The 44783-nt window shown below is 45.1% G+C and carries 49 protein-coding genes and 3 tRNA genes; 26 read left to right on the forward strand and 26 right to left on the reverse strand.

Annotated elements, in window-relative coordinates:
* Positions 1 to 183 (reverse strand): hypothetical protein (locus tag ACQY3H_RS03240; RefSeq protein ID WP_428074821.1); only part of this gene is annotated, 183 nt, incomplete at its 3' end.
* 325 nt (positions 184 to 508) lie between these two features.
* Positions 509 to 985 (reverse strand): pantetheine-phosphate adenylyltransferase, encoded by a 477-nt coding sequence (gene coaD, locus ACQY3H_RS03245; RefSeq protein ID WP_428074823.1) that lies wholly within the window; start codon positions 983 to 985, stop codon positions 509 to 511.
* Positions 986 to 1039: 54 nt separating this feature from the next.
* Here coaD and ACQY3H_RS03250 point away from each other — a divergent pair, with 54 nt between their 5' ends.
* Entirely contained in the window at positions 1040 to 2194 is a 1155-nt protein-coding gene (locus ACQY3H_RS03250) for a deoxyguanosinetriphosphate triphosphohydrolase family protein (protein ID WP_428074825.1), read from the forward strand.
* A gap of 63 nt (positions 2195 to 2257) precedes the next feature.
* Here ACQY3H_RS03250 and ACQY3H_RS03255 read toward each other — a convergent pair whose 3' ends face one another.
* The 3 genes from ACQY3H_RS03255 to ACQY3H_RS03265 all read right to left on the reverse strand — a co-directional run bounded on the left by ACQY3H_RS03255 (position 2258) and on the right by ACQY3H_RS03265 (position 4200).
* On the reverse strand, positions 2258 to 2926 hold the full coding sequence (locus tag ACQY3H_RS03255; protein ID WP_428074827.1) for a hypothetical protein: 669 nt from the start codon (positions 2924 to 2926) through the stop codon (positions 2258 to 2260).
* A gap of 170 nt (positions 2927 to 3096) precedes the next feature.
* Positions 3097 to 3170 (reverse strand) — tRNA-Gly (locus tag ACQY3H_RS03260).
* A 58-nt stretch (positions 3171 to 3228) separates the two neighbouring features.
* On the reverse strand, positions 3229 to 4200 hold the full coding sequence (locus tag ACQY3H_RS03265; RefSeq protein ID WP_428074829.1) for a hypothetical protein: 972 nt from the start codon (positions 4198 to 4200) through the stop codon (positions 3229 to 3231).
* Positions 4201 to 4290: 90 nt separating this feature from the next.
* On the opposite strand from ACQY3H_RS03265, the gene ACQY3H_RS03270 reads away from it, so the two are divergent.
* On the forward strand, positions 4291 to 4680 hold the full coding sequence (locus ACQY3H_RS03270) for an acyl-CoA thioesterase (protein ID WP_428074831.1): 390 nt from the start codon (positions 4291 to 4293) through the stop codon (positions 4678 to 4680).
* 64 nt (positions 4681 to 4744) lie between these two features.
* On the opposite strand, the gene ACQY3H_RS03275 is transcribed toward ACQY3H_RS03270, so the two are convergent.
* A complete protein-coding gene (locus ACQY3H_RS03275; RefSeq protein ID WP_428074833.1) occupies positions 4745 to 5281 on the reverse strand; it encodes a hypothetical protein in 537 nt (178 codons plus the stop codon).
* A gap of 39 nt (positions 5282 to 5320) precedes the next feature.
* Entirely contained in the window at positions 5321 to 6463 is a 1143-nt protein-coding gene (gene sppA / locus ACQY3H_RS03280; RefSeq protein ID WP_428074835.1) for a signal peptide peptidase SppA, read from the reverse strand.
* Positions 6464 to 6518: 55 nt separating this feature from the next.
* Between sppA and dapA the strand changes: the two genes are divergently transcribed.
* From dapA to ACQY3H_RS03300, 4 genes are read left to right on the forward strand one after another with little or no spacing between them, the layout of a single operon-like run.
* Positions 6519 to 7439 carry a 4-hydroxy-tetrahydrodipicolinate synthase gene (gene dapA / locus ACQY3H_RS03285; RefSeq protein ID WP_428074837.1) on the forward strand — a complete coding sequence of 307 codons (921 nt, stop codon included), beginning with the start codon at positions 6519 to 6521 and terminating at the stop codon, positions 7437 to 7439.
* 7 nt (positions 7440 to 7446) lie between these two features.
* Positions 7447 to 8325: an aspartate-semialdehyde dehydrogenase gene (locus ACQY3H_RS03290; RefSeq protein ID WP_428074839.1), complete on the forward strand. Its 879-nt coding sequence runs from the start codon at positions 7447 to 7449 to the stop codon at positions 8323 to 8325.
* Entirely contained in the window at positions 8322 to 9011 is a 690-nt protein-coding gene (locus tag ACQY3H_RS03295) for a 4-hydroxy-tetrahydrodipicolinate reductase (protein WP_428074841.1), read from the forward strand. Before ACQY3H_RS03290 ends, ACQY3H_RS03295 begins: the two co-directional genes overlap by 4 nt.
* Positions 9008 to 10423 carry a UDP-N-acetylmuramate--L-alanine ligase gene (locus ACQY3H_RS03300; RefSeq protein ID WP_428074843.1) on the forward strand — a complete coding sequence of 472 codons (1416 nt, stop codon included), beginning with the start codon at positions 9008 to 9010 and terminating at the stop codon, positions 10421 to 10423. Before ACQY3H_RS03295 ends, ACQY3H_RS03300 begins: the two co-directional genes overlap by 4 nt.
* Positions 10424 to 10489: 66 nt before the next feature.
* On the opposite strand, the gene ACQY3H_RS03305 is transcribed toward ACQY3H_RS03300, so the two are convergent.
* From ACQY3H_RS03305 to tilS, 4 genes are all read right to left on the reverse strand, one after another.
* Positions 10490 to 11038, reverse strand: a complete 549-nt coding sequence (locus ACQY3H_RS03305; RefSeq protein WP_428074845.1) for a type IV pilin protein — start codon at positions 11036 to 11038, stop codon at positions 10490 to 10492.
* An 83-nt stretch (positions 11039 to 11121) separates the two neighbouring features.
* Positions 11122 to 12510: a UDP-N-acetylmuramoyl-L-alanine--D-glutamate ligase gene (murD, locus tag ACQY3H_RS03310; protein WP_428074847.1), complete on the reverse strand. Its 1389-nt coding sequence runs from the start codon at positions 12508 to 12510 to the stop codon at positions 11122 to 11124.
* Positions 12503 to 13951, reverse strand: a complete 1449-nt coding sequence (locus ACQY3H_RS03315; RefSeq protein ID WP_428074849.1) for a UDP-N-acetylmuramoyl-L-alanyl-D-glutamate--2,6-diaminopimelate ligase — start codon at positions 13949 to 13951, stop codon at positions 12503 to 12505. Before ACQY3H_RS03315 ends, murD begins: the two co-directional genes overlap by 8 nt.
* 12 nt (positions 13952 to 13963) lie before the next feature.
* Positions 13964 to 14686 (reverse strand): tRNA lysidine(34) synthetase TilS, encoded by a 723-nt coding sequence (tilS, locus tag ACQY3H_RS03320; RefSeq protein ID WP_428074851.1) that lies wholly within the window; start codon positions 14684 to 14686, stop codon positions 13964 to 13966.
* 46 nt (positions 14687 to 14732) lie between these two features.
* Between tilS and ACQY3H_RS03325 the strand changes: the two genes are divergently transcribed.
* On the forward strand, positions 14733 to 15098 hold the full coding sequence (locus tag ACQY3H_RS03325; protein ID WP_428074853.1) for a response regulator transcription factor: 366 nt from the start codon (positions 14733 to 14735) through the stop codon (positions 15096 to 15098).
* Positions 15099 to 15250: 152 nt separating this feature from the next.
* Positions 15251 to 15769: a type IV pilin protein gene (locus ACQY3H_RS03330; protein WP_428074855.1), complete on the forward strand. Its 519-nt coding sequence runs from the start codon at positions 15251 to 15253 to the stop codon at positions 15767 to 15769.
* 2 nt (positions 15770 to 15771) lie between these two features.
* On the opposite strand, the gene ACQY3H_RS03335 is transcribed toward ACQY3H_RS03330, so the two are convergent.
* From ACQY3H_RS03335 to ACQY3H_RS03345, 3 genes are read right to left on the reverse strand one after another with little or no spacing between them, the layout of a single operon-like run.
* Positions 15772 to 16359 carry a biotin--[acetyl-CoA-carboxylase] ligase gene (locus ACQY3H_RS03335; RefSeq protein ID WP_428074857.1) on the reverse strand — a complete coding sequence of 196 codons (588 nt, stop codon included), beginning with the start codon at positions 16357 to 16359 and terminating at the stop codon, positions 15772 to 15774.
* 9 nt (positions 16360 to 16368) lie between these two features.
* Positions 16369 to 18360, reverse strand: coding sequence for an excinuclease ABC subunit UvrB (gene uvrB / locus ACQY3H_RS03340; protein ID WP_428074859.1), 1992 nt, complete (start codon positions 18358 to 18360; stop codon positions 16369 to 16371).
* 41 nt (positions 18361 to 18401) lie between these two features.
* Entirely contained in the window at positions 18402 to 19085 is a 684-nt protein-coding gene (locus ACQY3H_RS03345) for a MarC family protein (RefSeq protein ID WP_428074861.1), read from the reverse strand.
* 181 nt (positions 19086 to 19266) lie between these two features.
* Between ACQY3H_RS03345 and ACQY3H_RS03350 the strand changes: the two genes are divergently transcribed.
* The 7 genes from ACQY3H_RS03350 (at position 19267) to ACQY3H_RS03380 (ending at position 25701) form a co-directional block, all read left to right on the forward strand.
* Positions 19267 to 19734 (forward strand): type IV pilin protein, encoded by a 468-nt coding sequence (locus tag ACQY3H_RS03350; RefSeq protein WP_428074863.1) that lies wholly within the window; start codon positions 19267 to 19269, stop codon positions 19732 to 19734.
* 121 nt (positions 19735 to 19855) lie between these two features.
* Positions 19856 to 19927 (forward strand) — tRNA-Val (locus tag ACQY3H_RS03355).
* An 89-nt stretch (positions 19928 to 20016) separates the two neighbouring features.
* Positions 20017 to 21033 carry an AI-2E family transporter gene (locus ACQY3H_RS03360; protein WP_428074865.1) on the forward strand — a complete coding sequence of 339 codons (1017 nt, stop codon included), beginning with the start codon at positions 20017 to 20019 and terminating at the stop codon, positions 21031 to 21033.
* Positions 21030 to 22328, forward strand: a complete 1299-nt coding sequence (locus ACQY3H_RS03365; RefSeq protein WP_428074867.1) for an MFS transporter — start codon at positions 21030 to 21032, stop codon at positions 22326 to 22328. The genes ACQY3H_RS03360 and ACQY3H_RS03365 overlap by 4 nt, the downstream gene beginning before the upstream one ends.
* Position 22329: 1 nt before the next feature.
* Positions 22330 to 23214: an N-acetylmuramic acid 6-phosphate etherase gene (gene murQ / locus ACQY3H_RS03370; RefSeq protein WP_428074869.1), complete on the forward strand. Its 885-nt coding sequence runs from the start codon at positions 22330 to 22332 to the stop codon at positions 23212 to 23214.
* The gene (locus tag ACQY3H_RS03375; protein WP_428074871.1) at positions 23207 to 24289 is read left to right on the forward strand and encodes an anhydro-N-acetylmuramic acid kinase; all 1083 of its coding nucleotides are present in this window, start codon (positions 23207 to 23209) and stop codon (positions 24287 to 24289) included. Before murQ ends, ACQY3H_RS03375 begins: the two co-directional genes overlap by 8 nt.
* Positions 24286 to 25701: a glycoside hydrolase family 3 N-terminal domain-containing protein gene (locus ACQY3H_RS03380; protein WP_428074873.1), complete on the forward strand. Its 1416-nt coding sequence runs from the start codon at positions 24286 to 24288 to the stop codon at positions 25699 to 25701. The genes ACQY3H_RS03375 and ACQY3H_RS03380 overlap by 4 nt, the downstream gene beginning before the upstream one ends.
* A 2-nt stretch (positions 25702 to 25703) precedes the next feature.
* Here ACQY3H_RS03380 and ACQY3H_RS03385 read toward each other — a convergent pair whose 3' ends face one another.
* Genes ACQY3H_RS03385 through ACQY3H_RS03410 form a run of 6 tightly spaced genes read right to left on the reverse strand, consistent with a single transcriptional unit; the run spans position 25704 to position 32246 of the window.
* Positions 25704 to 27518, reverse strand: coding sequence for a ComEC/Rec2 family competence protein (locus tag ACQY3H_RS03385; RefSeq protein WP_428074875.1), 1815 nt, complete (start codon positions 27516 to 27518; stop codon positions 25704 to 25706).
* Positions 27518 to 28111, reverse strand: coding sequence for a recombination mediator RecR (gene recR, locus ACQY3H_RS03390; RefSeq protein WP_428074877.1), 594 nt, complete (start codon positions 28109 to 28111; stop codon positions 27518 to 27520). Before recR ends, ACQY3H_RS03385 begins: the two co-directional genes overlap by 1 nt.
* Positions 28108 to 29871 carry a DNA polymerase III subunit gamma/tau gene (gene dnaX / locus ACQY3H_RS03395; RefSeq protein WP_428074879.1) on the reverse strand — a complete coding sequence of 588 codons (1764 nt, stop codon included), beginning with the start codon at positions 29869 to 29871 and terminating at the stop codon, positions 28108 to 28110. Before dnaX ends, recR begins: the two co-directional genes overlap by 4 nt.
* 2 nt (positions 29872 to 29873) lie before the next feature.
* Positions 29874 to 30314: a DoxX family membrane protein gene (locus ACQY3H_RS03400; RefSeq protein ID WP_428074881.1), complete on the reverse strand. Its 441-nt coding sequence runs from the start codon at positions 30312 to 30314 to the stop codon at positions 29874 to 29876.
* 13 nt (positions 30315 to 30327) lie between these two features.
* A complete protein-coding gene (locus ACQY3H_RS03405) occupies positions 30328 to 31182 on the reverse strand; it encodes a hypothetical protein (protein WP_428074883.1) in 855 nt (284 codons plus the stop codon).
* The gene (locus tag ACQY3H_RS03410) at positions 31182 to 32246 is read right to left on the reverse strand and encodes a 1,9-bis(guanidino)-5-aza-nonane synthase (protein ID WP_428074885.1); all 1065 of its coding nucleotides are present in this window, start codon (positions 32244 to 32246) and stop codon (positions 31182 to 31184) included. Before ACQY3H_RS03410 ends, ACQY3H_RS03405 begins: the two co-directional genes overlap by 1 nt.
* Positions 32247 to 32338: 92 nt before the next feature.
* Between ACQY3H_RS03410 and glyA the strand changes: the two genes are divergently transcribed.
* Entirely contained in the window at positions 32339 to 33586 is a 1248-nt protein-coding gene (glyA, locus tag ACQY3H_RS03415; RefSeq protein ID WP_428074887.1) for a serine hydroxymethyltransferase, read from the forward strand.
* Positions 33587 to 33630: 44 nt separating this feature from the next.
* Here the strand turns inward: glyA and ACQY3H_RS03420 are convergent, their stop codons facing one another.
* A complete protein-coding gene (locus ACQY3H_RS03420) occupies positions 33631 to 34134 on the reverse strand; it encodes a type IV pilin protein (protein ID WP_428074889.1) in 504 nt (167 codons plus the stop codon).
* A gap of 33 nt (positions 34135 to 34167) precedes the next feature.
* A complete protein-coding gene (locus ACQY3H_RS03425) occupies positions 34168 to 34611 on the reverse strand; it encodes a type IV pilin protein (RefSeq protein WP_428074891.1) in 444 nt (147 codons plus the stop codon).
* 98 nt (positions 34612 to 34709) lie between these two features.
* On the opposite strand from ACQY3H_RS03425, the gene ruvA reads away from it, so the two are divergent.
* Genes ruvA through ACQY3H_RS03450 form a run of 5 tightly spaced genes read left to right on the forward strand, consistent with a single transcriptional unit; the run spans position 34710 to position 39241 of the window.
* Positions 34710 to 35321: a Holliday junction branch migration protein RuvA gene (ruvA, locus tag ACQY3H_RS03430; RefSeq protein ID WP_428074893.1), complete on the forward strand. Its 612-nt coding sequence runs from the start codon at positions 34710 to 34712 to the stop codon at positions 35319 to 35321.
* Positions 35318 to 36340, forward strand: coding sequence for a Holliday junction branch migration DNA helicase RuvB (gene ruvB, locus ACQY3H_RS03435; RefSeq protein WP_428074895.1), 1023 nt, complete (start codon positions 35318 to 35320; stop codon positions 36338 to 36340). Before ruvA ends, ruvB begins: the two co-directional genes overlap by 4 nt.
* A 20-nt stretch (positions 36341 to 36360) precedes the next feature.
* Positions 36361 to 37653: a SpoIID/LytB domain-containing protein gene (locus tag ACQY3H_RS03440; RefSeq protein ID WP_428074897.1), complete on the forward strand. Its 1293-nt coding sequence runs from the start codon at positions 36361 to 36363 to the stop codon at positions 37651 to 37653.
* A gap of 2 nt (positions 37654 to 37655) precedes the next feature.
* Positions 37656 to 38693 carry a tRNA preQ1(34) S-adenosylmethionine ribosyltransferase-isomerase QueA gene (queA, locus tag ACQY3H_RS03445; RefSeq protein ID WP_428074900.1) on the forward strand — a complete coding sequence of 346 codons (1038 nt, stop codon included), beginning with the start codon at positions 37656 to 37658 and terminating at the stop codon, positions 38691 to 38693.
* Positions 38694 to 38710: 17 nt separating this feature from the next.
* Positions 38711 to 39241 (forward strand): type IV pilin protein, encoded by a 531-nt coding sequence (locus ACQY3H_RS03450; RefSeq protein ID WP_428074902.1) that lies wholly within the window; start codon positions 38711 to 38713, stop codon positions 39239 to 39241.
* Here ACQY3H_RS03450 and ligA read toward each other — a convergent pair.
* The 3 genes from ligA to ACQY3H_RS03465 all read right to left on the reverse strand — a co-directional run bounded on the left by ligA (position 39238) and on the right by ACQY3H_RS03465 (position 42176).
* Positions 39238 to 41220: an NAD-dependent DNA ligase LigA gene (ligA, locus tag ACQY3H_RS03455; protein ID WP_428074904.1), complete on the reverse strand. Its 1983-nt coding sequence runs from the start codon at positions 41218 to 41220 to the stop codon at positions 39238 to 39240. The genes ACQY3H_RS03450 and ligA overlap by 4 nt on opposite strands.
* Positions 41221 to 41222: 2 nt before the next feature.
* Positions 41223 to 41633 carry a transcription antitermination factor NusB gene (gene nusB / locus ACQY3H_RS03460; RefSeq protein ID WP_428074905.1) on the reverse strand — a complete coding sequence of 137 codons (411 nt, stop codon included), beginning with the start codon at positions 41631 to 41633 and terminating at the stop codon, positions 41223 to 41225.
* 90 nt (positions 41634 to 41723) lie between these two features.
* Positions 41724 to 42176: a type IV pilin protein gene (locus ACQY3H_RS03465; RefSeq protein ID WP_428074907.1), complete on the reverse strand. Its 453-nt coding sequence runs from the start codon at positions 42174 to 42176 to the stop codon at positions 41724 to 41726.
* Positions 42177 to 42231: 55 nt separating this feature from the next.
* Between ACQY3H_RS03465 and ACQY3H_RS03470 the strand changes: the two genes are divergently transcribed.
* The 4 genes from ACQY3H_RS03470 (at position 42232) to rplT (ending at position 43693) form a co-directional block, all read left to right on the forward strand.
* Positions 42232 to 42405 carry a hypothetical protein gene (locus ACQY3H_RS03470; protein WP_428075264.1) on the forward strand — a complete coding sequence of 58 codons (174 nt, stop codon included), beginning with the start codon at positions 42232 to 42234 and terminating at the stop codon, positions 42403 to 42405.
* A 77-nt stretch (positions 42406 to 42482) separates the two neighbouring features.
* Positions 42483 to 43022, forward strand: coding sequence for a translation initiation factor IF-3 (gene infC / locus ACQY3H_RS03475; protein WP_428074909.1), 540 nt, complete (start codon positions 42483 to 42485; stop codon positions 43020 to 43022).
* Between the two features lie 102 nt (positions 43023 to 43124).
* Positions 43125 to 43331 (forward strand): large ribosomal subunit protein bL35, encoded by a 207-nt coding sequence (locus ACQY3H_RS03480; protein ID WP_428074911.1) that lies wholly within the window; start codon positions 43125 to 43127, stop codon positions 43329 to 43331.
* Positions 43332 to 43342: 11 nt separating this feature from the next.
* Complete coding sequence (gene rplT, locus ACQY3H_RS03485; protein ID WP_428074913.1) at positions 43343 to 43693, forward strand: 50S ribosomal protein L20; 351 nt, start codon at positions 43343 to 43345, stop codon at positions 43691 to 43693.
* 67 nt (positions 43694 to 43760) lie between these two features.
* Here the strand turns inward: rplT and ACQY3H_RS03490 are convergent, their stop codons facing one another.
* Positions 43761 to 44264 (reverse strand): type IV pilin protein, encoded by a 504-nt coding sequence (locus ACQY3H_RS03490; RefSeq protein ID WP_428074915.1) that lies wholly within the window; start codon positions 44262 to 44264, stop codon positions 43761 to 43763.
* Positions 44265 to 44509: 245 nt separating this feature from the next.
* Here ACQY3H_RS03490 and ACQY3H_RS03495 point away from each other — a divergent pair.
* Positions 44510 to 44581 (forward strand) — tRNA-Cys (locus ACQY3H_RS03495).
* Positions 44582 to 44783: the final 202 nt, after the last annotated feature.

Consider the following 44783-nt stretch of genomic DNA (forward strand, 5'->3'; position numbering starts at 1 on the left):
ATACGCCCCTTGGTATATTTCGGTGATGGCTTTTAAACTTTCCGCTACATATTTTCCGGTATTGGCACTCGTTACCAAAGCGCGGCCTATCTCAACAGGAACGGTCACCGCCTGCGCCATTGCAGGGGACACGCTGCTGACGAGTAGACAAATACTCAAACATCCGGCGATTAACGATCTCATAAGATCTCCTTTCTTATATTATTGCGAAAAAGCACATAAAAAACTAGGCCCAAAAGACCTAATTTTTCTTGTCTTTTGGGCCTAGTTAGAAATAGGCACTTATTTATAAAACTATCTTGTATTAAAAACACTATGGGCTGATAAAAAGGAAACAGTAATTCCGCCCCTTTAAGCCGACTACTGTACGGCTTGGGCTTGCACTGGTACTTCCGCTTGAAACGGCTACAGTACATAAAATACTCCTTATCACTAGCTCCGTATTTATTGTACCAAAAACCACAAGCCTTGTGCAAGTTTTTATGATTTTACGACGACAGATTAAGCGTTAGCCCAACTTGCTTTTTACCGCTTTGGCCACCACTTGCGGCACAAAAGAAGAGATATCCCCCCCGGCCCCAGCGGCTTCTTTTACCAAGGACGAACTAACGTATTTCCACGTCAGAGAAGTCGGCAAAAAGACGGTTTCCAACCCGGGATAGAATCGGGAATTAAAGTGCGCCGCGGCGAGTTCCGGCTCTATGTCTTGCGGCCCGCGCACCCCGCGTACTAAAATCTGTACGTTATGTTGACGGGCATAGTCGGCTAATAATCCGTCTGCCGTTTCTACGCATACCCCGGGGATATTAGCCGTTACTTGGCGTAACAGTTCCACCCGCTCTTGTAAGGAAAACAACGATGTTTTATTCGTATTTTGCATAACAAGCACGGTTAACCCGCCAAAAAGTTTAGCGGCGCGGGTAATAATATCCAAATGTCCGTTCGTAACGGGATCAAAACTGCCTGCATAAAGGGCGCGTATCATAAAATTCTCCTTGTATTGTAGCGGGCGACTTCTTATATATGGTATCATAATTTTATGATTAAAAATCCGTTTTCCGATGAAATTTATACGCGCCGCACCCACCCGCTAACGTCCGATTTGCGCGGGGAGTATTTTAGAGACCAAACGAAAATTATTCACTCGTTACCGTTTCGGCGGCTGAAACATAAAACGCAAGTGTTCTTTGCCCCCGATAACGACCACATTTGCACCCGCATTGAACACGTTTTACACGTGGCCACGATTGCCGCCACCATTTGCCGCGGGCTTAATAAAAGCGGAAATTGGGACTTAAGCGAAGATATGGCGTATGCTATCGGACTCGGGCACGATATCGGTCATGCACCGTTTGGGCACGAAGGAGAACGGGCCATCAATATGTGTTTGCCCAAAGGCCATAAACCGTTTTTACATGAAGTGAACAGTTACCGCGTGGTAGAGCATTTAGCCAACTATGGGGAAGGATTAAATCTTACTTTTGCGGTCAAAGACGGTATCATCTGCCATTGCGGAGAAGATTATGATAATAACCAACTTCGCCCCGGCAAAACCCCCAATGATTTGGAAAAAATCTTCGGGCGCAATCAAATGCCTTCTACTTATGAAGGATGTATTGTACGGTTATCGGACAAAATCGCCTATTTGGGACGCGACATTGAGGACGCTATCAAGGCCGATTTAATTACATTAGAAGATATCCCGCAAGACGTGCGCGAAGAACTCGGTGAGAAAAACGGGGAAATCATCAATACGCTTACTTTAGATTTAATCAATCATTCCAAAGATAAAGATTGTATCGGATTTTCGGATGAAAAGTTTGATTTATTATCCAAATTGCGGGTATTTAATTACAAACGCATTTACGATAACGAACAAATGCGCCAACGCAAGGAAACGATTTGCAAGTGTATCGCCGATTTATTTACGTATTTCCGCCACATTTTCGGCCGGTATCAATTTGATTATGACGGCTATGAAAAAGAAGGAAAACAAACCGCGCATAATTTTGCTAATTACATGAAATCTATGCAAAAGGTGTATAAGCAAGACGTCACCCAATTAGATACGATTATCGCCGATTACATTTCCGGCATGACCGATTCGTATGCGCTAGACGTAATGGAAGATGTGATTTTGCCCAGTTCCATTAAATTCTTAAATTACAATCACGCTAAAGCACCCGCGAAATAACAGTTTGTTCACAAGCAAAAAACACCCTGCCGAAAAGCAGGGTGTTTTTACATTAAATCTCAATTAGAACAAGTAGGGCGCGTTGGCTTGGAAATACCGGATCACGTTATCCATACCGGGTTGATTGGCGTTGGCCAAAGCAACTTGGGCGATGGTGCGGCCCGCTTTATCTTGGCTCAGGGAACGGACACGTTCTTTTTCCAGCGTAGTAGAAATCGCAATCGGCCCGGTTAAGTGCATCGTAGGGCGGAGTTTAGAAATGGCCACCGCCAAATCGGAACTGGCTTGCAAAGTACCTTTTTCGCTGGCGAATAATAAGGCAAAGGTATCCGTTTTTCCTACGCTTAAATGCGCTTGAGCCGGCGTTTCGTCCATCGTTTTATTTTTCTGGTTGATTAAACCATGTAAAATACCCGGGGCTTGTTCTTTATATATGCGGCGGATAGCGGCGGATAAGGCCTGTACCGTAGCAGCGTTTTTGGCACGGTGGAAGCAGTTGTTACCGAATTTATCCGTTTTGGTAAGCAACACCGCATCTTCCAGTTGATCAATAAAAGCGATATCCCCTTTATCTACGGCTTCCCAGAAGCGGGATTCTAACGAATGTTTAGACACATAGCGTTGCACCATTTCTTGGCGGCGCGAATTGGTAGGAATCGTGCTAAAAGACGGAGCGGCTTGTACCGCAGATACGATTAAGGCTACTAATACTAAACTTAAAAATTTTTTCATAAGAATCTCCTTTACTGCGTTTTCTTACTTATATAGTAGGGAATTTGACGGGTTAAAACGAGGGTATTTAGGCCCAATGCAAGTGATTTTTGGGCCTAGGAAAAAATAGGTCTTTTGGACTGGAATATGGTGCATAAAAAACCCCGGGAATAAATCCCGGGGTTTTTAAATGGAGCGGGCGAAGAGAATCGAACTCTCGTCTCAACCTTGGCAAGGTCGCGTTCTACCATTGAACCACGCCCGCAAAAAATCGGTTACTGCTGACATAAATATTATAACAAAAAATTTTAACCCGCACAACTTTATTTTCTGGTTTTGCTTTTTGAAGCACGCGAAGTTTTAGTATTTTTGGGGGTTGTTTTCTGGGTTGTCGTCGTCGGTTTGGCAGCCGGTTTGGCCGCCGCAGACTGCGCAGATGCGCCCAGCAAAATATCGGCAATTTTCTTTAAGTACGGGTTTTCTTTTACAGCAGTTACAACGCCCTCATTTTGGCGCAAGGCGGCTAATTGCGGATGTTGGCGGATAATGTTAGCGGCCTCTTGCGGATGATCGCGATAGTATTTAACGGCTTTACTGATAAGCAAATAACTCATAAACCGGCTACCCGCTACCGTACGTACCAGTTGCGGATCAGCCAATACGGCCTTTACGGTTTCGTTATTAAAAAATTCTTCCATACCGGCTTGATCTTCGGTAAGGGCGAGCAATAATTGCGGATCATTAAGTAACGGCTCCACATCCGGGCGGGTAATAAATGCCTGGATCATAATGTCATTAGAAAGCAGATAACCGATCATTTCCGCATCGTCCAAGTTAGAGGCAAAGTTAGTTGTCAACGCCCAAGGGGCTGCACCGATAATTTCGTAATTTTTCGGCGTCATTGTTTTATAATTAAAACGGCTGATAATAGGCAACGTAGAACCCAAGTTAGCCGCCGATACGTTGCGGTTTTGCCCTTCGCGGATTTCCACATAGGTTACTTCGGTATTGGGATTAAATTCTTCTTGTCCGATAAGCCCTTGCAGTTGGGAAGGATCCAATGCGGCCGTTAAATTTTCTGCCCGGTTTTTAGACAAAATTAAAAAGAAAAGCGTTACAAGCACCAGCAAAAACACCGCGCCGCCCAAAACAACCTCCAGGCCTTGTTTAGCCTGTTTTTTCGGTTTGTTTTCAAGTGGAACCGAGGCATTATCTTGTGCCTGCTGCTGCACTTGCTCTTTACGGTATTGTTGCGGGTTTTTAAGCCGCTTAATAATTTCATCTGTTTTTAACATAACTGGTAAATGCGGTTTTTTGTTACGCGTAATCAAGTATAATTTATTATATGAAATCTAATTGATATTTTGTAGCAACGGAGAATTTTTATGCAAAAAACTATTTTTTATCACGATACGGATTGCGGCGGAGTTGTCTATTACGGCAACTACTTAAAATTTTTTGAAGAAGCCCGCACCTTATATATGCAAGAAAAAGGTTTTAGCATACCTGCCCTGATGAAAAAAGGATTATTCTTTGTGGTGGCGCGGCAAGAAGTGGAATATAAATATCCCGTCCGCTACGCTGATGTAATTGAGATAGATACAAAAATTTTAGAAACGTCCGATATCAAAATTATATTTGAAAACACTATTAAAAACCAAGACGGCAAATTGTGCACCAAAGGCAAAACAACACTTGTATGCATCAATGCACAAGGCATGCCTACCCCGATGGGGGCAGACGTCAAAACCGCCATGGGGCCGGACGCAAAATAAAATTTATTTCAAACAAAAAACGGCGCACTTTTTAAGTGCGCCGTTTTATTTTCCTCAAACTATTTTACGAGAACAGCCACATGATTGCCCATACAAAAAACACACCCGTCAGCATGACAACCGCCATCACCGGGACAACAGTAAACACCCATGCCCCAAAAGCGCGGCTATACGAAATGTGATAGGCACGTTTAATCGCGCGCGTCAAATAGCCCAGTTGCAGGCCAAACACGCCTAAAAGGGCTAACGGAGCCAGCCACCCTAAATGCGCGGAAGGTACTGCCGCGGAAATAAGGGCAAAAGCAATCAAAAGGCTTTTAATAAATCCGGCAGAGCCAATCAGTACAAACAATTTTGCGGGGGACGTTTGCACGTTGGAAAAATCTAAAAACAATCCGCATAACGACGCGATAAAATAACCGGCCGTTAATTCGGCCGCAAACACAATGGCCAATTTAACCACTAACGAAACCGGGGATAATCCGTCGCCGATATTAAAGAACAACACCCACCCTAAAGCGGCCACAAAATAACCCGCACACGCCAGTGCAAACGAACGTTCGTGTAAAAGCGTTTGCACCGCTTTTGCCGGATCGTTCATATAATCAAAATATAATTTGAATAAATGCATAACGCTCCGTTAATTAACCCACAAATACGATACGCTGGGCGTAGCAAGCGTTTGTAATTGTTTGGCGAGAGTTTGGTTTTCCATACTGGATCCGAGCGAGAACACAAACTCACGCAAGTTCGCCCCGCGTTGGTTGATAATTTCCGGGTCGGTTAATCCGGCCAGTTCTCCGGCCAGTTTGCGGGCTTCCTCTTCGCCGCCGAGTTTATCTACAAACCCTAAATTAAAGGCGCGTTGCCCGGTGAACACACGTCCGTCGGTATATTCCGTTAAATCTTCCGCTTTTACATTGGGACGTCCGGCTTTAACAGCCGCAAAGAATTGGGTGTACGTATCGTTTACCATGTCTTGCAATAAGGCTTTTTCGGCATCGGTCATGGGACGGAAAGACGAACCCATATCTTTGTATTTGCCCGATGTAATCGGTATAACTTTTACACCGATTTTTTCAAATAAACCTTCTACATTGCTTGTTTGCATAATGACACCGACCGAGCCGGTAATCGTACCCGGTTCGGCCACGATTTTATCAGCCGCCATAGCAATATAAAACCCGCCGGAGGCTGCCACATCACGCATAAGCGCCACAATTTTTTTACCTTGTTCCTTGGCTTTTATCAACTCATCATAAATGTTTTGAACGGAAGCCACCGTCCCGCCGGGGGAGTTAATATCTAACACAATGGCTTTAACGTTTTTGTCTTCTGCTGCTTGACGAATGCGTTTGGCAATAGCCCCCGCACCTGACGGGCGCGAAAAGGCACCGGAATCATTATCTTGCGAAATAACACCGCGCACTTTGATCCAGGCGATACCCGGTTTAGACGATTTTGACTTGGAAATAGCCGTAAACAAAGGGCTATCTTCTTTTTCTCCTTCCGTTTTGACAGGAGCAGCAGTCTCGCATTTCTCAACGGGGCGCACCGCCAAAAATATCCCGCAACAAGCCGAGATTAAAAAAGTCAACAAGACTAAACTGGACCATATATTGCGCGAATGTAACGGATGACGCGGCTCAGGCTCGTTGGTAAAAATTGCCGTTTTTTCATTTTCTTTCAGCTTTTTCTCCCACTGTTCGGTAGGCAAACTGGTATCGGTATCTTCAAAGATAGAGAATGTATCCTCTTTTTTTTCGTTTTCGTTTTCAGCCATAAAATTCCTCTTTTGTAAAATAGTATCTAAATTATAGCAATTAAATTGCTAAAATATGAGCAGTTATTCTTTAATAATAGGTACGATTATGTTTAATGGAATTTTTACAGCATTGGCTACGCCTTTTTTGCCCGACGGGAAAATTGATTTCTCCGCCTTAGAAAATTTACTTTCTGCCCAACTCGCCGCGCACATTGACGGCGTGGTATTATTAGGCACAACCGCCGAAACCCCGACGTTATCGGCGGATGAAAAAAAACAAATTTTAGATTTTTGCGTACCGCGCTTGGCAGGTAAATGCAAAATCATCATCGGCACCGGAGCCAATAATACGCAAGTTGCCGTAGAAAATACGCGCGCCGTTGCCCCATACAATCCCGACGCTGTTTTGGTGGTTACACCTTATTATAATAAACCCAATCCCGCCGGACTAATTGCCCATTATCAGGCAGTGGCCGAAGTGGGGTTGCCTATTATTTTATACCACATCCCCGGGCGCACCGGCTTAAAACTGCCGGACAATGTACTGGCTGATTTGCTCGCCAATGTGCCGCAAATCGTAGGGATAAAAGAATCGGATTACGACGCTTCCCACGTCATGCAAACGGCCGTCAGTTATACTGAAAATTTAGACTATTTGTGTGGAAACGATGATTTATTTCCGCAATATTTGGCCATTAACGCTTCGGGCATTATCAGCGCGGCGGCTAACGTGTTTGCACCGGCTTTCGTGCAAATTTATCAGTTATTTCAAGCGGGAAAGACGAAAGAATCGTTTGCCTTGTTTGCGCAACTTTATCCGTTTATCAAAGCCTGCTATGCCGAAACAAACCCCACATGTATTAAATATATGTTAGCAAAGTTAGGATTTGGCTCTGCCACCGTACGTTTGCCGCTCGGTGAAATTTCCGCCGCACATAAAGAACATTTAGACACGTTATTTCAAACGGCAAACCCGTCGTGGCTGATTAAGTGAGGTCTGTATGAAAACAGTAGGTATTATCGGAATTAACGGGATGGTCGGTCAAAAAATGTTGGCCGAATTACAAAAAGTAAAACAACTTTTTGAAATCAAAACTTTCGGACGAAATGATGAAATTCCCGCGCTGGATATTGCGGTATTATGCACCGACAATCCTGTCAGCCGCGAATTAGCCCCCGCACTCAAAAACCGCGTGAAATTTATCGTAGATATGTCGTCCGAATTTCGCATGACGGACGGCGTACCGCTTGTCATTCCGGAAATTAACCCGCACGCCATTACCAAAGATACGCCGCTGATTGCCAGCCCCAACTGCACGACGACAGGCTTGGTGATGAGTTTGGCACCCTTAAAACCATTTTACGATTTTGAAGAAGTATTTTTCTGTTCGTATCAAGCCATCAGCGGCGGCGGGAAAAAATTATTGGATGATTTCAATACGCCCGGTTCGTATTACGAAAAAAATTGCGTACCGCTTATCGGCTCATTACTCCCCAACGGACACACGAGCGAGGAATTAAAAGGACTTTACGAAAGCCGCAAAATTTTGGAAATTCCCCACTTAAAAGTATATTGTCATACCGTGCGCGTGGGGGTGGAAAACTGCCACTCGCTGGGCGTAAGCGTGAAGTTAAACAAAAAAGCCGATTTGGAACAAATCAAAAATGCGTGGAATCAATTTCCTCATTTAACTTATTCCGCGGCCGTCGTTACCCCTAAAGAAGTCAGCGGCAAAGAAACCACATTTATCTGCCGCTTACGCAAAGATGTAGAAGAAGAAAACATCATTCATTATTTTATTACGTTTGATAATTTACTAAAAGGTGCTGCTATGAACGGTCGGCAAATTGTAGAATTATTGTTGGAGCGTTTTGTATGAAGAACACCGAACCGAAAAAAGTACTTATCAACGGAGCCAACGGCAAAATGGGCCGCGCACTGGCGCGTTTAATCGGCGAGAACCCGCAACTGGGTTTAACAGTAAGTGCCACCCGTAGTGCCGGACAGGAAATCAATACCGATTTTGATATTGTCATTGATTTTTCAACTCCGCAAGGCGCTCAAGAAGCGTTTGCCCTTGCCAAATATCATCATAAACCCTTTTTAACAGGAACAACTAATTTACCGGCGACATTTTTATTTCAAATGCAACAGGAAGAAAAAATTCCGGTATTTTTTGCTCCAAACGTCAGTTTGAGTGTCTACTTTTTTACACAACTTGCCAAACAAGCCGCGCAAATGTATAACGGATATAATCTGCGTGTGCACGAAATTCACCACATTCATAAAAAAGACGCTCCCAGCGGCACCGCCAAACGGTTAGCCGATGTGTTGAATTTTCCGACGGAGCAAGTAACTTATGAGCGTATCGGAGAAACAGTCGGTACGCACGAAATTCAATTTTCGTCCCCATTCGATGAAATCACCCTCACGCACAAAGCAACCAACCGCGATTTATTTGCTAAATCAGCCTTAGAAATCGCGGCGTGGCTTGTAGCGCGCGAAGGCGGATTTTATACCATGTCGGACTATGCAAAATTCAAATTAAAGGAACTTAAAAAATGAAAATTCATTTTATTGGAATCGGCGGAGTAGGCATGAGCGCGCTTGCGCAACTACACGCCATGGGTAACGACGAAGTAACCGGCTCGGATCGGTTGATCAGCAAAGGATACACCGATATGGCCTTGTGGGATTATTTGAAAAAATTAGGCGTCAAATTATTCCCGCAAGACGGAAGCGGTATTGATGAAAAAACAGAACTTGTGATTTTGTCTTCCGCCATTGAAGAAGATAACCCCGAACTTCAAAAAGCGCGGGCGCTCAACATCCCCACCATGCACCGCTCGGAACTTTTAGCTAAACACGTAGCCACGCACCGCACGATTGCCGTTTCCGGCACGAGCGGCAAGAGTACCACCACCGCCATGGTATATGATATTTTAGCGTTTGCCGGGTTGCAACCGTCGGTGATTACGGGTGCGGCTATTTTATCGTTACAAAAAGAGCAGGGCGTTTTCGGAAATGTATATAAAGGAGATTCCGATTTGCTCGTCATTGAAGCCGACGAAAGCGATGGGTCTATCGTCAAATACAAACCGTATTTGGGGCTGTGTTTGAACTTACAAAAAGACCATAAAGAAATTGAAATTTTACAAGGATATTTCAAAGCATTTATTTCGCATTGTAAAACGGCTATCGTCAATGCGGAAGAACCCAATTTGCAAGCGATTTCTTCGGGCGCAAAAACTTTTGGCATGTCCTACGGGGACATTCACCCCACGGAAATTAAAGTGGACGGTTTCGGTTCGGACTTTACCATTAAAGGCCAACCGTTCCGTTTGCAAGTGCCGGGGCTTCACAACGTGGCCAACGCTACCGCCGCAGTAGCCGCCGCATTAGAGTTAGGCGTAGATTTGGAAACGTGCGCTAAAGCCTTGCACAAATTCCAAGGAATTGCCCGCCGGTTTGCAAGTATCGGCAGTTATAACAAAATTGAAGTGGTGGACGATTTTGCGCACAACCCGCATAAACTCGCGGCTACTATTGCCGCCGCACACTTACGCGGCAAACGGGTACTTGCGTTTTATCAACCGCACGCGTTCACTTCCATTAAATTATTAACAAATGAATTTGTGGAAAGTTTCGCGCGCTCCATCGGCCCCAATGACCACTTGTGGTTAACCGAAGTATATTATCCGGGCGGAACAATCCCGCCGGGTGTTTCGTGCCGTACTGTTTATGAAGGATTAAAAGCACGCGGCGTGAACGTAAGTTACGACGGGTGCCGCGAACATTTGCTGGCCGAAATGGCGGCCGCCGCAAAGCCGGGCGACATTATGCTGGTACTCGGCGCGCGCGATCCGACACTGACGGACTTTGCCCGCAAATTACTTGCGGCTTTGAAAGAACATCAACCGTCATCCGCGTGCAAAAACTGCATGCTCGGAAATTGTTGTATGGCCTTTAGCAAATAGTATTGGAAACAACAAAAAAACCGCCCCGCTTATACAAAAGCGGGGCGGTTTAGTTTTAGCGAAAAACTATTTCATTTCGTAATAGCGTGCGCTCCACTGCGTTAACTTCAAATCATTGGTACCCCATACTTTCGTGCAAAAACTTCCGGCGGTACTTACATAGTTGGTGCGTTCTACACAATAAATTTTCTGATCCAGGGTATTGGTAGGATCTACATGCACAAAGATAAACCCGGCACCCAAATAAGGCCCCGTTTTGAAAAATGCCGAACTCAATACAAAACTATTAGCGGCATTGTTAATACTTAACTCCATATTTTCGTTGGTGCGTATAGCATCCGATGACAACGTACTTACACCAACGACAGGGGAGGTGGTGCTTTGCAAATTATCAAAGCCAAGAGATAATTCTTCAAAAGAATTAGCATACGTTCCGTTGGCCATATGGTAGGCTTCTTGGGCAGTAGCCAAACTTCTTACCGAAGTAAAAAGTTGTGCCGCGCGGCTTTTCCAAACCGCTTTTTGGTATTGCGGTAAGGCGACGGCTGATAAAATACCGATAATAAGAACAACGACTAATAATTCAATAAGCGTGAATGCCTGATTATTTTTCATATCCGGGCTCCTTTTTATAAGTAGGGATATCCTTTAACAAGTATAGCAAAAACGAATCAAAACATTTGCGTTTCTTTTATGACTTATTTTTTGGAAGAAGAAGTGCGGTCTTTGAAAATGCGTGCGTCCACCAAGCGCTTAAACACACGGCCGCGGTCTTCAAAACTTTTGAATTGGTCGAACGAAGCGCACGCCGGAGAGAGTAGCACAATATCGCCTTTTTGCGCGTTTTTCATGGCGGCGTCCACGGCGTTTTCCAACGTTTCGCAACGCACCACCGGATAGCCGTTTAGTTCGCGCTCGATTTTATCCATCGCTTCGCCGATAGTTAACACGCGCTTGCAGTAATCTTTCAAATAGGGTAACAGAATTTCATACGAAGCGCCTTTATCGCGCCCGCCTAAAATCAGCCAGATATTATTACACTTATCAAAACTTTTTAAGGCGGTAATCGTAGAATCTAAATTGGTGGCTTTGGAATCATTAACATACACAACACCGCGGTGATACGCAAATTGCTCAATGCGGTGTTCCATCGCCTTAAAATTATCAAACACGCGTTGTATCGTATCCGACATGACGCCCGCACTTAAAGCCATCAGCGCAGCCGCCATGGCATTTTCTATATTGTGCATGCCTTTTAATTGCGGAGGACGCAGTTGTTGCCCTTCGCTGAAAATCAGTTCATCTCCGTCAAAAAACACATTGGTTTTAAGCAAATGTTTGGGATAGGTGGAAAAGGCAAGCACCCGGCTTTTGGCTTTTTCGGCCAGTTCGGCACACGACACATCCGCCCCGTTGACCACAAAAATATCATTAGAGCGTTGATTCTTGCAGATTTTGCCTTTGGCTTTGATATAGTTGCGCATGCCGCCATGATGTTCCAAATGATCCGGCGTAATGTTTAATAAACACGCCACATGCGGACGGAAATAGGTACTATCTTCTAATTGGTAACTGGAAACTTCTACCACAATATCATCACCGGGTTGTACTTTATCCGCGATATGAGAAATCGGGTTGCCGATATTGCCGCAAACAAACACATTGCGCTTGGGCAATTTTTCGGCGGCATCTGCCTTCAAAATTTCACCGAGCAATGCCGTTGTAGTTGTTTTCCCGTTGGTACCGGTAACGGCAAACACGCGTACTTTTTTAGGCATAAAGGCAATCGCCACTTCCAACTCGCTAAATACCGGAATTTGGCGTTTGCGGGCTTCTAAAAGTACCGGGGAATGCGGCGACATGCCGGGGCTTTTTATCCAAAAATCACAGGCAAATAATTTTTCGCTGTGCCCGCCGGTCTCCACTTCTATACCGGGAGAAAAAGTTTTAACGTGCGCCACAGGGGCATCTTCGCTAATTAACACCGGGATATGATGCGCGGCAAGCAGTTCGGCTACCGCACGCCCGCTTTTACCCAAACCGAGCACCCCCGCTTTTTTATGTTGCCATACGGCTAATTTAAACATATTTTTTCTCCCGCAAAAAATCTAAAATTTCTTCTTGATCGGAAAAGTGCTTTTTCTCCGTTCCGACCAGTTGGTAATTTTCATGCCCCTTTCCCGCCACAATGACGATATCATCTTTATGTGCAGCCGTTAATGCGCGGCGGATGGCCTCGGCACGGTCGGGAACGATTTCATAATTGGTGCAACCTTGCATACCCGCTAAAATATCATTAAAAATCTGTTTTGGATCTTCGCAACGCGGGTTATCGTTTGTCAGAAAAACGTAATCGGCATTGGTACAAGCGGTTTTACCCATTAAAGGGCGTTTGGTTCTATCACGCTGTCCGCCACACCCGAACACTAAAAACACTTTGCCTTTTTGAAAGGGTTTAATCGTGGCAAAAGCACGTTGCAATGATTCATCGGTATAAGCAAAATCTACAAACGCAAAAAAATCTTGCTTGCCGGCAATTCGTTCCATCCGTCCCGGCACTCCGGGCAGTGCGGCCAGCCCTTTCAAAATTACTTCTTCCGGTATATTGTTGGCAACCGCCGCGGCCCAAGCGGCCAGCGCATTATAAACATTGTGCTTTCCTAATAAATTGATACGTGCTTTGTGGCCGTTAACTTCAAATTCCGTATGCGTTAAAAACTCGCGGATATTCGTTGCACGGAAATCGGCTGCGTTTTCTTGCGCAAAAGTAATCACGCGCACGCGGCCTTGCAACATATCGGCTAATTTTTGTCCGTACGGATCATCTATATTGATAATAGCGGCCCGGTGTGGTTTAGGGTTATTGGTATCGGCGATATTTTCAAACAGTTTTACTTTGGCCTTGAAATAGTTTTCAAACGTTTGGTGAAAATCTAAATGGTCGCGTTGCAAATTGGTAAAGATAGCGGTATCGTACCAAATATGCCGTACCCGCTGGAGTTCCAACGCATGGGAAGACACTTCCATCACAACGTTTTGGCAATTTTCCGCTTTCATTTGCGCCAGCAATTTGAATAATACTAATGCGGCGGGTGTGGTGTTGGGCGCGTCGCAAATTTTGCGTCCCGCAATGCGGTAACTAACCGTTCCCAACGCACCGACCTTACGTCCGGCTTGTGTTAAAATACTTTCCAAAAGATACGCAATTGACGTCTTACCTTTTGTGCCGGTTACGCCGATCATTCCCAAAGAATCCGACGGACGGCCGTAAAATTCATAAGCGGCATCGGCCATATCTTTATCTATATCGTGCGAGAGCAAAAACGGAACAGATAACGCTTGCTCTTGTGCGGAAACAATAAGAGCGGCCCCGTTTTGAACGGCTTGTGCAATAAAGCGGTTACCGTCCACATTAGCCCCTTTGAGCGCAAAAAAGACAAACCCCGGCTCAACTTCTTGCGAGCGGAAAGTAAGCCCTGTAATTTTGATACCCAATTTACGGGATTCTTCTAACACGATACTAGCCATATTTATATGGTATCAAATTAGGCGGGCAATTTCCTGAGCCATTTGCGCTAAATGCTGTTTGATTTGCGGTTGCTTGGTTTCCAACAACGGCAGTAACGTACCGCGCACCCAGTTGCGGGTGAATTTATCATCAAAGTTGGTTTGGTCGGTAACATAGGAAAGACCATTCTGTTTAACATAGGTTTCCGTTTCTTCGCGCGTGATACAGAGCAAAGGCCGGACGATTTCTACCGACGAAGTTAACGGACGGCGCACCGGAATTCCCGTTAGCCCTTTGGCTTTCGTGCCGCGCAAGAGATTAAGCAAAATGGTTTCAACGTGATCGTCCAAATGGTGACCCAGCGCCAGTTTGGTGGCCCCCCATTTGCGAGCCACTTGCGACAATTTTTGATAACGCGCTTTACGCGCGGCGTGTTCGGGGGACAAATTATACTCACGTGCAATTTTTTTCACATCGGCTTTTTCTACAAAAAATTCAATGTGATGGGCGGCGCAAAACTGTTTACAAAAGGCGGCATCTGCCGTAGCCGCGCGCCCGCGCAAGCCGTGATTGATGTGCACAGCCGCTAACCGGAAATGTTTTTCGCGGGACAGATAATTCAAAAAATGCAACAGGCAAACAGAGTCCGCCCCGCCGCTAAAGCCGACGAGAACCGCATCTTTTTGGTTGATAAGCCGTGCACAAAAAGCACGCATTTTGGGCAATACAGATGCATTAAAACTTTTTTTTGTCATATAAAAAAGTATAATAAATAATAAGAGAACAAAGGAAACGAAAACTATGAAAAAGAAAATTTTAATTGTGGAAGATGAACCCGCTATCGTAGAACTCCTACGCATTGTGTTGGTACGCGCCGGGTATGATGTATATACCTGCCAAAGCGGACGTGACGCTATTGCCATGATGAAACAAGTCATGCCGCATTTAGTGATTTTAGATGTAATGCTCCCCGGATTAGACGGTGCGAGCATTGTGCGCATTATGCACGAAGACGAAATTTTATCGTCCACTCCGGTTATTGTGTCGTCAGCCTTGTTGGAATCGGAAAAAATGTTCATGCCGTATCCGCAAGTTAAAGGCTTTTGCGCCAAACCGTTTGTGCTGAAAGACTTTATTGCCAAAGTCAAACGCGCCATCGGCGACTAAAACTAATCTTTACTTAAAAAAAGCCCGCGAGTTTTTCGCGGGTTTTTTGTTGTTATTGTCGTAAATTTACAGGCTTACTAAATCGCTCTTGACAAATCAAAAAAAAAAACGATAATAAAGGGACGGTAAAAAACAACAAAGGAGCAAACAATATGAAGAACAAACAAGCATTTACGCTTATTGAACTATTAGTAGTTGTTTTGATTATCGGCATTTTAGCCGGTGTGGCCTTGCCGCAATACCAAAAAGCAGTATGCAAAAGCCGAGCAACGGAAGCCATGAATATGGTGCGCGCTATTGCCAATGCACAAGAAGTGTATTTTATGGCCACCGGCGATTATACAAACGATATCAATGAATTAGATATAGAAATTTCAAGCAATCTCATAGGAACGTGGCCCAACCCCTTATTTGAAAACAAATATTCCTATGCCTGCTTTGAAAAACGTGCTTGCGGGGCTATAGCATCCAGCCCAAATCTTCCCGCTTTTGAAATTGATTTAGAAAATAAGGGAAATTATGGAAATTCCGGAAAGTTTTATTGCCACGTCGCAGATGCTATTCACAAAAACAATCTGGCCAAACAAATCTGCCAAAGTTTAGGTAGAGAAGACATCGCTTTCGGGCAACAATACGGATTCAATGCCGGAAAGTATTTTATCTTAAACTAATTTTACCGCACCGAAGCCAGCCAACACGCATATTCGCGCCAGAAATTTTCTAAAAGTTCTTCCAAGAAAATTTCTTTAAGGACTTCTTCGCCCACCAGTTGTTTAACGCTGACCGCACTGTCTTTTAACGAAGCGGGCAAGCGGTTGTTGACGTTCACTCCAACGCCCACCAACATCCAGTGATCGGCACATTCTCCGGCGGAAGTTTCTATTAAAATACCGCAAATCTTTTTCCATTTGCGGGCCGCATTATCCCACACGAGCACATCGTTGGGCTCTTTAATTTTCGTTTTGAAACCAAACATGTCCGTTAAAGTTTGGGCGACGGCCTCGCCGACGCGCACGCTGAGTGACGCATTACACGCGGCAGGTTTTTGCGGACGCAAAATCAAAGTGAAATATACCCCGCCCTCGCCGGAGTCAAAACTCCGTTCATACCGGCCGCGTCCCGCTGTTTGGCTGCAGGAAAGCACCATCGTGCCTTCCGGCTCGCCGGACAAAGCAAGTTCTTTGGCTAAATTTTGCGTGCTGTCTATACTTTCCAGCCCGATCACTTTTGTTACTGATTGTACGGTTAATGTATCTTGCATAAATCTTCCTTATTTTAATTTCATTTGTCTTAGTTCAAACAAACGGTCGCGCAGTTCGGCGGCCAGTTCAAAGTTAAGTGCGTCGGCGGCTTGGCGCATTTGCGCTTCAATATCTTTTTCCACCGCTTTAATGTTTTTGGCCGTCGGCACCGGTAGCGAATCTGCCAAAATACCGAAAGCACTTGTTTTAGTTTGTTGTTCAAATTCTTTCAGTTCCACTTCCGCTTTTTGAATGGTTTTAGGCGTAATGTGATGTTCTTTATTATACGCTTCTTGCAATTCACGGCGGCGGTTCATTTCGGTTAAGGCATATTTAATGGAATCGGTTTTTCGGTCGGCATATAAGATTACTTCGCCGCCCGCATTACGCGCCGCACGGCCGGAAATTTGGATAAGCGTGGTAGTGTTACGCAAAAAGCCTTCGTTATCAGCACCTAAAATCGCCACCAGCCCCACTTGCGGAATATCAATTCCTTCGCGCAGCAAGTTAATACCGACAAGAACATCAAATTTCCCCTGCCGAAATTCTTTCAAAATTTCCACGCGGTCCAAGGCTTCAATATCGGAGTGCAAATAACGCGTTTTGATGTTATGTTCGGTAAAATAGGTACTTAAATCTTCCGCGGTTTTTTTCGTTAAAGCCAGCACTAGCGTACGTTCGTTTTTAGCGGTATGTTCCTTGATTTTTTCCACCAAATGGTCAATTTGCCCGGCGGTGGGATGTACTTCCACTTTCGGGTCCACGAGCCCGGTGGGGCGAATTACTTGTTCCACAATGTTATTACCGCAAACGGTCAGTTCATACGGGCCCGGCGTAGCCGACACAAACACGGTGGAGGGCATTAAACTTTCAAATTCTTCAAATTTAAGCGGGCGATTATCTAATGCGGACGGCAAGCGAAAACCGAAATCTACCAACATGGTTTTGCGGGCCCTGTCTCCGTTAAACATACCGCGCACTTGCGGCAAGGCCACGTGTGATTCGTCCACCATTAACAAAAAATCATCATAGCGTTTGAAATAATCTATTAACGTGGATGGCCGTTCTCCGGGTTTGCGCCCGTCCATATAACGCGAATAATTTTCTATACCGCTGCAAAACCCTGCCTGCTCCAGCATTTCCAAATCGTACTCGGTGCGTTGTTTAATGCGGTAGGCTTCCATTTCTTTGCCTTGGGCCAACAGTTCTGCGTGGCGCACTTGCAAATCGGCACGGATTTGTTCAATGGCGTTTTGGGTATCTTCATCCGTCGCCACAAAATGTTTAGCAGGGTAGATCCACGCTTCTTTTAATTCGGCCATGATATTTCCCGTAATGGGGTGAATTTCGTAAATATGTGCAATCGTCCTTCCGGCAAATTCAATACGGATAGCGTTTTGACTATATGGTGTCATTACATCTATATTCGGGCCGCGAGTGCGAAATTGCCCCGACGTAAATTCCATTTCATCACGGTGATATTGAATTTTAATCAGATAGCCCGATAGTTGCGCGCGCGTCATTTCCATACCTTGTTTGACGTAAATACGCATTTCGCGGAAACTGTCCGGCGAGCCGATGTTGTAAATGCACGACACCGATGCCACCACAATTACATCTTTGCGCGACGTAAGCGAAGTCGTTGCTTTCAAACGCAACTTATCAATATGTTCGTTGACGGCGGAATCTTTTTCAATATAAGTATCCGTCTGCGGGATGTACGCTTCGGGCTGGTAATAATCGTAATACGAAATAAAATACTCTACGGCATTTTCCGGAAAGAACTGCTTAAACTCGGCATATAACTGCGCGGCTAATACTTTGTTGGGTGATAAAATAAGTGTGGGTTTATTCAAACGGGCAATAACGTTTGCCATTGTAAATGTTTTGCCCGACCCGGTTACCCCGAGTAACGTTTGCCGCGTCTTGCCGGCTAATACGCCTTTGGTAAGAGCGTCAATGGCTTTGGGCTGATCGCCCGCCGGACTAAATTTGGAAACGAGTTTGAACATAGACGTCATATAAAAAAAGGCGGCCCAAAGCCGCCAGAAAAACTATCCGATCAGTGTGTAGCCGGAGTATGAATAAACGCGGTATCCAACACGCCGGGGAGTAATTGCGATACACCGTCAATCATAAACTGCATGGCAATCGCACACAAAATCATACCCATAAACCGGATGACGATTTGCGTACCGTTGCGGCCGATTTTTTGGAACAAATACGGCGCGCCCACAAGCACCAGCGCTACAATACACGAACTGACAAACAATACTAAAATCATCATAAGCGACATCAGCAGCGAGTCGCTTTTCTCCGCATACAAAATAACGGTGGTAATACTGCCGGGGCCGATAAAAAGCGGCATGGCTACCGGCACCAAAATATGACTCAAACTGTTACGCGCTTGGTCAAATGTATTGCCGGCGGGAGCCGTTGTTTCAATGCCGTGTTGTTCAAATTTGCTTTTCCCCTGCAACATGCGAAGCCCGATCAGTAAAATCATAATGGAGCCCGCCAGTCTAAACGCCGGCAGCGTAATACCAAACATCGTTAAAATGCGGTTACCGAATAAAAAGAAAATAAGCAATAAAACAAAAATAGAAAGGGACATTAAAAGCCCGACCGCACGTTGCACGCGCGGAGATTCGTTCTCTACATATTCCAAAAAAATCGGCATGTTACCAATCGGGTTCAAAATGGCCAAAACACCGATAAATGCGTTAAATAATAATCCCCATTCCATAGATTTATTTTCTGTCTCCTTGTTATTCTGCTTACTATGCGAATTTACAGACAATTATAGTATAACAAATTCGTATGTACTGCAAAATGCAGTTCTCTTATACTTATTGGCAAATTAAAATCCCACATTGAGAAAAGAATGATACTATGATAGCAACCACAAACCCGCAAGGAGATTGTTTATGAATAACAAAGCATTTACGCTCATTGAACTATTAGTAGTTGTTTTGATTATCGGCATTTTGGCCAGCGTAGCGTTACCGCAATATCAAAAAGCAGTGGAAAAAGCCCGCATGGTTGAAGCCGTTTTGTTGGTGCGGAAAATTGCCGAAGCCCAACAACGCTATTTCCTAGCCAACGGCGTATACGCCACTTTTGACGAAATGGACAGTTTAGATATTGAAATTCCGCACGCGTCCACTTCTTTAGTGGTCGGGCAAAACCGTTTAGTGACGAAAGACTTTGCCTATACATGCCGCGGTACGGGAGACGGACAAATTGCCGTAGCCGAACGCGTGCCGACGCAACAGCGTTATTATATTCTCATAGACAGATCGGATCCCGAAAAAATCGTCTGCCAATCTTATTCCACGGGGACGAACGTACAAAAGAAATTATGTTCCCAATTAAATACGAATGGTATCCTGTAAATATGATATAATAAAATATATTTCCGGGCAGTTGGCGCAGCGCTTGTAACACAAAGTTCGTCCGCCTTAGCGGACCGCTACTAAAGCGCCAATGAAAAGAGAAATAAAAATTTGTATTTTAGGGCAGTTGGCGCAGCGGTAGCGCGTCCGCCTCACACGCGGAAGGTCACAGGTTCGAACCCTGTACTGCCCATATTTAGAAAGCATCCCATAAGGGATGCTTTTTTGTTGAGCGTTACAAATTCCGCTCGGTATGCTATACTAATTTTATAGGAGAAAACTATGTCTTTTAAGTCTGCTACCGAAAAATTAGCCCCCATCAATAACATTTGTCTGATGATCCTAGCCGGGACGGCGGCTACCGCCGTACTCGTCTACACTAAAAGTATTTTAATGCCGTTTATCATTGCGCTTTTTATTTCCACCTTGGCCGGCGCATTGGCGGAAAGACTGAAACGCAAATGGCACGTTCCATATACGTTGGGGCTTATCATCAGTTTTGTAGCGTTTTTAGCGTTGGTATCGGCAGCGGTATTGTTTATCTCAAACTCTATTGAAAGTTTTATCCACGGCGCGGATATTTACGCCGACCGTTTGAACGATTCGTTAGATTGGTGTTTAGGCCATGCGCAAAAATACGGGGTGAACATCAACGCCCAATTCGTCTTGGAAAATGCGGCCAAGCTGCCTGTGTTTAACTTCGTCAAAAGTTTAGGCGGAACTTTAATGAGCATTATTACCAATTTAATGCTGATTACGCTATTTGTTATCTTTATTTTCATGGGCAAAGCCACTACCGACAAACCCTCTCTCGTCGGTCATATCCAACAGCAAATTGCGTTTTATCTGATGATTAAAATTTTCGTTTCTTTATTGGCGGCGGTATGCACGTGGTTGGTGCTTGCCTCGGTCAAAACCGAACTGGCTTCCATGTTAGCCGTACTGACTTTTGTACTGAATTTTATTCCCAACATCGGGCCTTTTATTTCCACCGTACTGCCGATGCCCGTATTATTTTTGCAATACGGGTTTGATTGGCGCATGGTGCTTGTGCTTGTTTTACTGACTACTATTCACTTTGTTATCGGTAACATTTTAGAAACAAAATGGTTAGGAAAAGGAATGGATTTAGACCCTATTATCGTGCTGGCATGCTTAATTTTCTGGGCACTTGTTTGGGGCGTGATGGGGGCTTTACTCGCCGTACCGCTTACGGCCATTATCAAAATGATTTTTGAGAAAAACGAAACCACCCGACCGCTGGCTAATTTGCTGGCCGGGAAATACGCATTCAAATGAAAAAGACAACTTCCCCTTGGGGTTTTATCCCCACTTTATATTTAGCCGAAGGATTCCCCTATATCGTTATTAACACGGTATCGGTTTTGTTGTATGCAGACTTAAAACTCCCCAATGACGCTATCACGTTTTGGACGGGGTGGCTGTATTTACCGTGGATACTTAAAATGTTTTGGAGCCCTTTGGTAGATGCGCACTCTACCAAACGCCGGTGGCTGTTGGGGGCGCAAACGTTGCTTTCCGCGGTGTTTTTGGCCATTGCGGGGATAGTAGGAATTATTACCTTCTTGCATGCACAAGAAAGCGGCCTTCAAACTATTTTTACACTTACCTTATTTGGTTTCTTTTTCGGTGCATTTGCATCCGCCACTTTGGATATTGCGACCGACGGATATTATTTGTTTGCACTCACGCCGACAGACCAATCTAACTTTGTTGGGGTGCGTACCATTTTCTATCGCTTGGCGATGATTTTAGGTAGCGGAATTTTCATTTCGCTGACCGGGGCTTTAGCCGAGCGCGGATTAGTAGCCAAACCATATAATTGGGTATGCTTATTCGGCTTTTTAGGCATTTTGTTTTTAGTGTTTGCCGCGTTTCATGCATACATTTTACCCCGGCCGGAACAAGACAAACCCGTTTCGTCTTCCACCGCCACCGCGTGGAAAGAAGCGTTCGGTTCCTACTTTACACAAAAAAACATTCTCTATATTTTGCTATTTATTCTGGTGTACCGTTTCGGTGAAGCATTGCTGGAAAAAGTCGTTCCGCTATTCTTATTAAAACCCGTTACCGACGGTGCCCTCGGCTTAAGCATGGAAAAAGTGGGGCTTATTAAAGGCACGCTGGGACTCGGCGGCATTATCGTAGGCAATTTACTGGGCGGATGGTTGCTCGGCAAATATGGTTTCAAAAAATGTATTTGGCCGTTTGCGTGCTTACTTGTACTGCCGAATTTCTTTTATGTTTATTTGGCCGTTGCCAAACCGGGAATTGCCGTAATTGCCACCTTAATTACGTTAGAGAATTTCGGCTATGGGTTAGCCATGATGGCGCTAACCGTATTTATTATGTATGTCTCGCAAGGGGCTTATAAAACATCCCACTATGCCATTTCAACCGGTATTATGGCCTTAGGTATGATGGTGCCGTCTATGTTATCCGGCAAAATGCAAATGGCCCTTGGCTACGAACAGTTTTTCTGGGTAACGGCATTGATCAGTTTATGTTCATTTGCCGTCGTACCGCTTTGTTTCAAAATCAACGTATTAGATGAAGCGGAAAAACAAAAATAATATGAAAAATTTGTCGCCAACCGAACAAATCAATGCTAGCACTACGCACTTAGACCGCCTTACTCCGCGGCAGTTGGCGCGTGTATTAAATGCAGAAGATTTCAATGCGGCACGCGCTGTCAAAAAAGCAAACCGCGAAATTGCAGCCGCTATTTCTTTAGCCGCAAAAACCTATCAAACTAAACATAAAATTATTTTTGTAGGAGCAGGCACCAGCGGGCGGCTGGGCGTATTGGAAGCCGCCGAGTGCGTGCCCACGTTCAGCACATGCCCGACGGAAATTTTTGGAATTATCGCCGGCGGAAAACCGGCTATGTTTCGCGCGCAAGAAGGGGCGGAAGATAACGCTAAACAAGGGGCGGAAGATATCCGCAACACCGCCGCGCAAGATGATTTTATTATCGGCATTACGGCAAACGGTCACACGCCCTATGTGTTAGGCGCGTTGCAACAAGCAAAAAAATTACGCGCCCATACCGCACTCATTTCATGTAATCCCGAGGCCGACACATCCCATGCGGATATTCATATTTATTTATGCACCGGGCCGGAAGCATTAAGCGGTTCTACACGCTTAAAAGCGGGAACCGCCACTAAAATGGCCTTAAATGCTATTACCACCGGAGCCATGGCTTTGTGCGGAAAGACATACGGTAATTTAATGGTGGATGTTAAACCTACGAATAAAAAATTGGTAGCGCGTGCCGTGCGGCTAATTGAACAAATCGCCCGAACCGATGAAAAAACCGCGGCTAAATTATTGAAAAATTCCGGCGGAAAAGTCAAAACGGCTATCGTAATGCACCGCAAAAATTTATCACGCCAAGAAGCACAAAAAAAATTAAACCGCGCCAACGGTTTTTTGGGGGAAATAATAGATGACTAAACTAGCACTGGGACTCATGAGCGGCACAAGTGCCGACGGTTTAACCGTCTGCGCAGTGCAGATTCGTCCGTTTCGTGTGCTATTTTTTCATAACTATAAATATACTCCGCAATTACAACAAAAACTATTACACGCCTACGAATTAAACGCCGCGCAACTCAGCGAACTTAACTATGAACTCGGTGCATTATATGCCAAAACAGTCGCGCGATTTTTAAAACAATTTCATCTTTCTCCTAACGATATCAGCGTTATAGGCTCGCATGGTCAAACTATCGTACATGCGCCTAACGCAAAAATTCCGCATACCTTGCAACTGGGCGTGCCGGAATTTATGGCCGCTAAATTTAATGTGCCGGTAGTGAGTGATTTTCGTGCGAAAGATATGGCACTGGGCGGGCAAGGCGCGCCGTTAATACCGTTTTTTGATGAATATATTTTCGGACAGGGAAAGCCGAAAATATTACTTAATTTAGGCGGTATAGCCAATATATCGCTCGTCGGTAAAAAAGTAAAAACGCAAGGGTTTGATGTGGGGCCCGCTAACAGTTTAATTGATTTATGCGCACAACTTTTATTTCAAAAACCGTTTGATAAAAATGGTGCTCTTGCCGCCAAAGGAACGCCGGACAAAGCCCGTGTAAAAAATTTACTCACTCAACCGTTTTTTAAGCAAAAGCCGCCCAAGAGTTTAGACAAAAACGATTTCGGGCGTGCGTATTTAGCCCGTTATTTCGGGCCGATTATCAACGCATACGACCAAATTTCCACCGTCACGTATTTTACAGCCGCCGCGATAGCCGAGCAAATTGGCCGGTTTATTCCGCACCGCTACCAACAAGAAATGATTGTGTCCGGCGGCGGATGTTATAACAAAACCTTGCTTGCGTTTTTGCATGAAGAACTTCCGCATATAAAAATAGTTTCTTCGCAAGATTACGGTATAGATCCGCAAGCCAAAGAAGCCGCGGCGTTTGCGCTGTTTGCATGGCTGGCGTTACACCGAAAAATCAATCACTGCCCGTTGGCTACCGGCGCCAAACGTGCCTGCATATTAGGGAAAATTACACTATGAACATTGCCCGCTTAATTCACCCCGGTTTTTGGTTTGATAAAACCCCGCTAGAGCAAGCCCTCGCCTTAGCCAAACGCGGGGTGGGCGGGTTTTGTATTTATGGCGGCACACGCGAAAAAATAACTGAATTTACAAAAGCGGTACGTCAAGTTTCTCCGTTAGAAAATTTACTCATTTCTGCCGATTACGAAGACGGCCTTGGGCGCTGGTTGCCAGACGCGCCGCTGCTTCCGTCCAACATGGCTTTGGGGGCGGCGAACGATGAAAATTTAGCGTATGAAAAAGGTCTTTTAACGGCGCATCAAGCGCGCAGTTTAGGCGTAGATTGGGTCTTTGCTCCTGTTTTAGATTTAGCCGATAATGCGCTTAACCCGATCGTCAATACGCGCGCCTTTAGCAACGATCCGCAACAGGTTATCCGCCTCGGACGCGCGTTTTTACGCGGTCTTAACGACGGCGGGGTGTTATCCAGCATAAAACATTGCCCGGGACATGGCGACACCACCACCGATTCGCATGTATCTCTCCCCGTTTTACATAAAACAAAATCTCAATTGCTCGCGCGTGAATTGGTACCATTTTCTGCCTTGTTAGATGCTACCGACAGCGTAATGTTTGGGCATTTACTTATCCCGGAAATTGACGCTGAAAACCCGGCTTCTCTTTCGCCAAAAATCGTAAAAGAAATTGTACGGGGCCAATTCCGTTACGACGGGTGCATACTCACCGATGCGCTTTTAATGAAAGCCATCGGCGACGAAAAAACCGCCGCCTTAAAAGCCTTACAAGCCGGGGCGGACATTTTACTTGTTCCGCAAAATCCGTCTGAACTTTTAACGTTTTTGGAAGAAACAAAAATATCACCGGAAATTATTTCACGTGCACTCCGTCATCAAGACGTCTTATGTAAAAAAATTCAAACGCGTCCGGCAATGACTTCTCCCGTTCTTTGGCACACCGATTTTCCGCGCCGCACGGCCCAAAAAGCCATCGTCAAACGCGGGGATTTATCGTCGTTCAAGCCCGGGCAAACTGTTTCATATATCGTCGTAGGAGATGACGGAAAGACTTCCGTTACACCTTTGCTCAACACGTTAAAGAAAAACGGTGTGAACGTAATTCCTTTTACAGAGCGCGCAGAAAATTTACTCATTATTTGTCTGCGCCGCTATCAGGCGTTTGCCGGAAAAATTGCGTTGGAAGAAAACGATATTGTCCGTCTAAAAAAAGCGGTAGAAAATGCGGAAAATTGTGTAAGCGTTTTGCTTGCCAGCCCGTGGGCGTTGCCCAAAGAACTCAAAATTAAAACTTCGTTATATACGTTCAGCCCCGCCCCCGAATTTCAGGAAACCGCGGCCGAAATTTTGTTAGGACAACGAACGGCGCAAGGCTCTTTGCCGGTGACTTTATAAATTTACCACCATGTTTTTACGGTAGCGTTAGTGGATGCGGCAACTGTTTTTTCGTCCGGAAGGACTAAAAACCGCGCTTGCGAACCGATACAAATTTCCCGTGCGTTTGTTTCTACACAATAGGAAATACTTTCATCTTTTCGGCCTGTATATCCCGTATCTTCATACACACGACCGTCTTGCGTTTGTTTAAGTCCCCACGTTGCCCGAACGGTAATTCCGGGCAGCGAAAATGTATCCCCGGGCCACACTTCGTCAAACAAATGGTCTCCTGACAACGGCAATATCAGTTCCGCGCGGGAAATCCCCAACGCCGCCAAAGCACGTTGTATTTTCTCCGGCGAAATTCCCGCATTAAACACAATCGCTGTTTTGCCATTTGTACGAACAATAGCGGCACGGTTATTCCACTCGCTAAGCAAGTAGGCCGTTGGACGATTTTGATACCAACGCCCGCCGAAAAATGCTACCAGCATCACGAACAAACAAGGCACAAATAAGCGACGTGCAAATGTTTTATGGGGAAGTTGGCTGATCCAAAAAAGCCCCACATAATAAGCCACTATACTTCCCGCGTTCCACGCCGTAGCCGAAATAGAAGATAATGAAAAAGAAGCGAAAAATTCCACCAATGTTTGGAAAATTTGTAATCCCCATAAACACGGATAATAAAGAATTACTCCCACGTGTAACGATGCTAAAAACGCATACAAAAACCCAAGCCCCATTAACACGGAAGCCATCGGCACGAGTATCATATTAGACACTAGCCCCATTAAGGAAACGCTATAAAATACGTTCGTGAACACAGGAAGTAAAACAAGTTGGCAGGAAAGTGTCGCCAGAAAAATCTGCGCAAAAAACCGCACTGTTTTTGACCACGAAGCAGGTATGCGGTAATTATTCAAACAAATTACAATCGCAAGCGTGGCCAAAAAAGACATTTGAAAACCGGTATCAAATACGGCAGACGGCGTAATCCCCAAAATAATCAAACACGCCAAGAGCAAACCCTGAAACACACCACTGTTTCTACCCAGAAAATAACCCACGCAGGCACAGCATGTCATCAGATATGCACGCAACAACGGGGCGTCCGCTCCGGCTACCAACGTATAAATGCCTGCCGTCAACAAAGACACAATCAGTAACGGGCGGCGGCTAAAGCCTAATGCAAAACCCAATGCAAGCGTAAGCAATGTTACAAACCCGACGTTCCCGCCCGAAGCCACCAGCAAGTGTATTGCCCCGCTTTGCTGAAAAGCCGCATATAAATCGGCCGGAAATTCCCCGCGTTCCCCCAACAGGATACCACCTGCTATACCGGCAATTTGAGGTGGGAAAGAATCGGTCAGTTCCGTTAATATCTTTTGACGTACCGCACGCACGGCACGCCAAAACCACGCAGCCTTTTTAACAACTGTTACCTGTGAAGTTTTAACTTCGGCATAGGTATGCTTTTGAGCCAGATAAGAACGCCAATCAAAATTCCCCGGGATATCTATTCCGTACGGTTTTTGCAAGCGTCCGGTTAGTTGAAGCGTATCTTTCCATTGGGGCGAAAAATTACCGATGCGCGCATATACACGCCCGGTTGCTTTCTGTCCGTTCACAGAAAACACATCTATAAAAACATTTTGTGTATCTTTTTTAATTACCGGGAAAGTAACTGCTTGACCGGTTAAAGTTACCTCTTTTTGCGGCAAAAAACGCGAAACGTCCTGCGGGGAAATGGCAGGACGATAGAACAAAGATAAACCAATCACAACCGCTACTACCAGCCACAACAGCGGCCGCTTATATACCGACGGATGCATTAAATTTTAGTACGCCCTTTGAGTGAGTACCCAAGCGTCATTTCGTCTATATAATCAATATCGCCGCCAAGCGGTACACCATATCCGATACGGGTAATTTGTTCCACTTGACCGCGCAACAAATCGGCTAAATATAAGGCAGTTGTTTCACCCTCGCTATCCGGATCGGTAGCGATAATAATTTCGCGCACCGGAGGTTGAGCATTTTGTACGCGGGTTAATAATTCACGCACTTTAACGTGTTCGGCGCTGCGTCCGTCTAACGGAGAAATCGCCCCGTGTAACACATGATAAACACCCTTATAGGCTTTTGTTTTTTCAAGCACTTCAATATCTTGCGGATCTTCTACCACACAAATTTGGCTATGATCGCGGTCTTTATCTGCACAGATGGGACATTGTTCCGTTTCACTGTAACAAAAACACGTTTGGCATAATTTAATATCTTGTTTCAAGGACGATAATGCACTGATAAATTCTTCCGTTTCACCTTGTGAAGCACGCAAGAAATACGCGGCAAAACGTTCTGCCTGCCGAGGGCCAACCCCGGGCAAGCGACGCAAAGCGCGAACAAAACGGTCTAAACTTTTCATGCGTTATCCTGCACAACTTCTCCGGAAAACATATCTAACACATCTTTAATTTCTTCCGGGGCTCCGTCGGAAGGTTTGGCTGCATGTACTACTTCAGGCATAGCAAGCGGTTTTTCATCTAAAATTTTAACCGTTTTTCCGACTTTAGTCGCAGACGGTGTTTTTTTCGCCCGTGCGGCTGTTTGGCCGGTAGGAGTATTTGCAGCCAGATTAATAGTTATTTTCCGGCCGCCTAAATCTAACGCGGCTTTCTCTATTTCCGCAATTTTACTTTGGGCCGGAATTTGATAAAACGCTTTTTCTGCCGAGAAAGACATCGTCCATTCATTGTCTTGGAACGACACATCACAATTTAACATGACATCATATACGAACGGACTTTTCTCAAAATACTTCACCATTTTTTCCCACAATGCCTTGTTGGAAAGCGGCATTGCGGAGTTCGCAGCAAATGTAGCCGGTTTTTGTTCAACCGGTGCAGACGATTTGGCGGGTACAGCAGCGGAAGTCGGAGATGAATGTTTAGTAACCGCCTGGCGAGGAGCCGAAGCAACCGGAGTCGGGCGTGAAGCGGGAGAAGCCGTCGGGCGCGCAGTAGAAGGCGGTAAAGCCGCTTGTCCGTTTTCCAACGCTTCCAACCGCCGCACAAAATCGGCAATATCCAAACAACTATCCATCACCGTAAACAAACCGACTTCGGCACTGATAAGCGCGTTATCGGCAAATTTTACTTCTTCGCAAATCTTGTTAATTTTGCGGGATACTTGCGCCAAAAAACCGGGACTTACCTTTCCCAAGACTTCGCTTGCTCCGGCAAAAGGCTCGGCGCCTTGGCCCAACGTAAAATAAAACGCTTCGCCTAACGCATTTTTCAAATCTTTCAAAAAGGAATTGGCATCAAATCCTTCGTTTTTAATAGTTTCAAATACTTGATGCAGCGAATCATTATCTTTTTGAATTAACGCACCGATGGCTTGTTTAATTAACTCATCCGGCGTTAAGCCGAGCATATCACTCACCATTTTTTCGTCAATACGGTTACCGCCGTAAGCAATGGCACGGTCCAAAATCGTAAGAGCATCACGCATAGCCCCGCCAGCGTTTTTAGCAATAATTTTAGCCGCGGCCGGAGTTAATTCTATATTTTCCGCCCCGGACAAATCTAATAAATGCTCGGTAATTTCATCTACTGTCAGCGGGCGGAAACGAAATGTTTGGCAACGGCTGACAATAGTGGCAGGTACTTTATGTTTTTCGGTGGTTGCTAAAATGAAAACAACGTGAGCCGGCGGTTCTTCTATCGTTTTGAGTAACGCATTAAAAGAACTGGCAGACAACATGTGCACTTCGTCTAAAATAAATACTTTAAAACGGTCGCGCGCCGCGGCATACGCCACCGTATCAATAATGGCTTCGCGAACTTTTTCTACTTGTGTATTACTGGCAGCATCTAATTCCAACACATCCATATCGCCGCTTTGGGCAATTTCCAAACACTGGGGACATTTTCCGCAAGGTTCGGCGGTGGGTTTATTATCCGCGTGCCCGGTGCAGTTAAGTGCTTTTGCTAAAATACGGGCGGTAGTTGTTTTACCGCAACCGCGCGGACCGTAAAATAAATAGGCGTGGGCCACGCGTCCTAACTTAAGTGCGTTTTGAAGAGTCTTAGAAATACTTTCTTGTCCGACCATGTCTTCAAATTTTTGCGGACGATATTTATTTGCCAAACTAATATAGGTAGAATTTTCTGCACTTGCCATAATTAACCTCTAAATGTCTGATTTGCGCGGCGTTGCGCGTTTTTATAATCTAAACTGATCTTGCCCGGGCCTAATAACACCGAAGGAAGAAGTGCGGTAACTAAAAGGATAATTAACGCAATATAAATACGGTTGAATTCTCCGGCAAAAAACACAAAACCTACTGCCACTGCGCCTAGCACACTCAGGCCCGATACTAAACGCGTAAACCAACCCAACAGCAACATTAACGATAATAATAATTGCACTACAAGCAGTCCGACACCTACCGTAACAGGCATCGGCACACCCAAGGCGGCAACATTGTATAAAAATCCACGATAATATAATAAACAACCGATAACGGTATATGCTAAAACACTTCCAATAAAAAGCCGCGTTAAAAACAATGTCCATGAGAATGCTTTTTCATCAATTTGACAATGTAAATCTAATTCTGTCATAAAATTCACCGGGTTAAAAATCTACTTCTACCGACATGGAAAAGAAAGTCTTGCGCGTTTCTTCGCGCCGCGGTTCAAACACTTCTACACCGCCGGAAAACGAAAAGGCTCCTTGTTTAAGTGTTAACCCCGCGCTAACGGCTACCGCCGGGCGGCCTGTTTCGGCATATTCATACCGTGCCGCCGATGCATAAGGCGTTAGCAAATACGTCGGGTAACTGACACGCAAGGCCGTAGCCGAACGCAAAAACCCTTGTACCACCGCCGTCATATACGGGATATCTGCCCAACTAAACGAAATACCGGGTTGGACTTGGTTATTATATTGTATCACTTTATGCCACGCGGCTTTCAAGTTCCAGGGACCCACTTCCGTTCCACCCTCTACCCGGACGTTTGTTTCTACTTGTTTGTACGGTTCATCCAACCAAACACCTATGCTGTCTATGCGGGTGCGGGTACGGCCTTGTCCGATACGCACATCTATAAACGGATCTTTGAAAATACCATGGCGGAAAAAAGGATGATATCTCCCCCCCGCAAAATAACTGACGCCCCGGTTTCCTACCGCTTCGGGCAAAAAATACCCTTGCATATATACACGCCAATCATCGGAAAAATCATACGAGCCGCGCAAACCGTAACGATAAGTGGCACCTGTTTCTTCCACATCGGGAGCATCCGATTGACGGTAAAATTCATACGACGGAGTAAAAATAAAATTGTTATCTAAATCCCACACGTACGTTCCGCGTACGGCAGAATAACCGCGTTCGCCGTTTACACCCAAAAAACTGAGCTGCCCGTAGCATAACGCACACGGGCAGATCAGTAAGATGAAACTTAACAACGCAGTTTTAAGTTGCATTATTTTTTGCGGGCTTTGGCGATTTTAGCGTCTTCGTCTTGTAAGAATTTTACATAGTTAGACGCTTTGCGTTTTTTCCACGCCCCTTTGTGATAACCGTAACCGATAATCAGCGGGATAAGCGTGGTGCATTCGCCATACACCATTTGTTCAAGCGCGGTAGAAACTTTCCCCCAAGAGGAGGCTTCTTTTAAGGTAGAACCGGAGAGTGCCCCGTCGCGCACGTCGGCTACCGTAATTTGTACCGCATATTTGTGCATCGGAATTTCCGCGCCTAAAATTTCAGCGGCCACTACGGTATCTTGCGCAAAGTTTTTCGGCACGCCGCCCGACCACATCATAAGGCCCGTTTCTTTGGCTTTAATTTTGATTTTGGTCAGTTCCAAGAAATCTTTGGCACTGTCAATGGACACATGGGCACCCGGATGTTCCGTTTGGTGCGCTACAAAGCCGAACCCGGCCGAGCAGTCGCTAAACGCAGGAACAAATATCGGCACACCGTGTTTATACGCGTTATAGACGATAGAATCTTTACCTTTTTTATTTTTTTCCAACCATTTACCCATTTCCCAAATAAATTCGCGGGAAGAATAAGGGCGGGGCTCTAAATAATTGCAGATTTTGTGGATGGTTTCATCGCAATTTTTGAGTTGGTCTTCGTCAATATAGGTGTCGTAGATGCGGTCAATGTGCAAATCGCGCAGCAAGTTATCGTCTTGATTGTAAGGAGTACCGATATAATGTTTATATCCTAAGGCTTCAAAGAAGTCTTGGTCCACGATATTGGCTCCGTTGGAAACGATAGCATCTACCATGTTGTTTTGAATCATATCCACCACTACTTTTTTCATACCGGCGGATACTAAAGACCCAGCAATACACAAAATAACCGAGCATTTCTTATCGGAAAGCATCATATTATATATTTTGCTTGCTCTGGCCACTTCGCGCGACGCATAGGCCATACCCTCAAACGCTTCTACCATGGGGACCACATTGTATTTTTTCATATCAATGTGTTTGATGGTGTTTTTGAGGAAGTCTTTTTTTGTCAATTTTGCCATTTGTTTTCACACCTCTTGCTGAATTTAACTTCTATTTAGTAAATTATAGTAAATAACGTAGATTTTTCATAGTAAAAAATCAAGGAGTTTTTATGTATCCCGATTTGCACAAAACCGATCCCGAAGTGTTTAACGCCGTAGAAAAAGAACTTGCCCGCCAACGCGAGCGTATTGAACTGATTGCCTCGGAAAATTTTACCTCACTTGCCGTCATGCAAGCGCAAGGCTCGGTGCTGACTAACAAATATGCCGAAGGGTACCCTGCCAAACGTTATTACGGCGGATGCGAATATGTGGATATCGTGGAAACACTGGCCCGGGAACGCGCCAAAAAATTATTCGGAGCCGAACATGCCAACGTGCAACCGCACTCCGGAGCGCAAGCCAATATGTCGGTTTATTTTGCGTTATTAAAACCCGGTGATACGGTGCTGGGGCTAAACCTTTCCCACGGCGGGCATCTTACCCACGGTCACCCGCTTAATTTTTCCGGCAAACTTTATCATATGATTGCCATGAACGTGCGCAAAGATACCGAAGAAATTGATTACGACGAAGCCGCCGCGCTTGCCAAAGAACATAAACCGAAACTCATTTTGGCGGGAGCCTCTAACTATTCACGCGTGTTTGATTGGAAACGCTTACGCGAAATTGCCGATAGTTGCGGTGCGTATTTAGCATGTGACGTGGCGCATTATGCGGGCTTAATTGCCGCCGGGGAATATCCTTCTCCCGTACCGTATGCAGATGTGGTTACCACGACGACGCACAAGACTTTACGCGGGCCGCGCGGCGGGCTGATTTTATGCAAAGAAAATTTGGCCAAAGCCATTGACAGCGCCGTTTTCCCCGGCGTGCAAGGCGGGCCGTTAATGCATGTGATCGCCGCCAAAGCGGTATGTTTCGGTGAAGCGTTAAAACCGGAATTTAAGACGTACCAACATCAAGTAAAACTAAATGCTGCCGCCCTTGCGAACGCGCTTAAAAAACGCGGCTACCGGCTGGTAGCGGGCGGCACCGATTCGCACGTCATGTGTGTAGATTTACGCTCTAAAAATATGACGGGAAAAGTAGCCGAAGCCGCGTTAGATAAAGCGGGCATTACGGCTAACAAAAACACGATCCCGTTTGATCCGGAAAAACCGTTTGTAACCAGCGGACTACGTTTAGGAACACCGGCGGTAACTACGCGCGGAATGAAAGAAAAAGATATGGAACAAATTGCCGCGTTTATAGATGATGCACTTGCTCACCATGATGATGAAAATTACTTGGTGCAAATTGCGCAACAAGTAAAAACTTTCTTAGAGAAATTCCCGCTGTACGAAACATTGAAATAAGAAAAGACTTTACAAAAAACACCCCGCTAGCTACGGGGTGTTTTTTACGGATATATCCAACGCAAATAATCGCTACCCGTCTCGCTCGGGGTTGCCAGGCCCGTTTCAGCCTTACATATTTTATTAACCAAATGGGAAGTGTCTGTCGTATAACCGATACATTGTTGCTCCCCTTCCCCTTCGGAAAAAGCCATCCCTTTTCCTCTTATCACCATATAACAACTCACTCCCCCGGTTTGCCATAAAACGCAATGCCCCCACGAGAAATTGCGATGCGGGCGATTAACGCCTGCATTAAAATCATCTGTTTCACTGATGTATGCGGGTGTATCCACATCCAACTCATCATAAGAATGTGCATAATCGCCATTGTTCATATGATATATCTGTTGGGCTTGCGCCAAGGTATGCGCCAACGTTCTGGCTTGTACGAAACGACTTTTCGCTACTGCTTTTTGATATTGCGGTAAAGCCACACTCGCCAATATACCGATGATTAGAACGACTACCAATAATTCTATGAGTGTAAATGCTTTTATGTTTTTCATACAAAATTCCTTTATGATGCTACGGTGTTACTTTTACAATTTGATAATCCAATAACTGCTATCCAACGATCCGCCGGCAGGAGTTACATTAAACACCGTCTTGCAGTCCTTTTCGGTTCCGCGACAATAAAGCGTACCGGCCGGGTTTCCTTCAAAATAAGGAGTGCTTCCGTCCTTTGTAATAGCATAACAACAAGCACCATCGCAATTATGACAATGAAACCGATAAAACCCTTCGGGGATTTCTATATCCAACTCGCTTATATCGGTAGTACGTTTTCCGTTAGCCATTTCATAAACTTGCTGGGCTTGATGGATTTTTTGGAGCATAAGAATGGCTTCCGTAGCGCGCGATTTCTTCACGGCTCTTTGATATTGCGGCAACGCCACGCTCGCCAATATACCAATGATTAAAACTACTACCAATAATTCTATGAGTGTAAAACCGTTTGCTCGGGTTGACGTTATTTGTTTCATATATTCCCTTTTTCTACTAGTAAAAATCTTGGTTATATTATACAAAAACCGTCCAAACAGCAAGGACCGATTTAGACCAATTATGCTAAAATAGAGAAATGATAGTTTATCTGCAAGGTAAAATTTTAGAAGTCAGCGACGGTAGCGTCGTCGTCTTGTGTAACGGGATCGGATACGAGGTGAATATCACTAAAAACTCCGCGCAGGAACTCGTTGCCGGACAAGAAGTGGTGCTTTATGTAGCGGAATCTATCTCGCCGTACGACGGCACCATGCTCTACGGTTTTTTACACAAAGAAGACAAAGAGTTATGGCAACTGTTCCGTGACGCTATCCCCAATACAGGAGCCAAAAAAGCGTTAGATTTACTAAATAAAGCCTTGCGTTCGGTGGCTGATTTTCACCAAGCCATTATTAAGCGCGACCCTAAAATTTTAACGGGCATTTTCGGTTTTACGTCCAAAACCGCGGAAAAACTGATTAACGCCTTGAAAGATAAAATGGATACAATTACCGTTCAAGGTGAAAGCAAAATTAAAGTGTTGGATGATGCGCCGTACTTATCTAATGTATTAGAAGCGTTAGGGGCGCTGGGTTATTCCGCTACGGAAGCGCGCCGTGCGTTAGACACCTTGCATACACAAGGAATCGGCCCGAACGAAAAAATTGAAACGATTATTAAAGAAGCCTTACGGGTGCTGAAAAAATGAGCAATCAAAACGAAATTTTAGACGTTACCCAACTGCCTGACGAGTCTGCCGGACTTGAAGCCGCGCTTCGCCCGGCGACGTTAGATGAATTTGTCGGGCAAGAAAAATTAAAAGACAATTTACGCATTTTTATCAAGGCCGCCAAAACCCGCAAAGAAGCGCTGGACCATTGTTTGTTTTATGCCCCGCCCGGTTTAGGTAAAACCACGCTTGCTAATATTTTAGCGCATGAAATGGGCGTCAATATCAAAGTAACGTCCGGCCCGGTGCTGGCTCGCCCCGGCGATTTGGCCGCCATGCTCACGACCGAACTGGCCGAAGGCGACATCTTATTTATTGACGAAATACACCGCTTAAATCCCGCCGTAGAAGAAGCCCTTTATCCGGCGATGGAAGATTTTACGTTTTTTATCAACACCGGCAAAGGCGCCGGATCTACCACCTTAAAATTAGCCGTTCCGCGTTTTACGCTCGTCGGTGCGACAACCCGCTCCGGTCTTTTAACGGGGCCGCTTCGCGACCGCTTTGGCATTGTGTTTAATCTCGGTTTTTACGAAACGCCGGAAATTACCGATATCTTGGAACGCTCTGCGCGGCTGTTAGATATTTCCGCCGAGCGCGAAGGTCTTACCGAACTGGCCAAACGTTCCCGCGGCACGCCGCGTATCGCCAATCGCTTACTGCGCCGCGCGCGCGATTTTGCCCAAGTAAAAGGAAATGGTATCATCACGCAACAAATTGCCCAAAGTGCCATGGATTCTTTAGATATTGACGCCGAAGGATTAGACAGCGTGGATAAACGCATTTTAGAAGCCCTGATTGACCGCTTTGGCGGCGGCCCGGTAGGCGTAGAAAATTTAGCCATCGCCGTTTCCGAATCTATTGATACGTTAACAGACGTCATTGAACCCTTTTTAATTAAAGCCGGATTTATTGCACGCACCCCGCGCGGGCGCGTGGCGACGCGCAAAGCCTATGAACATTTAGGCCGTAAATTGCACGCCGATTTATTATTTTAATTAACGTAAAATTAAACCGCATGAAAAAAGAACTTCGGGTATTTTATGTCGCTTGTTTGGCCGCGTTAGTAAGCGCGGCGTGTATGGTTCCTTCCGCAAAAAAAGCGCAAAAGGTACCATCCGGCACGTCGGCGGTAAAGGCAGAAACCGCTACCCAAAAAACAACTTCCACCGCACCGACATCTTCGGCAGAAGCAACCGAACAAGAGCCGCCCGCACAAGCACCCGCGGCGGATCAATCGGCTGAAACAAAGGCATTAAAAATCGTGCGCGTGTTGTTGGCCGACAATCAATCGGAAACAAAAATCGAACACTCGGGGCGCGTTTATATTTACACACAAAATTTAGATAAAAAATATAAAGTATCGTCGGAAGGGACGTTATCTGTACGTTTTGCGGGAAACGGGAAAGTGCAAGTCGGCACGTTAAAAAGCGACCAACCCATTATCATTGAGCCCGCCAAAGAAACACTTTTAACATGGAGCGGAAATATTTATAGCGGAAAAATTTTTGTTGTCCCCGCGCAAAACACTTTTATTCTGGTGGAACACGCCGATTTGGAAACATACTTATATGGCGTGCTTCCATACGAGATGAGTTATTCGTGGCCGGCCGAAGCGTTAAAAGCGCAAGCGGTAGCCGCGCGCACATACACCTTGCGCACGTTAGAAACCGTTAAAAACAAATACTTTGATTTATACAGCGACGTGCGCAGCCAAATGTATAAAGGCGGCGGCAAACAATATCCGTCGGTAAAAACCGCCGTGGACGCAACCAAAAGCCAAGTGCTTATGTATAACGATAAACTCTTTTATACATATTATCACGGTAATTGCGGCGGTGGGACCGACGATGTAAAAAGTTGGAACGAATCGGCCCGCACCATTAAACCGCTTTCCGGCGCATCTTGCGCGTACGATTCACACTCTAAAACATACAGTTGGAAACAAGATATTGCGCACAGTAAAATTTTGAATTATATGAAAACGGTGGGCCTCACCGGAAAATTAAAAAATATCCGGATTACCCAACGTACCAAAACCGGCCGCGTTACCCGTTTAGCCGTACAAACCAATAAAGGGGTAAAAATTGTAGCGTGCAATCCGTTACGTTTAGCCATCGGGCTGAAAAGTTGTAAGATTACCAAAATGCAAGTGGATTCGTCGGTCGTGCACTTTGCCGGACATGGCTACGGGCATGGCGTGGGCATGTGCCAAGACGGGGCCAACGGCATGGCCAAAGCCGGTAAAACATACGAACAAATTTTGAAGAACTATTATCCAGGGGCCAAACTGACCACCCTGAAAAAATAATTATGGCTTTTGAACGATTCAAACAATTAGACCTTGATCCATTAATTGCAAAACAACCTGCTACTCCGCGCGACAGTTCGCGCCAAATGGTTTTACACCGAGACACACACACGATTGAACACCGTATTTTCCGTGATATCCACGAGTATTTTAATGCGGGCGACGCTCTTGTTATCAACAACACAAAAGTTTTCCCCGCAAAACTTTTTGCCCATAAACCTACCGGCGGCAAGGTGGAAGTGCTGCTTGTCCGCCCGACAACAAATCCCCGCACATGGGCAGTTTTAACACGTGATTATAAAGAAGGTATTACGTTAGACTTCGGCGACGGACTTTGTGCAAAAGTGCTAGGTAAAACCGACGCCAATGAAGCCATTTTGGAATTTAATACAGATGATATTTTGCCGTTTTGCGACGCGCACGGTTTAATGCCTTTACCGCAATATATTGAAAAAGCCCGCAAACACAGCGGGATGAGTGCGAGTATTGAAACTGATAAAGAACGCTATCAAACCGTTTATGCCAAATATAAGGGATCTATTGCCGCTCCGACGGCAGGTTTTCACTTTACCCCGGAATTACTGCAAAAATTAAAAGATAAGGGTGTGCAGATTTGTTACATTACGTTACATGTGGGGTGGGGAACATTTAAGCCGCTTCGCGGAGAACCGCAAGACCACAAAATGCTGGCCGAACTCGGCGAGGTTTCCCCCGAAACGGCGGATACGTTAAATAACGTGCGCGCGGCGGGAAAGCGTGTTTTTTCGTGCGGGACGACCAGCACGCGCACGCTGGAAAGTTTTACGGACGAAAAACATATCACACATGCTGGCAAAAAATGGACAGATTTGTTTATTTATCCCGGTTACAAATTCAAAGCCATTGATTGTTTGATTACCAATTTTCACTTCCCCGATTCCACGCCTTTGTGTATGACAAGTGCGTTTGCCGGCGAAGATTTTATTTACGAAGCATACTTGCAAGCCGTAGAGAAAAAATACCGTTTTTACTCATTTGGCGACAGCATGATGATATTATAACGTATAAGGAGATCTGTATGAAAAACAACAAAGCGTTTACACTCATAGAATTACTGGTCGTTGTACTCATCATCGGCATTTTGGCAAGCGTAGCCTTGCCGCAATATCAAAAAGCGGTAGAAAAATCAAAGGGCGTACAGGCGTTGACGTTAATGCGTTCTATCAGCCAAGGGGTGCAACTATATTATATGGCTACGGGCACATATCCTGCCTCATTGGCTGATTTAGATATAGAAATGCCCCCATCTTGGACCGATACGGAACACGTTATAGTCGTTCAGCAAGGGGAATATCATTCATCTAGCGATTGGGCGTTGCAATGGGAATTAGCCGGTTCAAAATATTTACGCATAGAACGGTTAAAAGGCCCTTATCGCGGAGCCGGATTCCAATGGACAGTAACTAGTTCCGTTGCAGAATTTCAGCAACAAATAATATGTATTGAGCCCACTTCTGTCATAAGCCAGGCGGGAAGTTATTGTGAAAAATTATTTAAAGGAACACTTAAAGAAAATAATTACGGAACCCGCGCTTATATTTTGCCTTAAATTTTGCCAATCAGTTTCAAAAATTCTTCTTCAGTAAGAACGGGGATGTTTAATTCTTGCGCTTTTCGCAACTTGCTGCCGGCAGCGGCCCCGGCGACTACATAAGATGTTTTTTTAGATACGGTGCCGCTTGCTTTTCCACCGTACTGCAAGGCCAAACGTTCGGCTTCGGAACGCGTCATGGTTTTAAGTTCCCCCGTGAACACAAGCGTTTTCCCTTCCAGCACATTGCCCGATTTTTCTTTTTCGGGTTGCGTAAAATTGAGTCCGACAGCGCGTAATTTTTCAATTTGCTCCAAGGCTTTTTGATCGTGAAAAAAATCGTAAATACTTTGGGAAACTTTTTCTCCCACGTCGGGGATATGTTGCAAATCATCTAACGTAGCATTTTTCAAATTGTCCAACGTATGAAAATGATCCGCTAATACTTCGGCTGTTTTCTCGCCGACAAACGCAATACCGAGCGCAAATAATAATTTCGCCAACGTGCGTTTTTTGCTTGCTTCAATAGCCTCTAATAAATTCTGCGCTTTTTTATCCTTAAAGTTCGGCAGTTGTAATAAATGGAAAAATGATAAATGGTAAATGTCGGCAAATTCCGCAATCATTTCCAGCCGCAATAACTGACCGACTACTACTTCCCCAAGGCCGTCAATATCTAGCGCATCGCGCGAAGCAAAGTGAACAAGGCGCGCGTGTAATTGCGCCGGACATGTTGGGTTAATACAATAATAACCCACTTCGTCTTGTTCCTTATATACAGGGGCTCCGCATGACGGACAGATGACAGGCGGCAACGCTTCTTGCGTGCCTACATGTTCCACCACTTTAACCACTTTGGGAATCACTTCTCCGGCGCGTTCAATAATTACGCGGTCACCCGCGCGCACGCCGAGGCGTTTGATTTCATCAAAGTTATGCAAGGTTGCGTTGGAAATAATTACCCCCGCACAAGGGACGGGCTCCAACTCGGCCACCGGGGTAATAACACCGGTTCTTCCGACGGAAGAAATAATATTCTTCACTAGCGTAGTGGCTTGTGGGGCGGGATATTTAAACGCCATGGCCCAACGCGGGCTGCGCGCCGTAACCCCTAAAATTTGTTGTTCCTGAAATTTATTAACTTTTACCACTAACCCGTCCACATCAAACGGCAAATTATGGCGCGACTCACTAAATTGATTATAAAAACGGATAACATCCGTAATGTGCGAAACCTGGGTGCGCACCGGGCAAACGGAAAAACCCCATGCGCGGCATAAGTCAATAAACGCACTGAAACTATCGGCAGAAATGTTACCAACGCCAAACGAATGGGCAAAAAATTTTAAGGGACGTTTGGCGGTTAAAGATGCATCTTTTTGACGTAAAGATCCGGCGGCGGCGTTGCGCGTATTAGCAAAAATATTTCCGCCGTTTATTTCCTGTTGGGCATTTAATAAAGCCAAATCTTTTTTATCTAAATAAATTTCCCCGCGAATTTCCAACGTGCCTTGCGGCGCATTTGCCAACTCGTGCGGGATATTTTTTACCGTCAGCACATTGGCGGTAATATCTTCGCCGACTTTGCCGTCACCGCGGCTGGCGGCTTGTACCAACTTGCCGTTTTCATAAGTAAGCGAGCAGGACACCCCGTCAATTTTCCCTTCAATAACCATCTCAAAATTATCTTTTCCCAACAATTTAGCGGCTCGCTCGTGCCATTCGCAAATGTCTGCGGCGTTGTACGAGTTATCCAACGACATCATGGGAATTTTATGCGTTACCGCACTAAACGCTTTGGACGCTTGCCCGCCAACTTTTTGGGTAGGAGAATCGGGAGTAATAAATTGCGGATATTGTTTTTCCAACTCTTGCAAACGGCGAAAAAGTTCGTCGTATTGCGTATCAGATAAGACGGGATTATCTTGGTTATAATATAAATCGCTGTGAAAACGAATTTGTTTTCGCAACTGTTCAATTTCGTCTTTGGGTTGCATTTTTATTTCCGTTCTTTTTTGAGTTGGTCTAAAAGGCCGTTAATAAATTTGCTGGAATTTTCCGTAGAATATTTTTTGGCTAGTTCAATGGCCTCGTCAATAATCGCGGGGATCGGTGTTTTTTCCGGGCTGAAAACCATTTCGTAGGTGGCCATGCGTAAAATAGCACGATCCACGGCCGACATACGCGCTACCGTCCAATTTTTAGCATACGATGAAACCATTTTATCAATTTGCGGTAAGTGTTCCCGGGTACCCTGTACAAGTTCTTCACAGAACGGGAAAACATCTCCGAGTTCTTTTTGGAAACCGTCGGTATAATGTTCTAACGTATCATTTTGCGACGATTTCAAACTATCGGCATAATAGAGCGATTGTAAGGCACATTCCCGGGCCATTCTTCTGCTTTTCATAGTTCCTCTTACCGTTATGGAGTTACTTTATTTTAGCAAATTTTACGTCGTTGTGCTGAAGTGAATTTTAGCATAAATATACTATGCGCGCTACAACTGTTGTGCGTATGCACACATTTTTGCATCTGAAGGTTGCGAGGTGCTGTATGTTCCGCAAATAATGTTTGTTTCTCCGGGATTGACATAAATATAATAGCGAGTCCCTTGCGGAAGCCGTTGAGCAATAGCCCCCGCCGCCTCCCCGCTCGTGTGCCGGACATCATAGGCAAAATCCGTTGTTTTGGTTCGTGCACGTCCGGAATATGTATTTGTCACTCCGCGAATTTCAATATCTAAATCATCCAGTGTTTGGGCATATTCGTTATTGGCTAAATAATAGGCTTCGTTGGCTTTGGCAATTTGACGCACTAATAATACTGCTTCACTCAAACGCGCCTTTTCTACCGCTTTTTGATATTGCGGCAAGGCTACGGCCGCCAAAATACCGATAATCAGTACAACTACCAATAACTCAATAAGTGTAAATGCTTTTGTGTTTCTCATAAACTAATTCCTTTTAATTTATTCTATAAAATTTCGGTTTTAGTATAATATAATTATGAAACAAATACTGATAATGATGGCGTTGTTAGGGTTAGCCGCCTGTGCTTCCCCCGAAAAAAGACCGTTGGTCGGGGCAGATCGGGACGCACACGGGTGTATCGGTTCTGCCGGATATACATGGAGCGAAACATTACAACAATGCGTGCGCCCTTGGGAAGTAAATAAATAGTCATTTGACACTATATTTGCCAACTTAGTATAATAATAAAGTCCCCAGAGGGGACATTTTTACCAAAAGAAAATTGAATGGCAAGATTTGATACTAGAAGAGTGTACAAGCAAGACTTGTACTGCCGTAACCAAAATATTCGCGCGGACGAAGTACGCGTCATCAATTCGGATGGCACCATGTTGGGTGTTTTTCCGACGCGTGAAGCCATTGCGATGGCAAAAGAACAAGAGTTGGACTTAGTGGAGATTTCTCCAAACGCCCAACCTCCTGTCTGTAAAATACTAGATTACAACAAGTATGTTTATGAACAGGGAAAGAAGGCCTCGGAAGCCAAGAAAAAACAAGCGAAAGTGTCGCTGAAAGAATTGCGTATTAAATCACGCATTGCGCCACATGATTTGGAAGTAAAACTTCGTCAAATTGAAGAGTTTTTACGTAAGAAAAACCAAGTTCGCTTTGTAGTGGTATTCCGCGGGCGCGAAAACCAGCACAAAGATCTGGGTATCCAGATTCTCAACGACACGGCCAAACGGTTAGAACCGTTAGCAACCGTGGACGGCGGCCTGCAACAGTTGGGCAACCGTATGAGCATGACCTTTGTGCCTAAAAATTAAAACCGATTTTTCGGCTCTTTTTGTAGTGACTGCGTTCGGGGCTTGACCGGCTCCCGCCGCAGGTTGTGTAAATAAGAGCCAATTTAATAAAGGAAAATAAAAATGCCTAAATTGAAAAATCACGCAGGCGGTAAAAAGCGTTTCCGCAAAACCGCCACGGGTAAATTCACCCACAGAAAAGCCGGCAGAAAACACTTGCTAACGCCTGTTTCTGCCTCGCGCAAGCATGAAATGCGTAAGACTGGGGTTATCACGCCTGAGTCTAACAAAGGGAAGATCTTGAAAAAATATCTCCCCATGGCTAAATAAGAGGTTGAAACATGAGAATTAAATTCAGCGTTCCCAGACACGCAAGAAAGAAAAAAGTATTGAAAAGAGCCAGCGGCTATTACGGAGATAAATCCCGCCGCTTGCGTATGGCTACGCAGCAACTCGGTAAATCCGGTGTGCATGCGTATGTTGACCGCAAAGACAAAAAAACCACCTATCGCCAAACGTGGATTATGCGTATTAACGCCGCGGTACGCGAAGAAGGGTTGTCTTACTCTAAATTCATCAGTGGCTTAGCCAAAGCGAACATCACGCTTAACCGCAAGATGCTCAGCGAAATGGCCATTAAAGACCCGGTGTCCTTCAAGAAATTGGTGGACGTGGTCAAAGCCGCCAAATAGTTTAGTAAGTGCAGGCAAAAACAGCCACGTGAAAGCGTGGCTGTTTTTTTATGAAAAGTTATACTTGTTAGCGTTGATAGATTTTATAAACGCGACACGCACCCAACATACAACTGCTTTGCGAATGGAAAGTCCCTAGGCTGGCGCAGAGTTTATCATACCGCGACCCTTGCACGGTGGTAGCCGCCGTGCAAAACACACCACCGGGGGTCATCGTGTCATTCAGATAATGAATAATATATTCGTTTTTCAAAGTGGTATTGTTGGAACATTGTACTTCTTGCTGTCCATACAAAATACAACGGCCCCAATCAAAATTAGCCTGATTGCCCGCAATACTGGTGGCCGGGACATCAATAGATAATTCGTCAAAATCGGTGGCGTAAGATCCTGTTGCCATATAGTGCGCCTCGTTGGCATCGGCGAGACTTTTGGTTATCGCCATTAAATTGGAAAACCGGCTTTTATCTACCGCTTTTTGATACTGAGGGAGCGCGACCGATGCCAAAATACCGATAATCAAAACTACCACTAACAGTTCTATTAACGTAAATGCTTGATTGTTTTTCATCTTGTTACTCCTCAGATACTATATTTATAAATATAGCAAAAAACAATGTTAAGTTTTACCTTTCACAGACAAAAAAATAGGGGAAGCCTCGCTCCCTACGGAGCATCCCCGTCCATAACGCGGGTTTCTTTGGCCTTCCCCTATTGCTAGTATAAGTGGTTTTGTAAAAATTTCAAGACCTAATTTTGAAAATTTCCGCAATACGTCTTTTTTTGGTATAATAGATATATAATTAAAGTTGTTTTGGTGCGGTGGCCAAGTGGTAAGGCGTCAGTCTGCAAAACTGATATTCGTGGGTTCGATTCCCGCCCGCACCTGATTTTTATGAAATAAAAACCGCCGAAAGGCGGTTTTTTGTTTCATAAATCGGGCGTGGCAGCAACACCAACTGCTTGGTGTTGCGTCGGGAAGCGAAAGGCGCAGCGATGTACGAGTTTTGCCGTTAGGCAAAGGCGAGTACCGCGAGCCCGGCCTGCAGAAAAATTCCGTCAGGAATTTTATCGGAAGGCGATATCTGCC

Origin of the sequence: Candidatus Avelusimicrobium luingense, from assembly GCF_902757105.1 — a bacterium.
GTDB classification, from domain to species: Bacteria; Elusimicrobiota; Elusimicrobia; order Elusimicrobiales; family Elusimicrobiaceae; genus Avelusimicrobium; species Avelusimicrobium luingense.

Bases quoted from the DNA above. Each gene is read 5' to 3' on its own strand.
- nusB (WP_428074905.1), bottom strand. From the start codon at position 41,633: ATGAAAAGCAGAAGAATGGCCCGGGAATGTGCCTTACAATCGCTCTAT.
- recR (WP_428074877.1), bottom strand. From the start codon at position 28,111: ATGAAAAGTTTAGACCGTTTTGTTCGCGCTTTGCGTCGCTTGCCCGGG.
- infC (WP_428074909.1), top strand. From the start codon at position 42,483: ATGGCAAGATTTGATACTAGAAGAGTGTACAAGCAAGACTTGTACTGC.
- ACQY3H_RS03295 (WP_428074841.1), top strand. From the start codon at position 8,322: ATGAAGAACACCGAACCGAAAAAAGTACTTATCAACGGAGCCAACGGC.
- ACQY3H_RS03315 (WP_428074849.1), bottom strand. From the start codon at position 13,951: ATGGCTAGTATCGTGTTAGAAGAATCCCGTAAATTGGGTATCAAAATT.
- sppA (WP_428074835.1), bottom strand. From the start codon at position 6,463: ATGGCTGAAAACGAAAACGAAAAAAAAGAGGATACATTCTCTATCTTT.
- ACQY3H_RS03265 (WP_428074829.1), bottom strand. From the start codon at position 4,200: ATGTTAAAAACAGATGAAATTATTAAGCGGCTTAAAAACCCGCAACAA.
- ACQY3H_RS03420 (WP_428074889.1), bottom strand. From the start codon at position 34,134: ATGAAAAACATAAAAGCATTTACACTCATAGAATTATTGGTAGTCGTT.
- murD (WP_428074847.1), bottom strand. From the start codon at position 12,510: ATGTTTAAATTAGCCGTATGGCAACATAAAAAAGCGGGGGTGCTCGGT.
- ACQY3H_RS03345 (WP_428074861.1), bottom strand. From the start codon at position 19,085: ATGGAATGGGGATTATTATTTAACGCATTTATCGGTGTTTTGGCCATT.
- ACQY3H_RS03275 (WP_428074833.1), bottom strand. From the start codon at position 5,281: ATGAACGATCCGGCAAAAGCGGTGCAAACGCTTTTACACGAACGTTCG.
- ACQY3H_RS03255 (WP_428074827.1), bottom strand. From the start codon at position 2,926: ATGAAAAAATTTTTAAGTTTAGTATTAGTAGCCTTAATCGTATCTGCG.
- ACQY3H_RS03410 (WP_428074885.1), bottom strand. From the start codon at position 32,246: ATGGCAAAATTGACAAAAAAAGACTTCCTCAAAAACACCATCAAACAC.
- ACQY3H_RS03375 (WP_428074871.1), top strand. From the start codon at position 23,207: ATGACTAAACTAGCACTGGGACTCATGAGCGGCACAAGTGCCGACGGT.
- dapA (WP_428074837.1), top strand. From the start codon at position 6,519: ATGAGCAGTTATTCTTTAATAATAGGTACGATTATGTTTAATGGAATT.
- ACQY3H_RS03330 (WP_428074855.1), top strand. From the start codon at position 15,251: ATGAAGAACAAACAAGCATTTACGCTTATTGAACTATTAGTAGTTGTT.
- ACQY3H_RS03385 (WP_428074875.1), bottom strand. From the start codon at position 27,518: ATGCATCCGTCGGTATATAAGCGGCCGCTGTTGTGGCTGGTAGTAGCG.
- ruvA (WP_428074893.1), top strand. From the start codon at position 34,710: ATGATAGTTTATCTGCAAGGTAAAATTTTAGAAGTCAGCGACGGTAGC.
- murQ (WP_428074869.1), top strand. From the start codon at position 22,330: ATGAAAAATTTGTCGCCAACCGAACAAATCAATGCTAGCACTACGCAC.
- uvrB (WP_428074859.1), bottom strand. From the start codon at position 18,360: ATGACGTCTATGTTCAAACTCGTTTCCAAATTTAGTCCGGCGGGCGAT.
- ACQY3H_RS03270 (WP_428074831.1), top strand. From the start codon at position 4,291: ATGCAAAAAACTATTTTTTATCACGATACGGATTGCGGCGGAGTTGTC.
- ACQY3H_RS03300 (WP_428074843.1), top strand. From the start codon at position 9,008: ATGAAAATTCATTTTATTGGAATCGGCGGAGTAGGCATGAGCGCGCTT.
- ACQY3H_RS03480 (WP_428074911.1), top strand. From the start codon at position 43,125: ATGCCTAAATTGAAAAATCACGCAGGCGGTAAAAAGCGTTTCCGCAAA.
- rplT (WP_428074913.1), top strand. From the start codon at position 43,343: ATGAGAATTAAATTCAGCGTTCCCAGACACGCAAGAAAGAAAAAAGTA.
- ligA (WP_428074904.1), bottom strand. From the start codon at position 41,220: ATGCAACCCAAAGACGAAATTGAACAGTTGCGAAAACAAATTCGTTTT.
- ACQY3H_RS03350 (WP_428074863.1), top strand. From the start codon at position 19,267: ATGAATAACAAAGCATTTACGCTCATTGAACTATTAGTAGTTGTTTTG.
- ACQY3H_RS03380 (WP_428074873.1), top strand. From the start codon at position 24,286: ATGAACATTGCCCGCTTAATTCACCCCGGTTTTTGGTTTGATAAAACC.
- ACQY3H_RS03360 (WP_428074865.1), top strand. From the start codon at position 20,017: ATGTCTTTTAAGTCTGCTACCGAAAAATTAGCCCCCATCAATAACATT.
- ACQY3H_RS03490 (WP_428074915.1), bottom strand. From the start codon at position 44,264: ATGAAAAACAATCAAGCATTTACGTTAATAGAACTGTTAGTGGTAGTT.
- ACQY3H_RS03440 (WP_428074897.1), top strand. From the start codon at position 36,361: ATGAAAAAAGAACTTCGGGTATTTTATGTCGCTTGTTTGGCCGCGTTA.
- coaD (WP_428074823.1), bottom strand. From the start codon at position 985: ATGATACGCGCCCTTTATGCAGGCAGTTTTGATCCCGTTACGAACGGA.
- ACQY3H_RS03325 (WP_428074853.1), top strand. From the start codon at position 14,733: ATGAAAAAGAAAATTTTAATTGTGGAAGATGAACCCGCTATCGTAGAA.
- glyA (WP_428074887.1), top strand. From the start codon at position 32,339: ATGTATCCCGATTTGCACAAAACCGATCCCGAAGTGTTTAACGCCGTA.
- ACQY3H_RS03465 (WP_428074907.1), bottom strand. From the start codon at position 42,176: ATGAGAAACACAAAAGCATTTACACTTATTGAGTTATTGGTAGTTGTA.
- ACQY3H_RS03405 (WP_428074883.1), bottom strand. From the start codon at position 31,182: ATGCAACTTAAAACTGCGTTGTTAAGTTTCATCTTACTGATCTGCCCG.
- ACQY3H_RS03470 (WP_428075264.1), top strand. From the start codon at position 42,232: ATGAAACAAATACTGATAATGATGGCGTTGTTAGGGTTAGCCGCCTGT.
- ACQY3H_RS03335 (WP_428074857.1), bottom strand. From the start codon at position 16,359: ATGCAAGATACATTAACCGTACAATCAGTAACAAAAGTGATCGGGCTG.
- ACQY3H_RS03450 (WP_428074902.1), top strand. From the start codon at position 38,711: ATGAAAAACAACAAAGCGTTTACACTCATAGAATTACTGGTCGTTGTA.
- ruvB (WP_428074895.1), top strand. From the start codon at position 35,318: ATGAGCAATCAAAACGAAATTTTAGACGTTACCCAACTGCCTGACGAG.
- ACQY3H_RS03250 (WP_428074825.1), top strand. From the start codon at position 1,040: ATGATTAAAAATCCGTTTTCCGATGAAATTTATACGCGCCGCACCCAC.
- ACQY3H_RS03425 (WP_428074891.1), bottom strand. From the start codon at position 34,611: ATGAAACAAATAACGTCAACCCGAGCAAACGGTTTTACACTCATAGAA.
- ACQY3H_RS03305 (WP_428074845.1), bottom strand. From the start codon at position 11,038: ATGAAAAATAATCAGGCATTCACGCTTATTGAATTATTAGTCGTTGTT.
- dnaX (WP_428074879.1), bottom strand. From the start codon at position 29,871: ATGGCAAGTGCAGAAAATTCTACCTATATTAGTTTGGCAAATAAATAT.
- ACQY3H_RS03400 (WP_428074881.1), bottom strand. From the start codon at position 30,314: ATGACAGAATTAGATTTACATTGTCAAATTGATGAAAAAGCATTCTCA.
- queA (WP_428074900.1), top strand. From the start codon at position 37,656: ATGGCTTTTGAACGATTCAAACAATTAGACCTTGATCCATTAATTGCA.
- tilS (WP_428074851.1), bottom strand. From the start codon at position 14,686: ATGACAAAAAAAAGTTTTAATGCATCTGTATTGCCCAAAATGCGTGCT.
- ACQY3H_RS03365 (WP_428074867.1), top strand. From the start codon at position 21,030: ATGAAAAAGACAACTTCCCCTTGGGGTTTTATCCCCACTTTATATTTA.
- ACQY3H_RS03290 (WP_428074839.1), top strand. From the start codon at position 7,447: ATGAAAACAGTAGGTATTATCGGAATTAACGGGATGGTCGGTCAAAAA.